Genomic DNA, 56,503 nt, shown 5'->3' on the forward strand with positions numbered 1-56,503 from the left:
ACAACTCGACGACTGGTGCGCGGCGTTTCTGGGGCGTCATCCCGAAGCGGTGGTGCTGCACCTGGGTTGCGGCCTGGACGGCCGCGCCTTCCGGCTCGCCGTGCCGCCGTCGGTCTCGTGGTTCGACGTCGACCAACCCGGTGTCATCGAGCTGCGCCGGCGGCTCTACGCCGACAGCGAGCGCTACCGGATGATCGGCTCGTCGGTGACCGATCCCGGTTGGCTGGACCAGATCCCGACCGGGTGTCCCACCCTGGTCATCGCCGAGGGCCTGCTGATGTACTTGACCGAGCAACACGTGCGGCAGCTTCTGCGGCGGATGACCGACCGATTCGACTGCGGTGAAATGCATTTCGACACGCTATCGGCGCTGGCGCCGCTGCTGTCGAAGGTGTTCACCAGGGGAATCATCAAGTGGGGCATTCGAGACGCGCGGGAGCTGCAGACGTGGAATCCCAGGCTGCGGTTGCTCGAGCAGACGTCGACCCTGGCCGGCTATCAGCGAATCGAATCGACGGCGGTGCGGTCGATCTACCGGTTGATGTGGTACGCGGGCGCGCGCAACTACGACGTGCTCAACCGCTTCGAGTTCTGAATCACAGCCCTGAGGCCAGCCGCTGCAGGATCTCGGCCGCGGGTTCCGCGGTGGCATGCCGGTATCCGGTGCCCGCCCACAGGTGCACGTAGTCGGGCCTCCCCGCCGCGGCCGCGGCTTTGCGCAGCGGGCTGGTGAGGTGATGGAGGGCGGGGTAGCCCAGTGGCGCGTGCGCCTCGTGGGCGTCGATGAACGCGTTGCGCAGCCCGCGGGCGGGGCGGCCGGTGAAGGCGTGCGTGAGCACCGTCTCGGTATACGTGGGATCGGTCAGGGCCGCCTGGTGGGTGGCCGACGCGCCGCTTTCGTCGGCGCGCAGCAGAACGGTCCCGACCGCCGCCGCGGCCGCGCCGGCGCGGATCACCTCGGCGACCGCGGTGGGAGTGGCGAGCCCGCCAGCGGCCAGCACGGGCAGCGGGATCGTCGCGACGATCCGCTCCACGAGCTCGGCAATCGGCACCGCCGCCAACGGCTTTCGCGGCGAGAGCGTGCCGGAGTGCCCACCGGCGGCCACCTCCTGCACGGCGAGCATGTCGACCCCGGCGTCGCGCGCCTGCGCCGCCTCCTCGGGTGTGGTCACCGTCTGGACCACGACGGTGTCGGCCTTGCGCAGGTCAGTGATCACGCCGCGGGGTGGAATGCCGAAGGTGAACGACACCATCGGGACCGGGTCGTCGAGCAGCAGCGCGATCTTCTCGTCGAATCTGTCGTTGTCCTCGATCGGGTCCGGCGGCAACGTCAAGCCGAACTGGTCGGCGTCGCGCTGAACGACCGCGGCATAAGCCCGGTAGCTCTCGGGGTCGACCGGGAGCGGGTTGGGCGCAAACAGGTTGATGCCGAACGGGATTGCCTCCGCGCGGACCTGCTTGAGCTCGGCTTCGACCGCCTCCACGGTCTTGTAACCCGCGGCGAGCATGCCGAAGGCGCCGGCGCGGTTCGCCGCCGACACCATCGCGGGCGTGGTCGGGCCGCCGGCCATCGGGGCGGCGACGAGCGGAATGGACATCCCGAACTGAGCCAGCATCTGAAGGGTCCTTCCCGTCGCGCGGGCGCGCACAGCGCCGCTTCGACAATAACGACGGGCCGTCGCGGCAGCATTCCGCCCTGGCGCCGGACCTGGCAGGATGCTTCACCGTGAAGAGGCCCAACTTCCTCGTGATCGTGGCGGACGACCTCGGGTTTTCCGATATCGGCGCGTTCGGCGGCGAAATCGAGACGCCCAATCTCGATCGGCTCGCCCACGCGGGAATCCGGTTCACCGATTTCCATTCGGCGCCGGCCTGCTCGCCCACCCGGGCGATGCTGCTGACGGGAACCGACCACCACGTCGCCGGAATCGGCACGATGCTGGAGGTCGCGGGTCCCGGCTTCCGCGGCGCACCCGGCTACGAGGGCTATCTCAACGACCGTGTGGTGGCGTTGCCCGAACTGCTGCGCGACGCCGGGTACCTGACGTTGATGTCGGGCAAGTGGCATCTGGGCGCCACGATCGAGACATCGCCCTGGGCACGTGGATTCGAGCGCTCGTTCGCGTTGCTGCCGGCCGGGGCCAGCCACTTCGGGGGCGGCGGGGCCCGCAGTTTCTCGCCCGTGCCAACGCTTTACACCGAGGACGACCGGTTCGTGACGGTCGGCGACGACTTCTACTCGTCGGACTCCTACACCGACAAGCTCCTGCAATACCTGCGGGAACGCGCGCCCGGCGACGACCGGCCGTTCTTCGCATACCTGCCCTTCCAGGCGCCGCACTGGCCGCTGCAGGCACCGGACGAATCCATCGCGAAATACCGGGGCCGTTATGACGCCGGGCCCGACGTCCTGCGCGAGGAGCGACTGGCGGCGCTCAAGCGGCTGGGCCTGTGCCCACCCGACGTCGAGGCGCACCCGGTGGTGGCCGACGGCGCCCCGGAATGGGCCGACATGACCGCCGAACAGCGGGCGGCGTCCGCGCGCAGTATGGAGGTCTACGCGGCGATGGTCGACCGCATGGACTTCAACGTCGGCCGGGTGATCGACTACTTGTCGGAAAGCGGCGAGCTCGACGACACGGTCGTTATCTTTCTGTCCGACAACGGCGCCGAGGGCGCCATCGTCGAAGCGATGCCACTGGTCGGTGCCCGAATCGCCGCGCAGATCGAAAAGCATTGCGACAACAGCGTCGACAACCTCGGCCGGCCGTCATCGTTCATCTGGTACGGGCCGCGGTGGGCGCAGGCCGCCACCGCGCCGTCGCGGCTGCACAAGGCGTTCACCACCGAAGGCGGGATCCGGGTGGTCGGCTTCGCCACCTGGCCCGGGTTTGACCGGCAGGGCCAGATCGGCACCGCGTTCAGCACCGTCATGGACATCGCCCCGACGGTTCTCGAACTGGCGGGTGCCGCACACCCCGGCACGTCCTACCGCGGGCGCGAGGTGGCACCGATGCGCGGGCGCTCCCTGGTCGGGTACCTGTCGGGCGGCGCGGACACCGTGCATGACGCCGACACCGGCACGGGCTGGGAGTTGTTCGGCCGCCGCGCCATTCGCCAGGGGGAGTGGAAGGCGCTGCACCTGCCCGCACCGTACGGTCCGGGCAGCTGGCAGCTCTACGACCTCGCCTCGGATCCGGGCGAGATACACGACCTGGCCGAGTCGCACCCCGCCAAGCTGGCCGAGCTGCTGACGTTGTGGGATCGCTACGTCGAGGAGAACGGCGTGATCCTCGATCCCGTGTCGGTGTTCGACCTCGAGTTATGAGTCCTGATGGCTGAGACAACCACCTGCGCGATCATCGGTGGCGGCCCCGCCGGCATGGTCCTGGGGCTGCTGCTGGCTCGGGCGGGCGTGCAGGTCACCCTGATGGAGAAGCACGGCGATTTCCTGCGGGACTTCCGCGGCGACACCGTCCACCCGACCACCATGCGGCTCCTCGACGAGTTGGGCCTGTGGGAACCCTTCGCCGCCTTGCCTTTCACCGAAGTCCGCACCGCGAAACTCGAATCCAACGGACGGTCGGTGACCTACGTCGACTTCGAGCGGTTGCGCCAGCCCCACCCCTTCGTCGCGATGGTGCCGCAGTGGGATCTCCTGAACCTGCTCGCCGATGCCGCACACGCGGAGCCGAGCTTCTCGCTGCGGATGAGCACCGAAGTCACCGGGCTGTTGTGGGAGGCCGGCAGCGTCGCCGGGGTGCGCTACCAGGGGCCCGACGGTCCCGGCGAACTACGGGCGGAGTTGACGGTTGCCTGCGACGGCCGCTGGTCGATCGCGCGCCGGGCGGCGGGATTGAAGGCGCGCGAGTTCCCGGTGAAGTTCGACGTGTGGTGGTTCAGATTGCCGCACAAGGAGGAAACCGAGTACTCGTTCCTGCCCCGGCTGGGCCCGGGCAAGGGTCTTGCCGTGATCCCCCGCGAGGGCTACTTCCAGATCGCGTACCTCGGGCCGAAGGGCATCGACGCCCAATTGCGGGCGCGCGGTATCGACGCATTCCGGCGTGACGTCGAAGAGCTGCTGCCCGATATGCCCGAGTCGGTGGCGGCGTTGCAATCCATGGATGACGTCAAACATCTTGACGTGCACGTGAATCGGCTGCGCCGCTGGCACACCGAAGGGCTGCTGTGCATCGGGGATGCCGCACACGCGATGTCGCCCCTGGGCGGCGTCGGTATCAACCTGGCGGTGCAGGATGCCGTCGCCGCCGCCACCGTGCTGGCCGAACCGCTGCGGCGACACCGGGTCGGCACCCGCGAGCTCGCCGCGGTGCACCGCCGGCGCGTGTTCCCCACGGTGGTGACGCAACTGGTCCAGCAGGTGCTGCACCGGCTGTTGCTCGGTCCACTGCTGCGCGGCGCGGATCCCACGCCGCCCGCCGCGTTGCTCGGCCTGATGCGGCGGTTCCCGTGGCTGTCGGCCGTGCCGGCTTACTTCGTCGGCGTCGGAGTACGGCCCGAGCACGCCCCGGAGTTCGCGCGCCGCGCGCCCGTCGACCGGGATGGCTGAGTCAGCGTCCCGGGCGCCGGGAAGAGCGATCGCCGGCCCGTGGAGGCGGTTTGATGTTTCGCGGGCGAGGGTAACCTCTGCTGACGATGTGAGGTCGTGAAATCGGTCCTGTCTCCACGTTGCGGACGCCGCCTCTGGCGAGCCATGGGACCGAGAGGAGGCCAGAGCTAATGGATCTCAAGAAGTTTGCAGGTAAAGCCGCGGTCGCCGGCGCGTTGAGCGCCGTGGCGCTCGGCTTCGGTACCGGTATGGCACAGGCCCACCCCGGGCCGTGGCCGCCGCCGGGCCCACCGGGTCCGCACGTCGTCGACGACGGTCATTGGAACCCGCTGCCACCTGGGCAAATCAAGCAGATTTGTCCCTGGCAGGCGCCGCCCGGTCACTGGGTTGGTGGCCCGCACGGCGTTCCCTGCACCTGACTCCCGGGACGTTGATGGAGCCGACCCGCCGCGCTTCTGCGCGGGGCGGGTTCAGGCGGGCCGGGCGGCCAGTTGGGCCAGTTGCGCGGCAACCTCGGCCGTTTGGGTGGTCAGCACGATTCGGCCGGAAGTCACCGGTTCCTCGATGATCGGGGCCTCGAGAACGAGATTGTCGCGGACGAAGGCCACATGGTCCCGCAGGTGCGCCGCGGTGTAGGACGCCCACGCGGCCGCCGATGGCTGGTCCAGGATCAGGGTCACCTCGTAGAAACCCGCGGTCAGCGACTTCGGTGGGTCGACGTGTATCAGCCCGAGCTGCAGGGTCTCTGGAGCGAGCAGGTACGAGGTGGTCCGGCCGATGTCGCACGCGGTGAGCGCATCAGTAGGCGCCACCCCGTGATTCGGATCGCTGGCGGGGCACTTCGGCGGGCTGGCCGGCTGCGATTTGTTGACCGGGCGGACGGGCAACGGCGCGATCTTCACGATGGGTGCAGCCGGCGCGGCCGATGGTGTCGTGGTGGGCGCCGCGTTGGTGGTTGTCGACGTGGTGGGTGCGGCCGGGTGCCGCGTCGGGTGGCAGCCGCATGTCAGCGCCACGAGCAGGCCGACGCACGCGAGCCAAGCGCCGGCTTTGACATCCATTCGGCGTTGAACCATTCGGTCATTGTTCCAGTCGTTGTCCGGCGGTCGGTTTCGCCCGCGCCGGCGCACACGCGCTTGGTGGCCACTCACGTCCGCCGTCATGCGTCATCGCACCAACGCTCGCATCTCGATGCGGCCTGCATACGCGATTGTCGCGCGGCTGGCGCGTGGGTAGGCTGCGGCGGATGGGAGTCCGCACCGGGTACGCGGAGGGGACGTTCAGCTGGGTTGACCTCGCCACTTCCGACCCGGATGCGGCCACAGTGTTCTATGGGACGCTCTTCGGCTGGACGCCGGACGAGCGGCGTATGTCGGACGGTCGCACGTACACGGTGCTGCGCCGCGAGCAGCAGGAGGTCGCTGGGCTCTATGCGCTCCATACGACCGACCCCGCCGGTGGTGAGCCACGCTGGAACTCGCACGTATCGGTCGCCGACGTCGACGCGGCGGCCGCCCGCGCCCGCGCGTTGGGAGGCACCGTCTTAGCCGGGCCGCTGGATGCCGGAGACCGCGGGAGGTTGGTGGTCGTGCGCGATCCGCACGGGGCCGTCATCCATCTCTGCCAGCCCGGCCGGCACTTCGGCGCGACGTGCGTGAACGAGACCGGGTGTCTGACGTGGAATGAGCTCGCCACCCTGGATGTCGATGCCGCGATCGCCTTCTACTCGCGACTGTTCGGCTGGCACATCGAGTTCCTCGCCGGCATGCCCGTGCCTTACTGGGTGATCCGTGTGGGAGCGCCCGCGGTGCCGGTGCTTTCGGGCGACAACGGCGGACTGCGCGGTCTGACGGCGGCGGACGCCGGCGTGCCGTCGCGCTGGCTGCCCTACTTCGTCGTGGCCGACGTCGCCGAGGCCGGGGCAGCGGCCATCGCCGGCGGCGGCGCGGTTCTCGCGGGGCCGACGGAGCAGCCGAAGGGTCGCTTCAGCTTGCTGCGCGATCCGCAGGGGGCGAGCTTCCTGGTCTTCGAAAGCAGCAAGCTCGACCCGTGAAGGGGCGGAAGCGGACGTGATCCTGGCCGAGACGTTGGTGTTCGGCTCGGGCCCCGAGTGTCCAACCGAACTGCTCTGTTTGCCGCTGTTGCGCGCGCGGTATGGGCTCACCTTCAAGGAGTTTCGTGTCACCGATGCCGGGGGGCCACGCACCGTCGAGGCGCTCGAAACGGGAGCGATTCAGGTTGGCGTGCTCTTCACGACCGATCCACGCCTTCTCGCCGGCGACTTCGTCCTGCTCGAGGATGACCGGCACGCCCAGCCCGCCGAGAGCGTGACGCCGATTCTGCGCGAAGAGTTGCGCATGGCGCACGGCGCCGACCTTGCCGCGACCATCGATGCCGTGAGCGCGGAACTCACGACCGAGCGCCTCGCCGACCTCAATCGTCGCGTCCTTCTCGGGTCATCGCCCGCGGCGGCGGCTGAATTCCTCACCGAGCGGCGGCTCGGCCCGACGCCCCGCGTATCGCGGAGAAACCGACCGGCGATTGTCGTCGGCTCGGCCAACTTCGCCGAGAGCGTGACCGTGGCCGAGCTTTACGCCCACGCGCTGGCGGACGCCGGCTTCCCGGTCGAGCGGCGCCTCGGGATCGGCAACCGCGACACGTACTTTCCGCTGCTCCGCGACGGCGCAGTCGACCTCGTCCCCGAGTACGTGGGTAGCCTCCTCGCGTACCTGGACGGCAGCCGTGGGGGGATCCCGGATGCGCACCAAGCCCATGCGGCGCTCGCCCAGGCGCTGCGGGGAACGGGCCTCGCCGCTCTGCAGCCGGCGCCAGCCGAGAACAAGAACGGCATCGTCGTGACCGCCGCGACCGCGGCGCGCCACGGCCTGACGCGGATCAGTGATCTCGGCCGGGCGATCGGCGATGCGGACGGGAGCGGGTGACTCGCGGCGGCGTGCAAATCGCGTTGAATTATCCGACCATTCATGTAGTCGAGAGTTGGTGAGTGGTCGGCCGTTGTTCGTCAGCCGTTTCGCTCGGAGGTGTCGTCGGACATCAAACCAGATCTTCAGCAACACTACGAATATAGAGTAAAGTGTTGGTCCGAGACGAAGGGCCATGGACAGACGCCGAAAGCCTAATCCCGGGGAGCGCCGCCGCGACTTGTGCGACGCGGCGATTCAGTTGTTGGCCGACGACGGGGCCAAGGGCGTGAGCCATCTCAAGGTCGACCGCAAAGCCGGCGTGCCCGACGGGACGACGTCGTTCTATTTCCGCACCCGCTCGGCGCTGCTGCGCGCGGTGGCCGAGCGGCTGGCCGAGCTGGATCTCGCCGAGCTGCAATCGGTGGCGGACAGCTCGACCGACCGGAAAGACGATGCCTCGCCCTCGCGGTTGTCGCAGGTGGTCATTCAGGCCGCCAGTGAACCGCAGTTGTCGCGGACCAAGGCCCGCTACGAGCTGACGATGCAAGCCACCCGCGACCCGGCGCTCGCCGCGATCCTGCAACAGGCCACGGACGAGTTCACCAAGTTGCACCGCGAGATCCTCGTGCAACTGATGCCGCACGGCGCGGATCTGGAACCGGCGGTGGTCGAGGACCTCAGCAACGTCACGCTGACGTTCATCAACGGTCTGCTGCAGCGGCTCGCGCATGGGGACCGGTTGATAGACACCGCCGAGCAGCTGGACGGGATCTTGTCCGCGATGGCGGTGGGGATTCTCAAAAGTCCGAACAAGGGGCGCCTGACACGAAGCGACGGCCTGCCGCCGGCGCGCAGCCGCCGGGCCGCGGGATCCGGGTGAGGCTGCGGGCGGGACACGGATGCGTGGCTCTGGCTCTTGCCAGGGCACCCGCTGTATGGTTCTCTACGAGAATAGAGTAAATCCACGTTCGCGGACCGTTTCAGCCAAAACCCGCGTGCGGGTACGAGCATTGTGATTAAGCGGAGTGTATAAATTGTCCGAGCCCGATCCGGCGCTGACAGACCGGCGGCACCGGCTCTGTCGCACGCGATGCGGGAACCCGGAAATGCCTGCGGTAGGAGGGATTTCGTGACGGCGAGCACCGATAGCCATGTTCGATTCGATCCGTACGATGTCGAGCTGATTGCCGACCCATATCCGATGTTCAAGCGCCTGCGTGACGAGGCGCCGCTGTACTACAACTCCGAATACGACTTTTACGCGCTGAGCAGATTCGCCGATGTAAACAAGGGCATCCTCGACTACGGCACTTACAGCTCCGCGCGGGGCGTGATCATGGAACTGATCAAGGCCAACCTCGAAATCCCTTCGGGCATGCTGATCTTCGAAGACCCGCCGATCCACGACGTGCACCGCAAGCTGCTGTCGCGCATGTTCACCCCCCGCAAGATCGCCGCGCTGGAGCCGATGATCCGCGAGTTCTGCGCACAATCGCTCGATCCACTGGTGGGCTCGGGCCGGTTCGACTTCGTCACCGACCTGGGGGCGATCATGCCGATGAAGGTCATCAGCGCGCTACTCGGCATCCCCGAAGAAGATCAGGAATACATCCGCGACCGCGGCAACGCTCAGTTGCGCACCGAGCCCGGCAAGCCGATGAGCGCCGCCGAACATGGGTTGTCGGTGGGGGAGCAGTTCGAGGCCTACATCGACTGGCGCGCCGACAATCCGTCCGATGACATCATGACCGAACTGCTCAACGTCGAGTTCGTCGACGAGACCGGCACCACGCGGCGGCTGAGGCGCGAGGAGATCCTGGTGTACCTCAACGTGGTGGCCGGAGCGGGCAACGAAACGACCACGCGGCTGATCGGTTGGGCGGGAAAGGTTCTTGCGGAGCACCCCGATCAGCGTCGCGAGCTCGTCGAGAACCCCGGACTCATCCCGCAGGCTATCGAGGAGTTGCTGCGCTTCGAGCCGCCCGCGCCGCACATGGCGCGCTATGTGACCCGCGACGTCAGCCTCTATGACCGGACGGTGCCCGAGGGCAGCGTGATGCTGATGCTGCTCGGGTCGGCGTGCCGAGACGAGCGGCAGTTCGGTCCCGACGCGGGCGAATTCAACATTCACCGCGCGGCCCGCCCGCACCTCACGTTCAGCGTCGGCGCCCACTTCTGCCTGGGCTCGGCGCTGGCCCGGCTGGAAGGCCGTGTCGCCCTGGAAGAGATCCTCAAGCGCTTCCCGGAGTGGGAGCCCGACATGGCCAACGCCACGCTCAGCCCGACGTCGTCGGTGCGGGGCTGGGAAACCCTGCCCACCGTGGTGCCCTGATGACGGGCCGCGTCGAGGGGAAGGTCGCGTTCATCAGCGGCGCCGCCCGCGGTCAGGGGCGCAGCCACGCGGTCCGCTTGGCGCAGGAGGGAGCCGACATCATCGCGGTCGACATCTGCGGGCCGGTCGAGAACCTGGCCTATCCCCACTCGACGCCGGAAGACCTGGCCGAGACGGCCGACTTGGTGAAGGCCCAGGATCGGCGAATCGTGACCGCGCAGGTGGACGTTCGCGACTACGAGGCGCTGAAATCCGCGGTGGACAACGGTGTCGAACAACTCGGGCGGCTCGACGTCATCGTCGCGAACGCCGGCGTGGGCACCGACGGCAGGAAGCTGCACAAGATCCGCGAAGACGTCTGGCAGGACATGATCGACATCAACCTGACCGGCGTCTGGCACACGGTCAAGGCCGGTGTGCCGCACCTCCTCTCGGGCGGGCGCGGCGGATCGATCGTGCTCACCAGCTCGGTCGGCGGACGCAAGGCATACCCGAACACCGGCCACTACATCGCGGCCAAGCACGGCGTCATCGGCTTGATGCGTGCGTTCGCCGTCGAGCTCGGCCAGCACATGATCCGCGTCAATGCGGTGCTCCCCACCCAGGTCAGCACCACGATGGTGATGAACGACAACACCTACCGGCTCTTTCGCCCGGACTTGGAGAATCCGGGGCCGGACGACTTCGCCCCCATCTCGCAGCTCATGCACACCCTGCCCGTGCCATGGGTGGAAGCCGCGGACATCAGCAACGCGGTCCTGTTCCTCGCCTCTGACGAATCCCGTTATGTCACCGGCGTTTCGCTTCCCGTCGACGCGGGCAGCTTGCTCAAATAGCGCTAATTCAAGAGAAGTTGGAGAAGGCCATGCCCGAATACGACTACGAGGAAATGAAGAAGGAAGCCGAGCAGTACATCAAGTTCGAGAAGGACAAGAAGAACCGGATCGCCTACATCACCTTCAACCGTCCCGAAGAGCTCAACTCCACCACCTTGGGCATGCGGCAGAACTACGCCGACTTGATCCACAAGTGCAACGTCGACGACGACGTCAAGGTCGTCGTGATCCGCGGCGAGGGCGAGGATTTCGGGAGCGGCGGCGACCTGCCCGAACAGCGTGGAATGCTGGAAAACCCCGGCATGCCCCTGCTGCACGAGCTGGCGATCAACGACGACGACGTCAAATACCCGCCGGGCGGGTCGTACCGCTACCTGTCGACCGTGACCGACTTCTACGCCAAGGCGCGCGCGGGGAACCGCCCGCTTCAGGAGCTGCGCAAGATCAGCATCATCGAGGCCAAGGGCTACTGCTACGGCTGGCACTTCTACCAGGCCGGCGACGCCGACCTGGTGGTGTCCTCGGACGATGCCCTGTTCGGGCACCCGGCCTTCCGCTACGTGGGATGGGGACCGCGACTGTGGTGGTGGGCCGAGACGATGGGGCTGCGTAAGTTCTCCGAAATGCTGTTCACCGGGCGACCCTTCACCGCCAAAGAGATGTACGAGTGCGGCTTCGTCAACAGCGTGGTGCCCCGGGAGAAGCTGGAGGAGGAGACGCTGAAATACGCGATGGCCTGCTCCCGCTCCCGCCCGACCGACACCGTCGCGGTGCAGAAGACCTTCCTCGAGCTCTACAAGCAGCACAAGGGTGAATACTTCGGCAGCCTGCTCACCGGCATGGTCGAGGGCATGTTGCCGATGATCGCCAACGACGCCGAGGAGGTCGACCTGACCGCGGGCACGTTCGAGAAGGGGCTCAACAACGTGGTCAAGGACAACGACCTGAATTTCCCGCCGGAGTGGCGCCTGAGCCGCTCGGGACGCGCGAAGCCCTGACCGTCGACCTCGCATGTCCGCGCTGACGGGCTTCAGGGTCATCGAGCTGGCCGGGTCGGTCGCGGGGGAGTATTGCGGAAAACTGTTGGCCGACTTCGGCGCCGAGATCATCAAGGTCGAAGCGCCGGAGTGCGGCAGCCCGACGCGGGCGATGGCGCCCATCGTGGCCGACGGGTGCGACGGCAGCGGGCTTTTCGCGTACCTCAACACCAACAAGCGGTCCGTCGTGCTGGACCTCGGCTCGGATGACGGCCTCGAGACCGCCCACCGGCTCATCGGCACCGCGGACGCGGTCATCGACGCCCGCGCCACCGACTGGTCGTCGCGGCACCCGGATGTGGTGTGGTGTTCGATCACGCCGTTTGGCCAGGACGCGCCCGCCGAGTACGGCAATGCCAAGAGCATCAACGTCTTTCATGCCAGCGGCTGGGGATACCACACGCCCAGCCACGCTGATCCCGCCAAGCCGCCGCTGCAGGGGCCCGGCCGGTTCCTGGCCGATTACGAAGCCGGGCTGGAGGCCGCGCTCTGCGTCACGGCCTCGCTCTTCGGGCGCCTGCACAACGGCCACGGCGAGGCCATCGACATTTCCGCACACGCGGTGCTGGCCTCCCGCGCCGACTGCATCATCGGGAGATTCATCACCGGCGAGGTGACGCCCGACGGCCATCGCGGCGACTACGACCAGGCCGGCCCCGCGGCGTTTTTCGCCTGCGCCGACGGTTTCGTCTACCTCTACATGACCAGTCGCGCCCACTGGTTCGGCCTCAGAGAACTGCTGGGTCAGGCGGACTGGCTGGACGCGTTCGAGGACGACTGGCTGGAGTTCTCCGTCACCGCGGAAAAGGTCACCGCATTCCGGCGGGGCTTCGCGGCCTGGATCCGCGACCTCGCCAAGAACGAAACATCCGAGCGGGCCCAGCGCCTGGGTGTGCCCCTGGTGCCGGTGAACGGCGCCGCGGACCTGCACGATTCGCCGCAGTACCGCCATCGGGGCTTCTTCCAGCGGGTGACGCACCCGGTGCTGGGCGACGCCGCATATCCGACCGTGCCGTACGCGTTCAGCGCGTCACCGGCCCAAATCACCGCCGCGGCACCCACTCTCGGCGAGCACACCGGACGGGTGCTGGAAAGCATCGGCTGCCCGCGCCGGCGGCCGCGGGCCCGGTCCGCGCAACTCAGGCCGCCCAAGGATCCGCGCGGTGGGCCGTTGGAGGGCGTGCGGGTCGTCGAGCTCACCAAGGTGTGGGCCGGCCCCTACGCGGGCAAGCTGCTGGCGATGCTGGGCGCCGAGGTCGTCAAGGTCGAAACCGCGGGCAGCCCCGAGGAGATGCGCGCCTACGGCGGCACCGATGTCAACCACGCGCCGTACTTCCTGAGCATCAACCCGGAAATCCTCAGTGTGGACCTCGACATCAAGTCCGCCGAGGGCATGGCGCGGTTGCGCGAGCTGATCGCCCGCAGCGACATCGTGATCAACAACCTGCGCCCGGGCGCGATGGAGCGCCAGGGCCTGGACTACGCGCGGCTCAAGGAGATCAAGCCGGACATCATCTCGGTGTCGATCAAGATGTGGGGCAACGACGGACCGCTGGGCCACCAGACCGGTTATGCGCCGTGCTTCGCCGCCCTGGCCGGGCTCGCCCCGCTGGTGGGCTATCGCGGTGGGCCGCCGCTGGGGACGAGCATGCGCTACGGCGATTCGACCGTCGGCGCGGCGGCCGCGTACGCGGCCGTGGTGGCGCTGCTGCACCGCGAACTCACGGGAGCCGGGCAGTTCGTCGACCTGTCGGCGGTGGAAACCCTCTCGTCGATGATCGGGGACTGCCTGCTCGAGGAATCCCTGACCGGACGACACCTCGCGCCCAACGGCAACGATCACCCGGACCTGTGCCCGCACGGCTGCTACCCCTGCGCGGACGGCGCCTGGATCGCGATCGCCGTCGCCGGCGACGCACAGTGGCACGGGATGTGTGACGTGCTGGGCGCGGGAGCGCTGGCGCGAGAACGCCGCTACGTCACCATGGGCGAGCGGCGGCGCCACGCCGAAACGCTGGATGCCGACCTCGCGCAGCTCACCCGAAGCCAGGACGCCGAGCACCTCGCGCACCGCCTGCGCGCGGCGGGTGTCCCGGCCGTCAAGAGCGCCACCGCCCTCGACGTGATCGGCGATCAACGACTGTGGGACCGCGGGCTGTATCGATTCGTCGGCGATCACCGTGAGGGCCAGCGGCCGATCGTCGGGCCGTCCTGGCGGATGGCGCGCAATCCGGCGTGCATCGCCCGCGGCGCCCCAGACCTGGGCGAGCACACCGATTACGTGCTACACGAAATACTTGGCGCATGACGGGGACACTTGCCCACACCGCGGCCCTGGTGACCGGGGCCAGCAGCGGTATCGGAGCCGCGACGGCCAAAGCGCTGGCGGCCGAAGGCGCGGCGGTGGCCCTGCTCGCGCGCCGCGCGGACCGGCTCGCCGAACTGCAGGCCGACATCGAATCCGTCGGCGGCACAGCGCTGGCCGTCGCGGCCGACGTCACCGACGCCGAGCAGGTGTCGACGGCAGTGGGGCGCGCCGTCGCGGAGTTCGGCCGCCTCGACACCGTGGTGAACAACGCCGGGCTCATGCAATCCGGGCCCGCTGCCGAGGCGCCGCTACGGGATTGGGACGCCATGGTGGCGGTCAACATCCAGGGGGTCCTGTATGTCACCCGCGCGGCGCTCCCGCACCTGATCGACGCCGCCGCGGACTCGCCACGGGGCGTCGCCGATCTGGTCACCATCAGTTCGACCGCCGGGTGGGTGGCCCGCCCCAACACCGCGGTGTACTCGCTGACCAAGTTCGGGGTGAACGCGTTCAGCGAGGGCATTCGCCAGGAGGTCCTCGGCAAGCGAGTGCGGGTCGGCGTGGTCGGCCCGGGAACGGTCGACACCGAGATCTTCAGCCACCTTGCGGAGTCGTCGCGCGAGGCGTTCGAGCGCCAGACCGCGGGCATGGTCAAGTTGCGGCCGGAAGACATCGCCGACGCGGTGCTGTTCATGGTGACGCGTGACCGCCGGGTGGCCGTCAATCACATGCTGGTTCGTGCGGCCGAACAGACCTGGTGAGGGATTGGCCGCGAGGTGGGTCGTCGGCGACCGGTATGGATCGCCGTTTCCGGCCGACCCCGCGACACTGCGGAGCGGCGGGGTGGGCGTCCTCACCGAGGCGTTTCAATCCTCGGGGGTGTTGCGGGACAACAGCATCACGAGGATCACCGGATATCGAGAGGTCGCGGGCGGCAGCACGGGGCGCAAGGCCGTGATCTCGGTCGAATACGCCCGGCCCGCACCGGATCTGCCCACCGAATTGTTCGTCAAGTTCTCGCGCGACTTCGACGACCCGGCGCGTGATCGGGGGAAGACGCAGATGGAGCCGGAAGTGCGGTTCGCCGCCCTCTCGCGCCTGCCCGAATTTCCCATCGCCGTGCCCAAGGCGCTTTTCGCCGACTATCACCGCCGCACCGGCACCGGAATCCTGATCACCGAACGAATCGCGTTCGGCAGCAACGGAATCGAACGGCAATATCACAAATGCCTCGACTACGAGATGCCCGAATCCGTCGAGCACTATGCCGCGCTGCTCACCGCGCTGGCCCGGCTTGCCGGCACTCAGCGATCCGGGCGGCTGCCGGAGCTCACCGCGGCCTTCCCGCCGGACGTGGGGGCCGCGACGGTCGGGGAGCGGGCGCCGCTTTCGCCGGTCAAGCTGGAACGCCGGGTGGACCAACTGGCCGAATTCGCCGAACGAAATCCCGGGCTGCTTCCGGCCTGCTCACCGGAGTTCATCGCACGCCTGCGACAAGGCGTGCCGCGGTTCGCGCAGCACGAGCAGACGATCGCCCACCTGCTGGCCGGGGACTCGGATTATGTCGCGCTGTGCCATTGGAACGCCAACATCGACAACGCGTGGTTTTGGCGCGACACCGGCGGCCTGCTGCGCTGCGGCCTGATGGACTGGGGATGCGTCGGCCAGATGAACCTGGGCATGGCGCTCTGGGGAGCCATGTCCGGCGCCGAAACCGACCTGTGGGACCACCATCTCGACGAGCTGCTGCGGCTGTTCGTTACCGAGTTCCGTCGGTGCGGCGGGCCGGAACTCGATCCGGTGCGATTGCTCCGGCACGCGTTGCTCTACGCGGCGGCGATGGGGGTCGCGTGGCTGCTGGGTGTTCCGGCGTTGATCCGCAGCCGATTCGAGGCGATACCGGACAGTCGAATGCATCCATTGATCAGGAACGACGAGAGCGTGCGGGCGCCGTTGCAGATGCTGTCGAACCTGCTGTTCCTGTGGGAGCGGCATCGGGTGGGGGAGTTGCTGGACGCCGCGCTTGCAGAGGGGGCCATCTGAGCTACGGCTCGTCGTCGTCGCCGTCTCGGAGCAATTTCTCGGGATGGTGGAAGTTGTTGGTGCGGGGTTGGCCGCGATCCAAGTGCGGTGGCGGTATCCATTCCGTATCGCCCTTGGCATTCTTGCGGGTGGTCCAGCCGCCGGGTTTGAGCAGGCGATGGTGGGTTCCGCAGGCGAAGGTCAGGCCGTCGATGTCGGTGCGCCGGCACTCGACCCAGTCGGTGACGTGGTGAACCTCCGAGTAGTAGCCGGGCACCGCGCATCCGGGTGCCGAGCAGCCACGGTCCTTCGCGTACAGCACGATTCGCTGCCCCGGGGAGGCCAGCCGCTTGGTGTGATAGAGCGCCAGGGCCTTGCCTTTGTCGAAGATCGCCAAATAGTGGCGCGCATGGCGGGCCAGGCGGATCACATCGCCCATCGGCAGGATGGTGCCGCCGCCGGTTAGGCCCCGCCCTGCGGCGGCTTCCAACTCTTGCAGGGTGGTGGTGACGACGATGGAGGCCGGGAGCCCGTTGTGCCGGCCCAGTTCTCCCGAGGCCAGCAGAGCGCGATTCGCCGCCAGTAGTGCGTCGTGATTGCGCTGCGCCGCGCTGCGGGCGTCGCGGTCGATCGCCTCTTGGCTCGGCGTGCCGTCCACGCACGGGGTGTCGTCGAGCGGGTTGCACATGCCGGGGGCGGCCAGTTTGGCCAGCACGGCCTCCACGGTGGCGCGCAGCTCGGGGGTGATGGTGGCGCGCAGCTCGGACATGCCGTCGGGGCCCTGCTTGCCCAGCGTCAGGCCGCGGCGCCGCGCGCGGTCCTCGTCGGTGTAGGTGCCATCGGGGTTCAGGCAATCGGCGACGTGATGGGCGAGCTCGGCCAATTGTTCGGGGCGGTAGTCCATTCCGTGAGTGGCGAGGTCCGCTTCGACGGCCTGGCGCGTGGCGAAGTCCACCCAGCCGGGCAGCTGATGGAAAAACCTGCGGATCACCGCCACCTGTCCGGTGCCGAGTGTGCCGTCGCGCTGGGCGGCGGCGGTGGCGGCCAGGAGCGGCTCCATCGGCTCTCCGGTCAGTCCACGCCTCGGCCCTAGGTCGGTCGCCTCTTTGACGCGGCGGGAGGCCTCAGCGCGGCTGATCAGCGTGGCCTCGGCGATCGCATGGGACAGCTTGCCGCCGAGCTCTTCTGGTGTGGCCTGGCGGGCGAGGTTGTTGATCAGCGGATGCTCGATGGCCGGCAGCTGCCGGCGTACCTTCTCGCAGCGCGCCAACATGGCCAGCTGCTCGCGGGTGGCCAAGGTGTCACAGCCATAGCCGATCAAATCCTTGACCGCAGCGTCGATGACGTCAAACGCCGCCGACAACGCCTCCGGATCAACACTCACACCCCGAAACTATCGGCGGCCACCGACAAAAAGCGCCTCGCTGGGACGGCTGAAGCCAAAGTGACGCAAGTGATTTCAGCGGGATGACGCGGGCCGCCAGGTACGGCCATTCGCGACCTAAAGAGCGTTCCGCTTCGCAAAATGACGAGTCCGCGCATCGAGGGCGCGACGTCGTTCTTCCGCGCTGATCCGCTGTCGCGGTCCGAAGTGTTCGTCGAGCTGATCCGCTCGTATGACGGTCAGGGTCGGTGTTGCCGGCTGGTGCGGTGTGCTTGCCCGCCACGTCACCACGCCATGGCGATACCCGCGGGCGTCAAGCCAGTTGTGTACGCCGAAATCCTCTGTCGACAGCAAGACCCGCACCCGTCCATCGTCAACTTGGGACTGGGCGAGGTTGAGACTGGTTTGGCGGGTTTCGAAATCGATCATCTCACTCCACCGATTGGTCAGGCAGATTCCGACATACGGCGAACCGGGAGGGACCTCGTAGTCGATGACGAGCGCTTCGCCGTCCGACAGTGCCCACGAGATGGGGACGAACCATGCACCAGCCATCGCTGAAGGCGGCTGGAGCGGGGGAATGGCGAAGTTTTTTGGCAGTGAACCGAATACCCGTGCCGGAATGTCCTTGACCCACATCGTGAATAGCTCGCGGGACGCCAGGAGGTGCGCATCGAAGGCCGCGATGGCCTGCTTGAGTGAATCTGGCTGGAGCGGATCGCCCGGGTTCAGGCATTCGATACGGATAGCGCCCTTGGCCTCGTTATCCCAGTCGCCGAAGGTTTGGTAACAACAGAACGAGTCGGCTCCCGCCGGGAGCGGGTACCAGTTCGCGTCGCCCATTTTCTGGCGACTGAAGAAGATCTCAAACGAACCGTCAGCACCGACAACGAGTTCTTCGGACGGTACCTTCACCGCTTGGGCTTGATCGTCCTTACCGGCATAGACGCCGAAGGTTGTCTGCGCAACGGAACCCAGTTTCCCGTGAACGCGGTAGTCGTGGCCATCATCGATGCGCGCGGTCAGATACAGCGTGTCGGGGTTGGAGTGGCCCCAATTCCACGATGCGTATTGGCCGTTGATGAGATTGGGCCGCGCGGGATCGCTCCGAAGTTGCAGGCCCATGTATTGGATGTGGCCGACGAGGCGTCCGAGCAAGGCCGCCGCGGCACCGTCGTCGAGATCGCCTTCGGCCAATGCGATCTCGAGAAGCTCATCGTGAAGATCTCGAAAGCGTCGCCAGGCCGCACGCAGGAGGTACTGTGAGTCACCGGTCACGGCGGTCCTCGATTCCGTAGAAGTCGCGATAGAACTGCAATTGCGGCCACAACTCGTCGATGTCGAGCCCGTAATCGGCCGCGTCGTAGATGTTGGGCTTGCGCTTCGCCAGGCCGCGCTGATCCATGAACAAGCTCATCTTGCGATGCACCTCATCGGTGAGTTCGATGCCGAAGAAGTCGTAGATCTCTTGCACGCACGACATGGGGTCGCGCACCATCCGTTCCATCGCAAAGTCGATGAATCGCTTCGACTCGTGCGCGTACCGCCGACGCAACTCGACGTTGCGCGTCAGCATCCTGCCGGTGCGCCAACGCATGTAGCGGCCATGGTCGTGCCAATCGACGTCATCTTCGACCATGCCGAAAACGGTCCCGGCCAGCTTGCAACTGGAGGCGACGATCTCGGTCGGCTCGCGGTAGGTGGTGACGAAACGCGCGTCGGGAAATACGGCCAAGATGTTGTCGATGTTCTCCATGTGCGGCGGTGTCTTCAGCAGCCAGCTCTCCGTGGGGCGTAATCCACCGCTCTGCATGTACTGCAACAGCAGCTTCTGCTCCTGGTAGACCCACGTGAGGTCCTGCCCGGTCAGCCACCGGTCATAGCCCTGACAGTTGAACATGACGTGGAAAGTCGCGCTGTGGAAGGCGTAGGCGTGGAGCAGCGCGCACTCCTGCGCCTCCCATGCGCCAATCGGATGCGCGGCGTCGAGTTCTGGGGCCAGCGACAGGGTGCGGCGGATCTGCTTGTCGCTGCGCTTGATTCGCGGATCAGTACGCATGGTGGCCGGATCTAGCGGCGGATGGAGTTCATCGCATTCCCAGGTGATCGGGTAGCGGAAACGGTCGTCCTGGCTCAGCAAATGGTGGGTGATGGTGGTGCCCGTGCGCGGTGCGCCGACGAGGAAAACCGGCTTCGCGATCACCTCGTCACGAATCTCAGGGTGCTGGCGCAGGTGCTCGGTGAACAGCAGCCGCTGCCGCAACAGATTGGTGATGTGCGACGTGGCGAGTATCCGCCCGAAACCGTTGAGGCGATCCTCGCTTTCGAGCGATTCGATCAGGCGGTCGAGGCCGTGTTCGAAGCGTGGATCACCGAAGTCGGTCAGGCCTCTCGCGCGGCGTGTGCCCCGATCCATCAATGCGTCCTTGCGCAGGGGCAGCGGATGGGCACCCAGCCGACGCGCCGCCCGGTAACCGCCATTCAGGATCCGGAAAGGCAGCGGCCTGGGTGGTGAGTCGATCGCCATGGGTGGGGGAAGCGCCTCCTGGGACCGCGTGCTTGCCTACCGCGCGATTGGCTACCGGCGCGCAAAACATTACGATCTTAACGTAATGGAGTCAATAAGCGAGGCTGACGAGCAAGACCGGCGTCGTGGCGTGCGGTCACAAGGACGTCCGAGGGACACCCGCATCGACGAGGCGGTGCTTGCCGCGACGGTCGAACTGCTGGAAGAAATCGGCTACACACGACTGACCATCCCGTTGGTCGCAGCGCGCGCCGGCGCAACCCCGCCGGCGGTCTATCGACGATTTCCGACCAAAGTCGAGTTGGTCTATGAGGCGGTGTTTCCGACGCCGCCGAGTGCTGAGCTCCCGTTGACCGGCGATCCGGCGGACGTTGTCCGCACCCTGATCGAAGCGACGATCGATCTGTTCAGCCGACCAGCCGTGCATACCGCGCTGTCAGGACTCATGGCCGAATTGCCCTCGGAGCCAGGCCTGTCGGCGCGATTGCTCAGCCGCCTTCAGGGCAGCACCTACCTCTTGCTGCAGCGCTACCTCGACGGGGCCGCAGCCGAGGGACGCGCCGCCGGCGGCGTCGACGCCCGCGTATTGGTGGACATGATCGGCGGCACGGTGGTGATGGCGCTGGCCAACGAACGAGTTCTCGACGACGCGTGGGTCGAACAGAACACTGCCCTCATCGCTAACGGGCTGTCCCGATGAACTCCGGGGCGAATCGGCCAAACCGCCGCGGGATAGATGTGCACCGTCCGACAGGGACCGAGCGATGTTCTGCGCATCAGTCTCTGTCAGGCCATGAGGGGCTGGCCGTCATGACCTCTACGCCGTCCTCGGTGATGCGCACGGTGTCGCGCCGGAACACCGCGCCGGTGCCCTCCTGCCAGACGTAACCGGTGATGGCCAGCACCATGCCGGGCTCGAGCTCGTCGAGTTCACCCGCGGACAGCAATGTTTCGGACACCACCGGCGGATCGAAACCCAAACCCAACCCGTGCGCGATCGGCATCGGCGGTATCGGCTCGCCGGCCGCCCGATACGCGTCGAGCAGGTCGGCGGTGGGCGCGCCGGGGTGGCAGGCCGCAAGCATGGTGTCGTACAACGTGTTCGACCGCCCGAACAGCTTGCGGGTCCGGTCGTCGACCACGTCGCCGGCCGGCCACGTCCGACCCACTTCCGCGACGTAGCCATCGGCCAGTGCCCCGGCGGCGAACGCCACCAGGTCGCCCGACCGCACCTCGCCCGAATCGGCGCGGCGCCAAGGGTGTTCCTTCGACGTCACCCACGCGGCGTCCTGAGTGGCCGGTGTGCTCACCCCACCCGCGGCCATGGCCTCCATCATGGCCCCCGCCAGCGTCCGCTCCGACACTCCCGGCGCGAATTCGCCCAGCGCGGCCACGAGTCCGCGTTCGGCGACCCGCAACGCCCGATCCATCGCCGCAATTTCGTCAGGCGTCTTGACACGCCGCGCCGCCCGGATCGCCGGTTCGGCGTCGACGAGTTCGGCATTGGGGAACGCCTCGGGCAGCAACGCGGCGAAAGTGGGTGTGATCGCGTCGGTCCCGACCCGCCGCGCCGTCTCGGCGCCGTCGATCTTCTTCAGCACGTCGATCAGGGTCATCGGGTTCCACGCCAGTCCATAGAGGTGATCGTGCCCGATCTCCTCCGGAACGCCCTCGTCGTCGGTGCTATTGAGGTAGATGTCCCCGGTCGCGCGCACCAGCACGCACATCGGGCCGAACGGCCGCGTCCCGGCGATCCACAGCTGCGGTGCGCCGGTGACGTAACGAATGTTCGCCTGCCGCCCGAGCACCAGGATGTCGAGCCCGTGCGCATCCATTTGGGCCAGCGCCCGTTCCCGGCGGCCCGACCGCAACTCGTACGCGTCGGGCTGAACCTCAGTCGCCATAGGGGGAATAGGGATAGTCGGTGATCGGCAGGTAGCCGTCTTCGGTGATCACCACGATCTCCTCACTGCGATAACCACCCGTCCCGTCCTCCCACACCACGGGTTCCAGGACCAGAACCATCCCGGGCGGGAAGACGAAGTTGTCGTCGAACTCTTCACCGAGATCCGTTCCGATCATCGGCGCCTCGGCCGGATAGGTGCCGATACCGTGGCCCAGATAGAAATGCGGTAACCATGGTTTGCGGCCGCCGTTGGCGGCGATCGCGGCACGCGCCAGATCACCGGAAGTGACGCCGGCTTTCGTCACCGCGAGCACCGCGTCCAGGATGGCCCGCCACTGCCGGAACTGATCCTGCTGCCTGGCGGTGGGCCGCCCGCCGACCACCCAGGTCCGGCCGAAGTCGGAGCAGTACCCGAGGTAGGTGATGCTGATATCGGTCCAGAGCACGTCACCGGCGGCCAGCTCACGATCGGTCGTGAGCAGCGGCAGCGCGAGGTCGCCATGCGTCGTCCACACCCCGGCTTCCCGCGAACTGGGCATCACCTGCCAGATGGCCTCCAGCATGTTCGTGGTGGCGCCCAACTCGAATGCTCGGCGGACCAGCATGGCCGAAAGGTCGATCTGGCGCACCCCGGGCGCCAGGGCCCGCTGCACGTCCACCATGGCCTGTTCGGTGATGCGGGCCGCGCGGCGAAGGCAAGACAACTCGTCTCGGGTTTTCACCAGTTGCGCGTCGGCGAGCACGATCGCGGCGTCCGTCGGCACGCCCGCCGGGAACAACTCGGGACCGGCCCTGCGCATCGCCCCGGTCAGCTCGTCGACGGCGATGTTCGCACCCGGGGGGATCAACCCGGCCAGCTCACGCGCGAATTGGTCCACGCCGTGGTCGAATTCGAGGTAGACGGGGCCGTGCAGATGGGCATCGGGAACCGGCGCCTCCGCGGACGCCCCGCCGCGGAACGGCATGAACAGGTGCGGATACTCGTCGTCGGCGAGCACCACCGCGACCGGGCGCTCCACGTGTGAGAGGCCCGCGTCCAGCAGCGGCCAGCTGGCACCCGTCGCGTACCCCACATAACCGTTCATCAACAGGATCAGCGCGTCGACGCCGTGGTCGGCCATCGCGGCCCGCAGCCGCGCCCCGATCTCGGCACGCATGCGGGCCCGGTCCGGTTCGTCCGGTATGGCCAGCCGCTCGCCGTGCGCGGTGAGTGAATCGGTCATCTCAGAGTCCCAGGAAGTTTCTGATGTTCCCGCTGACGACGCGGACCGCGTCCTCGGGGCCGACGGCGTCGACCACGGCGGCCAGCGACCGCTCCGAGTAGCCGTACGTGCTTTCGTTGTGTGGGTAGTCGGAGGACCACATCACCTTGTCGATTCCGATTTCGCCGACTTGGGCGAGCCCGAGACCGTCCACCATGAACGATGCGCACATGTGGGTGTCCCAGTAGTAGCGGACGTCGTGTTCGGGCTGGTGTGCGAGCATGTGCCGGTAGGACGCCAGCACGTGCTCGGCATCCTGCAAAGCCGGTGGGACCCAGGCGATACCGCCCTCGAACCAGCCGACCCGCAGTGTGGGATGACGGTCCAGGATGCCGCCGAAGATGTACTTGGAGAACATCTCCCGGAACGAGTCGATGTTGACCATCATGGCCACCGCGACGCTGTTGACCTCGCTCGGGACCTTCGGCTGGCTCTCGCCGATGTGGTGGGTGACGGGCAGGCCCGCGTCCTCGATTTCGTCCCACACCGCGGTCATGGCGTTGCTCGAGAAGTCGATGGCGTGCCCGTTGTCATCGATGCCGGGGCTTATCGGCATCAGAAACGTCTTGAGCCCCAGCGACTTCAGTTCCGACAGTGTGCGCCGGGTGCCGCGCGGGTCCCACCAGTTGATCAGCCCGACGCCGTAGCAGTGGCCGTCGGAGCCTTCCTGCACGGCGGCGATGTGTTCGTTGTAGATGCGAAAGATGCGCTCCCGCAGGTCCTTGTCGGGGTAGTGGAACAGCGCCAGGACCGCGTTGGGGAACACGAGTTCCTTGTCGACGCCGTCCTCGGCGAGCTCCCGCACGCGGGCATCGATGTTGTTGCTGACCGCGCCGGCCAGGTCGTCGTATTGCATGAGCACCGCGCTGAAATCGCCGACCACCATCGACTGCCCCGGCCGGCCGAGCAGGTAGGCGCCGTCCTCGTACCAGATCCGGGGCGCGTAGTCCTTCAGGTCGTCGGGGAACTGCTCGTAGAAGATGTCGTCGGCCACGGAGATGTGGTTGTCGGCCGAGAACACCTCGGTGCCGGACGGCAGGCCGGTGCTGAATTCCGAAGCGTGACCGCGGCGGTGCTTGGGCGCGCCGATCACACCCTCGGGGTACGGGGTGCGAGTTTCAAGCCGCCCCGGGTTCACCATGTCACCGGAAGCTCGTAGAGCCCGTAGGCCAGCGCGTCGTGTTTGAACGGCAGCTCTTCCACCGGCACCGCGAACCGCAGGGTCGGGGCGCGGCGCAGCAAAGTGGGCAGGACGATCTGCAGCTCCATCCGGGCCAGCTGCTGCCCGACGCACTGGTGCCGGCCGTAGCCGAACCCGACGTGCGGGCCGTCCTCGCGGCGCAGGTCGAGCCGGTCCGGATCGGGGAATTGCCTGCCATCCCAGTTCGCCGGCGCGACGTCGAGGATGATGCCTTCGCCCGCGCGGATCGTCTCGCCGCCCACCTCGATGTCCTCGACGGCGATGCGGCGCTGGCCGGTCTGAATGATGCTGAGGTAGCGCATCAATTCCTCGACCGCGACGGCGATGACCTTCGGATCGTCGGTGTCGCGGATCAGCGCGAGCTGGTCGGGATGGTCGAGCAGGGCCGCGACGCTCAGGCTGATCATGTTGGCGGTGGTTTCGTGCCCGGCGATGAGCACGCCGGTGGCCAACTGCGCGGCCTCGCGCACGCTGAGCTCCTCGGCGTTGACCCGCTCGGCCAGGTCGGACACCAAATCCTCCGACGGGGTCTGCATCTTGGCTCGCACCAGGTTCGCCAGGTACTTCGCCAACGACGCGGCGCCCTGTGCCGTGTCCTCCTCGGTGGCGTAGCGGCCCATGCCCCGCTGGGCCTGGCTTTGGAAGAAATCCGCGTCCTCGTAGGGCACGCCCAGCAGTTGGCTGATGACCAGCGACGGGACGGGAAGGGCCAATGTGCTGACGATGTCGCCCGGCTTGGGACCGGCCAGCAATGCGTCGATGTGGTCGTCGGTGATCTGCTGCACCGCCGGCCGCAGCGCCTCAACCCGTTTGAAGGTGAACGGCTTCGACAACATCCGGCGGAATCGGGTGTGTTCCTCGGCGTCGGAGGTGAACACCGAACGCGGGCGCTTGTACACCGTCGCGAGCATTCCCTCGTTCCAATGTGGATAGCCCGGCAGCCGGTCGTCGACGCTGGTGCGCGAGTCGGTGAACAACGACCGGATCGCCTCATAGCCGTGGATCAGCCACGGTGTGCTGTCGTCCCAGATCCGGACCCGGCTCAGCTGCTTGTCGGCATTGAGCTCCAACACCTTTGGCGGCGGGGCGAACGGGCAACCGGGCGCACGCGACATCGGGAACTCCGGGATATCGGTGGCGGTCGAGACGTCGGTCATCGTTCTCCTCAAGTCGGGGCTGTTCTGGTTTCGGTGGACCAGCCGCCTGCCGCGCCCACGTGGACGGGCGCGCGCCACAGGCCGACGATCGCGTCGATCAGGCCTTCCCCGGCGACCGGCCACGCCGAACGCGAACGCGCGCCGTGCTCGGCCAGCGCGCCTTCGTGCTCGGCGCAGGTGTGCATGAGCAGATTGCGCACCATGACCATCCGTTCGGAACGCACCCGCCTGGGCAGGTCGGGAAGGCAGCGGTTGATGCCGGCGATGGTCCGCACCAGAAGCGGCGACGCGAGTGCGTCTTTGGTGACGACGTGACGGTACGCGGGATCGGCCATCGCCTGGGCCGCGAACCGGGCGTACCAGCTGGGCGTGCCCAGCGCGTGCAGGTGATCGGTGAGCGGCCGCACCAATGCGCCCACCCAGTCGCGCAGATCGGTCGAATCGTCGATGGCGCTCAGCATCTGCGCCCGCAGTTCCTCGATCGGCCCCCGGTGTTTGCTTTCGATCGCTCGGAGCAGGTCGGTCCTGGTCCCGAAGTGGTAGCAGGCCGCGGCGTTGTTGCCCTGCCCGGCGGCCTCGCTGATCTGCCGGTTGGACACGGCATACATGCCGCGTTCGGCGAACAGCACTTCGGCGGCCGACAGGATGGCCTCCCGGGTTCCTGTCGACCTGTCGGAGCGGGCGGCCCGCTCGGCGGTCATCGCCTCAGTGAACACCGCCCCCGTGATTAAATCAAGCAATTTATTTAGCGGGCGTGGGGGGACCGCGCGCAAGCGGCCAGCGCCCCGATTCGTCAATCCCCGGCCCGTCAAGGTGATTTCATCGCTCCGACGCCCGGGGCCGGCCCGCCGGGAATACAGTCTTCGTATGAATCCGCTCCAGCGGGTGGCGCGCAATCCGGCGGCCTACCGCCGGCTCGTCCTGAATGGCCGGCCGGTCGCGGAAGGTATCGAGGCGCTGCTGCGGTTCGCGACAGCTGGGCGGCTCGGCGTCCTCGACCTCGCCGGCCTGCCCAATGTGCAGGTCACGACCTCGGGTCGCAAAACGGGACTCGCCCGCACGGCGACGGTGCAGTACGTACCCGTCGAGAACGGGCTGTTGCTGGTCGGCTCCAACTGGGGCCGGGATCGCCACCCGTCCTGGTCGGCGAATCTGAAGGCCACGCAACGCGTTACCGTCCGCAGACGCGGCCACCGTTTCGTGGCGACGGTGCGGTTGCTCGCCGGCGAGGAGCGCGACGAGGCGTGGTCTACGGTGCTGGCGCACTGGCCGAACTATCAGGTCGCCCAGGCTCAGGCGGGTCGCCGGCAGTTCCGGCTGTTCCTGCTCACGCCGATCCCGTAGGCCGCGGGCCGGGACTCGCCCGCCCGACGGCTAACCCGGGTGGGATTTCTTCAGGTGCGCGATCTCGTCGCCCCAAACCGATTGGGCCCCAGCATCACCCACGCGGTAGATCTGGACCATCGACGCGATGGCGACAGCCAGCACCACTACCGCGACGATCGCCCGGACGGCCCCGCGGCCGGTTCCCGAGCGGCGTTCGGCCACCCGCAGCGCGACGAGCACGAGCGCGGCCGCCAGCAGTGCGGCGGAGAAGTAGACCATCGTGCTGCCCCGGTCGGCGTGTTCCTGCAGGATGGGGCTCGGTTTGGCCCTCAGGTCGATGAGCCATTCCCCGGCGTTGATGGTGATCGGGGTCAACACCATATTGCCGGCGGCCAATATCAGCGTGAGCCACAACAGCTGGCCCCGCCGCGCCGCCGGCCAGAGCGCGCACGCGATCTCCAGCACGGCGATCAGCGGCACCAGCACCAACACGAAGTGCAGCAGCAGGACATGGGCGGGCATCCCGTTGACAACGGTCATGTGATTCCTCGCTGGTGAGCGTCAGTCCGCGGTCAGCCGCCGAGGCCCTTCTTGATGGCCGCGTCTTGTTTCTGGCCCACGTCATTGACGAAATCCGCAGGGGCCAGCGTGTCGGGCGGCCCGTCAAACTCCAGCGTGACGAACGCCCTGCCCTCGGTGAACAGCAGTATGGTCACGCCCTTGCTCTTGTCCGGAGAGTTGCCCAACAGCGTCGTTCCGCCCGTGCCGACGGTGGCGGCCTGCGTCGTCGGGTTCTTGACCACGTCACCCTGGGCGCCCTTGGCCGCGTCCAACGCGTTGGTGGCGGCGCCGGGGTCGGCCAACACCTGGATCGTGTCCTTGATGACGTGGCTGCCGTCCTCGTCTTTGAATGTCGTCGCGACGCCCGGTTGGCCGTTCGGGTTGCTGGTCGGTGGGGTGGCCGTGAACGGTATCGGCGCGTTGATGTCGCTCGCCTGGATCAACAGTCCGGTGTACTCGCTCGGCTGGGCGGGCGCCGATGACGTCGGTGCCGAGCTCTGGGCGCTGGTAGCCGAGCTGGACGACGCGGGCTTGGACGTCGACGGCGTCGAACTCTTGCCGCCGCACCCCGCTACCGCCACCGTCAGCGCCGTCGTCGCCGCGACGCCCGCGACCAGCGTTCGTGCAGTCCTCATCGCTCGAGCTCCCTTCCAGGCCGCCTCCGGCGCCACCGTCGAGTCCGTTCCCGAATCGCACAGTACATTGCGGCGGGGCGCCGGCGCGGCGCCGAAGGCCCTGGGGGCGGTGAAGGGCTACTCGAGTTGGTCGCGCAAGCAGCGCAGGGTGCTCGCCAGGATGCGGGAAACCTGCATCTGCGACACGCCGATGCGCTCGGCGATCTGGCTCTGCGTCATCGATTCGAAGAACCGCATGCGCAAGACGTCGCGTTCACGCTCGGGGAGTGCGGCAACCAGGACGCGTAGCGCTTCCCGGTTGGTGATGTGCTCGATCTGCGGATCGAGGCCGCCGACCGCATCAGCGACCAGTCGGGGCGTGCCCGAGCTGTCGGTGCCCACCGGCGCGTCCAGGGAGTCCAGCCGGTAGGCATCGCCCGCCACCAGGCACTCGACGATCTCCTCGCGGGGAACGTCCAGCGCTTGCGAGAGCTCGCCCGCGGTGGGCGCGCGGCCCAGCTGCTGGGCCAGGTCGCCGGTGGTCCTGCTGATCTGCACATGCAACTCCCGCAGCCGCCGCGGTACGCGCATGCCCCAGCTGTAGTCGCGGAAATAGCGCCGAACCTCGCCCATCATGGTCGGCACCGCGAAGCCGATGAAGCTCGGTCCCTTGGCGGGATCGAATCGGTTGATGGCGTTCATCAGCCCCAGGCGCGCCACTTGGACGAGGTCGTCAAGGCCCTCGCCGCGGCGCGCGAAGTGGCTGGCCACGTGGTCGGCCAGGGGCAGGCAGCGGGCGACGATCCGTTCGCGCTGGCGACCGTACTCGTGCGACTCGGCGGGCATCTGGCGCAGCAGCACGAACATTTCGACTACGTCGTCGTAGGAATCGTCGGACCTGGTCTCTCGGCATGGAGCCGGACGCGTGGGAGTTATTACATCGGTCATAGGCGCACGCGCCCTGTCCCGGCGCGGCTGACCCTGGAAAGTTTTGCGCACGAACATTTCTGCATTGCTGACTCACTCCTCGAGTCGCTTGCAGCGAGAGACGGCAGCTATGCGTACGGTCGCCTCACTGCACCCTGTATCCGTGGAACTGGTTATCGAGCGCGCTCGGCCTACCAGAGGGGGATATGACTCGGGGTGTTCGTCGCCGGAGCCATATCAAGCTCAGTAGCCGTGCGGCTGACTGGCCGCTTTGAGCTAAACGGCGACACGTCCATAACGGACATCACTGGCGACTATACGCCTCGTCGCATCGGCCCGCGATCGCTGACCGCCGGCCGGGCCATTTACCGCGAGTATGTCCAGGTCACCGCGCGGCGCCCCGACCGCCTGCGTTCCCCGGGCCAGCCGCTCGTCGACCGCAAAACACACGGGGCGTGGCAGAAGCTGCCGACCGCGGTTCTCAGTTCTGCGCCGGCTGGGTACTGTTCGACTGATGTTCACCACCGATCTCCCGCGACGCGGCCCCGATCGATGCCCAACGCAATTCGCGCACAACGCATTACGGCACCGACGGCGATGAACGAGGGCGGGCGCCTGTTAGACGGACGCGGCGTGGTGGTGGCCGGCGGCAGCCGCGGGATCGGCCGCGCGGTCGCCGAACTGCTCTGCGACCTGGGCGCCGGCGTGGTCGTCAACGGGCGCGACGGGGACGCCGTCGAGGAGACCGTCGCCGCGATCACGGCGGCGGGAGGGCACGCCAGCGCGGTGGTCGGACCCGCGGACCTTGAGCGCGTCGCCGAAACGCTGGTCGACCACTGCGTGCAAAGCCACGGGCGGCTGGACGCCATGATCAACTGCGCCGGGATCGGCGAGCCGCCCGGCTCCTCGATCCTGAACATCTCGCCCGAAGACTTCGACCGCCTGGTGAGCGCCCACCTCGGCTCGGCGTTCCACACGTCGCGGGCCGCGGCGCGCGTGATGGCGGCGCAGGGACACGGTGCCATCGTCAACACGAGCTCGGCGGCGTTTCTGGGCGACTACGGCGGCACCGGCTATCCGGCGGGCAAAGGCGGGGTGAACGCCCTGACCTTGGCCGTCGCCGCCGAATTAAAGTCGCACGGCGTGCGAGCCAACGTCGTGTGTCCCGGCGCCCGCACGCGCCTGTCGACGGGCGCCGAGTACGAAGAGCACATCGAGGACCTGCACCGCCGCGGGCTGCTGGACGAAGTGACCATGCAAGCCTCGTTGGACAGCGCCCCACCGGCCTTCGTGGCCCCGCTGTACGCCTATCTCGCGAGCGACCTGGCGCGGGCCGTGACGGGCCAGATCTTCGTCGCCGCAGGCGGATTCGTCGGTTGCTTCGACCGGCCGACACCGCGGCTGCTGGGCTATCGCGATCATCATGACGCGGCGCCGTGGTCGGTCGACGATTTGCACAACATGATCGGCGCCGCGCAAGCCGCGCGCTGAAGCTGCCCGTCCACCCGAAAGTCGCACGTTATGGGTGTGCGTGGCGGCCCCGCGTCCTACGCTGTCCTGCGAACCGCAGGAGGATGTTTTGACAATGCAACCGAACCCGCTCGACCCAGTTGCCAGCGAACGGCTGTCGCACGCAGGCAAAGTGTTCACCTCCGATTTGTCGATCAACGAATTCGCCTTGCTGCACGGGGCCGGGTTCGAGCCGATCGAACTCGTGATGGGCGTCTCGGTCTACCACGTCGGTTACCAGTTCACCGGGATCCGGCAACAATCCGAACTGCCCGTGCTCACCGACGCGACCTACCGGGCGCGCTGGAATGCGATGTCGAGGATGCAGGCCGAGGCCGATTCCCTGGGCGCCGACGGCGTGGTCGGCGTCCGCCTCGAATGGCGTCACCAGGGGGAGGGCGAGCATCTCGAGTTCATCGCGGTCGGCACCGCGGTGCGCTACACGCAGAAGCCCGGCGCCTATCGGCGCCCCAACGGTCAGGCGTTCACCAGTCACCTGTCCGGGCAGGATCTGACCATCCTCCTGCGATCGGGGTTCGCCCCGGTGGCGTTCGTCATGGGCAACTGCGTGTTTCACGTCGCCGTACAGGGGTTCCTGCGCACGCTCGGCCAGGTCGGCCGCAACGCGGAGATGCCGCAATGGACGCAGGGCAGCTATCAGGCCCGCGAGCTGGCGATGTCACGCATGCAGAGCGAAGCCGAGCGCGACGGCGGAACCGGTGTCGTCGGAGTGCATTTCGCGATCTCGAACTATGCGTGGGGGCATCACACCGTCGAGTTCTATGTGGCCGGGACCGCGGTGCGCCGCGGCGGTGAGGCGCAAACGCTGACACCGTCGTTCGTCCTGCCCATGAGCGATTGATGACGGGCCTCGATCACGAGCGGGTTGCCCAGGCCGTCGGAACGGCGTTGTCCGGTCCCGGCGGAGTCGGGCTGGTGCTCAAGGTGTTCGGCGGGGTTCCGGGGGTGATCGTCGTTCCCGCGCGGCGCGGCTTCTTCCGGTCGCAGCCGGAGCGGGTGCAGATCGGCGACTGGCGCTACGAGGTCACGGTCGACGGCCGCCTGAGCGCCGCCCACGTGGTGAACGGCATCGTCCTGGCCGAGGAGGTCCTCGCCGCCGGCGCCGTCGGACCGCACATCGCCCGCGCGCTCGGGCGGCTGGTGAGCAGCTACGGTCCGACGATCGTCCCGAACATCGATGCGGCCCTCGAGGTCCTCGATGCCGGGACCGGGCCACGCTGACCCCGCACGCTCACCCGGCGGCGCCCGGTGGTGTCTGATCGATGCCCACCACCCACCGGCTGAACCGCCAGCTGCCGTCCTGTTTGACCGCGGTGAAGTCATAACACCCGGTCAGGTCGGGTGTGGGCGGGCCACCCTCCTTGATGGCGAAGACCTGAACGTAGCAGTGCCCGGTCGCCTCGGCGGGCCCCTGGCTGGCGAACCAAAACGAGTTCAGCGCGTGGCGGCGTTGATTGTTTTCGGCCTTGAACGCCGCCTTCCTGGCCGCGAGCAGGCTCATGACGGTTTCGATGTCGGCCGAGAGCGGCTGGCCCTCGTGCAACAGGACCAGCTCCGGCGACTCGGTGAACAGCGTGCGGAAATCGTCGAGCCGGTTGTGGTCGTAGGTATAGGCGTAGGCGCCGAACAAGTTGATGATCGCCAACCGATCGGCGACGTCGAACGCCGCGCTTCCGACACCTTCGAGCCCGGCCACGGGGTCAGTCTAAGCGCCGGGCTACAGGCGACCGGCGGCGAAATCGGCCGCCTGGTCGACCATGCCCGCCTCGACGTACTGCCGGTGCGCGACGGGGTTGGCGGCGTCCGAGCAGACCGGATCGCCGGGCACGCACAACTCGATGGTTTTGGGCGCATACGCCGCGCCGATCGTCACCGGCGGCTCGTTGAGGATGCTCATGAACTGGCTCGATGGCTTTCCGAACAGCGCCACCGCGGCGACGTGGCTGGCCACGCCGGCCGGCATCGGCTGCAGCGCCTGGACCAGGTGCACCCCGTCCGGCACCGCGCTTTCGGTGACGAACCCCATCACGGCCGCTCCCTGGGAGTATCCGCCCAGCACCATCCTGGTCCCGGGGCAGGAGGCCGCCATGTGTTCGACGTGCGCGCCGGCGTCGCTGATGCCATCCACGGCCCTGGGAAAGTCGGTGGTCGCCGGGTAATCGACGGGATACACACCGAGGGACCGGCCGCCGACGTGGGAGCGCAGGGAGTCGACGAAACTCTGGCCGATGCGGCCGACGCCGGGCGGTTCGTTGGTGCCCCGGGCGAACACCACCTCGACATCGGGGCACGGCTCGGCGACCGCGCTGGGAAGGACCGGGAGGGTCCAAAAGGGTGCCAGCGCAGCACAAATCAGACCGCCGAGGGTATGCGCTTTCACATCGTGATCTTGTCACAGGGTGGGGAAGTGCGCGCGTTATGCGGTTTTGGCCGGCGCCGGGCTACCGCGGTGCGTCCGTCCCCTGGGGAGGCCGGTGCATGAATGCGCTGGCGGCCCGCAGCACGCCGCGAAACGCATAGGCGGCGGTCACCACGGTCAGGATGATCAGCAGGACGAACATCGGCAGCCAGTTGCCCCGGCTGTGGTCGATGTCCCACCAGATGATGGTGAACAGCACCACACAGAGCACGAGCACGAAGTCCCGCCAGTTCCCCTGGTAGGACAACGCCGCCTTGCGCAGCGCCCGGCTCCGGTCCGCGGTGTCGATCAGGTCGTCGATGCGCTCGTCGATGGTGCGCTGCAGCTCGGCGCGCCTGGCGCCCGCCTCGGCCGAGAGCCGGTCCAGCAGATCCATGTCCTGTTTGATCAGCCCCCGGAAATCCGGGGCGCGGAACTGGCCGGCGGCGACGGCCAGCATCGCGCCACCGAAAACGGGGGCACTATTGAGCGCGATCTGTCCGAGGCCCGTCATGCCCGCTCCTTGTGGTTGTCGTCAACGTCGTTCGATGACGGTCAGGACGCCTTGGAAGGGCGTCGCCGCGTCCGTGGCGGCTCGGGGCTTTGCAGCGCGTCCATCGCGCGCAGCAGCTGCGGATAGGCGATCGCCGGCCCAAGCCAACGCGTGAGATACCGCCGCAGATCGGCACCGCTGCGCGCGGGACGCCCCGGGTCGGCGAGGAACGAGTGCAGCACCCGCAGGCTGAATTCGTTCAGTTCGTCGAGACCAGCCTCGTCGAAACCGTAGCTCTCCCAATCTATGTCGTAACGGTGCAGCATCGACCGCCCGAACGCCAGCGCGGTGTCCGAGATGATCGAAACCTTCTGACCGCCGCGATGGCGCTGATTGAGCACGAAATCGACCTGGTTGTCCGAGGCCAGCTCTTCGATGGCGAAGGCCATTCCTTCCGTCATCGCCACGACGGGGTCGGTGACACCGTGGAGGTGGGCGGCCATCCGATCCAGGAAGCCGTCGGCCGACCGCATCGCGGAAGCCACCAGCAGCGCCTGCGTCCCCGGAAAGTATCGATACACGGTCTGCCGGGTGACTCCGAGCGCCCGCGCCACGTCGGCGATCCGCATCGCCGACCCGCGTTCCTCGATGATCCTGTCGGCGGCATCGAGGATGCGCTCGATCGCCTCCTCGTCGGAGGCGGGCGTGTTTCCAGCCCAACCGTGACTGCGCATTTAACGAGTGGCAAACCCGTAGTCGGTGAACCCCACAGCTGGATCATAGCGTCTGGTGGACCGTGATCGTCGCTGGTTAACGCCGCGCGGCGGCCCCGAAGAGCATGGCCAGACACTTCGGAAAGTATGTATGATCACTGCGGATACCGGGGCGTCCGGCGGCAGAAGGGCCGAACATTGCAGTACGACACCGTGATCGCGAACGGACGCTGGTTCGACGGGACGGGCGCGCCGTCGGCGCGCAGAAACCTCGGGCTGCGCGACGGCCGGGTCGCCACCATCAGCCCGGAACCGCTCGACACGGCGGGCGCCGACGTCATCGACGCGACGGGCCAGTGGGTGATCCCCGGCATCATCGACATCCACACCCATTACGACGTCGAGATCCTCTGCGAGCCCGAGCTTTCCGAATCGTTACGGCACGGCGTGACGACAGTGCTGCTGGGATCGTGTTCGTTGTCCACCGTCTATCTGGACAACGTGGACGCCGGCGACATCTTCGGCCGGGTCGAAGCGATTCCCCGGCACCATGTCATCGAGCACCTGGACGCGGCGCGCTCGTGGACCAATCCCGCGGAGTATGTCGCCGAACTGGACCGGCGGAACCTGGGTCCCAACGTCTCGGCCTTCATCGGCCACTCCGACATGCGCGCCGCCACGATGGGGCTGGACCGGGCAACGCGCAAGGACGTCCGGCCGTCGGCGGCGGAACTGGCGCGGATGGAGTCGATGCTGAACGAGGCGCTCGACGAGGGTTTCGTCGGGATGTCGTCGCAGCAACTGCTGTTCGACAAGCTCGACGGCGAGGTCTGCCGGTCGCGCACCCTGCCGTCGACCTACGCCGGACCGCGCGAATTGCGCCGGCTCAACGCTATCTTGCGGCGCCGCAACAAGATTCTGCAGTCGGGACCGGACATCAAGAATCCGCTGTCGGTGGTGTCGCAGTTGGCGACGTCGCTGGGGTTCGGCCGTCCCCGGTTGAAGACCAGCCTGCTCTCGGCGGCCGACATCAAGGCCATACCGCCGGTGATCCATCTCATGGACTCCCTTGCCCGGGTGGTGAACGCCCTCGGCGGCGACTTCCGCTGGCAGCATCTGCCGGTGCCGTTCGAGGTCTACGCCGACGGCATCTCGCTGGTGGTGTTCGAGGAGTTCGGCGCGGGCGCGGCGGCGCTGCATCTGCAGGGCGAGATCGAGCGCAACGAGCTCATGCGCGACGAGGACTATCGCCGCTGGTTTCGCGAGGACTACGACAAGAAGTTCGGTCCCCGGGTCTGGCACCGTGACTTTTTCGACGCCGAGATCGTGGCCTGCCCCGACCCGTCGGTGGTGGGAAAGTCGTTCGGCCGGGTGGGCCTGGACCGCGGCGGGCTGCATCCGGTCGACGCGTTCCTCGACTTGGTGGTGGAGCACGGCGAACAGCTGCGCTGGCGCACCACGATCTCCAACCACCGGCCGCAGGTGCTCAAGAAGCTGGCGCAGAGCGAAACCGTCCAGATGGGCTTCTCGGACGCCGGTGCACACCTGCGCAACATGGCCTTCTACAACTCCGGGCTGCGTCTGCTGCGCCACGTGCACGAGGCGCAGAGGCGCGGCGCCCCGTTCATGTCGGTCGAGCGTGCCGTCCACCGGCTCACCGGCGAACTCGGGGCGTGGTACGGAATCGACGCAGGCACCCTGCGCGAAGGGGATCGCGCCGACGTTGTCGTGATCAATCCGGACAAGCTCGACGGCTCGCTGGATCGCTATGCCGAGCACCCGGTGCAGTCCTACGGCGGGTTGTCCCGGATGGTCAACCGCAACGACGACACCGTCAGCGCCGTGCTCGTGGCGGGGCGGTTCGCGTTCGGTGCGGGCCAGGCCGCACCGACGTTGGGCAAGCAGAAGTTCGGCCGGTTCCTGCGGGCGGGCTAGCCGTCCAGGAGCATGACGACAGCGGCCCAGCCCGCGGCCGGGTCCTGCTAACACTATTGGGCTAATGCGTTGCGCCGCCGCGGTTTACGCGACGGTGGCGCCGAGGATCAGGTTGACCGCCTCGTCGAGTTGCCCCTCGATCTCGTCGAAGCTGACGAACCGGGCGGTCATCAGGGCGCCGGAGAAGGTCATCTGCAGCGTGGATTTCACGGCGCGGGGCCAACCGGGACCCAGGGCGGCGCCGATGCGGGCGGCGACCTCGTGGCCGATCTGCTCACGAATCGGCGCGACGGCCGGGTCGTCGGCCATCAGGGCCGCGCCGCACGCGGCGGTCAGTTCCGGCTCGTCGGCGACCACGACGGCCATGTCGCGCAGCGTCGCGCTGACCCGCGCCTCGGTCGTGTCATTGACGTCGGTGTGCAACGGCAGTTCGCGGAGGAACCGCAGGTATACCGCAGCCACCAGCGCGCTCTTGGACGGAAAGTAGGTGTAGGCGCTGGCCGGTGACACCCCGGCGCGGGTCGCCACCGAGCGCATCGTCAGATTCGCGTACGACGACTCGCGTAGCTCCTCGAGGCCGGCATCGAGGACCTTGCGGATCGTCTGACCCGGCCGGCGATCCGACCGGCGAACCGCATCTCCAGACACCCGCCCAGTGTAGGAAGGCGCTGAAATCACCAACAACTTCCTTCCGGGTTCTAGAGTTGCGGCTGTGGCCGAGGCGGACCGGCAGCGCTGGGACGAGCGGTACCAGACCATGGCGCCTCCGTCGGTGGACGCGGTGGGACCGCCCGAGTTCCTGGCGGCCCATGCGGAGGTACTTCCCACTGCGGGAAGGGCTCTCGACCTCGCGTGCGGGCCCGGACTCGCGGCGGTCTGGCTGGCGGAGCGGGGGCTTCACGTGGAGGGATTCGACGTATCCCCGGTGGCGGTGGGCCAGGCGCGCGACCTGGCTCAGCGCGTGGGGGTGAGCGATCGGTGCCGCTTCGCGGTCGTCGACCTCGATGACGGGCTACCGGCCGGGCCGCCCGCCGACGTCATCCTCTGCCATCGATTCCGGGACCGTCGCCTCGACCACGCGATCATCGAACGGCTGGCACCCGGGGGGCTGCTGGCGATCGCCGTGCTGAGCGAAGTCGGAGCCGCCCCGGGGCCCTTTCGCGCGGTCGCCGGTGAGCTACCCGCGGCGTTCGCCGAACTCGATCAGCTGGCCGCCGGGGAGGGTGCGGGGCAGGCCTGGCTGCTGGCGCGCGCCCGACGCGAACGTCGCTGACTGGCAAGCACTTTCGCCGCGCGGACCACACCGCACCGAAATCGCGGATGACGGTGCCATTTTGACTCCCGGCCGGGTAATGTCACGCAGATGGAGCGGCGCGTCCTCGAAGCGGTCATCTACGAGCGCGAACCGCCGATCGCGCGGATCATCCTGAACCGGGTCGACAAGGCCAACACCAAGGATGCGGTCCTGGTCACCGAAGTCGACGAATGCCTGCACGAGGCCGACCGCGACAAGGAGATCAAGGTCGTCATCCTCAAGGCCAACGGGAAAGGGTTCTGCGGCGGGCACGTGGCTCGCTGGGGTCCCGACGAGAATCCGTATCCGGACTTCGGCGAGACGTTCGAGGACCTGTACAAGGGCACCGCTGATCTGTTCCTGTGGCCGACGCTGTATCTGTGGGAATTCCCCAAGCCCACCATCTCCGCGATCCACGGCTACTGCATGGGCGGCGGGATCTACCTCGGCCTGCTGACCGACTTCTGTGTGGCGTCCGACGACGCGTATTTTCAGATGCCGCTCGCCCAAAGCCTCGGCGAGCCCGGCGGCCACACGATGATCGAGCCGTGGTTGCTGATGAACTGGCATCGCACCATGGACTGGCTGCTGCTGGCCCCCACCCTGTCCGCACAGCAAGCCCTCGACTGGGGGCTGCTCAACAGGGTGGTGCCGCGCGAAGACCTGGAAGCCACCGTCGAGGAGATGGCCCACAAGATCGCCCAGATCCCGTTGACCACGCTGATGGCGGTGAAGAACAACGTGAAGCGCGCGTGGGAGCTGATGGGCATGCGGGTCCACCTGCAAGTGAGCCACATCCTGACGAACATGGTCGGCGCCGCCTCCGACGTCCAGGCGCGGCGCGCCCAGCTGAAGGAATCGGGCATGAAACCGCGGGAGTTCGTCGGCCGCGACGACCCGCACGCCGGCGGCTAGCGGCTCGGATCGCCGGCGACCCTCCGGCCGGCGGCGTGCCGGGCGGCGACGTAACCGAACACCATTGTGTACGCGATGCTTCCACCCGCGCCCAGGTAATTTCGGCCCATCACCGTCGCCGTGATGTTCCCCGTCGCGTAGAGTCCGTCGATCACGCAGTCGTCCTCGTCGATGACCTGCGCGTGCTCGTTGGTGATCACCCCGCCGCACGTCCCGACGTCGGCCGGAACGACTTTGGTGGCGTAGTACGGTGACCGCTCGAGCGGACCGAGCGCGGCGTTGGGGCGGTAACCGGGGTCCCCGAGGCAGTCGTTGTACGCCGACTGGCCGCGCCCGAAGTCCGGGTCGAGGCCCTTGGCCGCAAAGCCGTTGAACCGCTTGATCGTCTGCTCGAGCGCGTCGGCCGGAACACCCATCTGGCGCGCGAGGTCGCCGATGGTCTCACCCCGCACGACCGCGCCCTTCGTGATGAGTTCTTCGGGGAGGCGACGCCTCTTGAACGGGTTGGCCCCCGAAACGTATCGGCCGACGTAGCCCTCGTCGAACACCATCCAGCACGGCACGGCCTTGTTCGCATACATCGCCTTGCCGACCTCGACGTACGAGTTGGACTCGTTGCAGAACCGCCGGCCCGTTCCGTCGACGTAGATCGCGCCGGGCCGCTGCCGGCCACTGCCCAACGCCTTCGCCGCGTCACCGCCGTCGGCGATGAAAACCGATGGCAGCCACCATGCCTCGTCCATCAGGTCGGTCTTGGCCCCCAGCCGGATCGCGGTCTGCAGCACCTCACCGGTGTCGCCGGCGTTGGCGATCGACCAGAGGCCCTCGTTGGGCTGCTCCCCGCTGTAGCGGCGGCGCATGTCCGCGTTGCGGCTGAAGCCGCCCGCGGCGAGCAGCACGCCCTTGCGGGCCTCGACATTCAGCGCGGTGCCGTCACGCGACACACGGGCGCCGACGACACGGCCGTCCTCGACGATCAGGTCTTCCATTGCGGCGCCGGTCCAAATCGGTGGTTCGCCACGCAGATCGATGAGCACCTTGAGCATCTGGCCGATGAGTGATGCGCCGTTGGTAAGGATCTCGCGGCGGCGGAGCCGGGCGGCCCTGGTGCGCGCGAACACCCGCATGGCCACGGCGAACGCACGCGGCGACCGGTTGAAGTACTGCACCGACCGCAGCTCATTGGTTTTCAGGATGAATCCCCCGTAGGCCTTGGCCATCGAGGGCTGAACCTTGTCCCGCCAGCTGCCCAGCGCGGCCACATCGTACGGCACGCACTCGATGGCGCGGCCGGCCTCGTTGCCGCCCTTGTGATTCGGGTAGTAGTCACTCCAGCCGGGGCACCGCACAAACCGGACACCCTTGCGGGTCAGGAAGTTGATCATTTCGTACCCGGCGGTCAGGAACATCTCGCGCCGCGCCGGCGACGACGCCGGGCCGATGTCGCCGACGACGTCGTCGAAGTATGCCAGACCGTCCTCGTGCGAGTCCGTGACGCCGGCGGCGCGCATCAGCGGGTTGTTCGGCAGCCACACCATGCCACCGGAAAGCCCGGTGGAACCGCCCACCAGGGACTGCTTCTCGATCACCAGGGGTTCGATCCCGGAGTCGAGCGCCGCCAGGGCCGCGACCATGCCGCCGCCGCCGCTGCCCGCGATGAGCAGATCGACGGAGCGGTCCCATTGGGTGGTCATCGCGGCCCCGCGCTGAAACCGAGGTCGGCGACCGGGACGTCGATGGTGGTGTTGGTCTTCTGGATCGCGGGCACCAGCTCGTCATGCGGCAGGCCGGCGAGGAAGCCGTCGACGACGCGTTCGAAATTGGAGATCAGCCCCTCGATCTGGTCGGACAGTCGCATGTAGGCAAAGCCCTTGGAGTGCAACCCCTTTTGCTGCCTGGGCAGGTTGGAGAAGTCTTGGGCGGGGATCGGCGGCCAGCGCGGGTCGTCGGGCGCCATCGGCTCGGGGGGCTGGGGCTTGCCCGCCGAAATGTCGTCCGGTAGCCGGGTGAGTGACCAAATCTCGAACAGCGTGTCCTCGGGCCCGAGCGGGCGGATCCGGTACGACGACGCGCTGCTGTAGGTGGGCAGGATGAAGTAGTGCGGAAAGCAGAACCCGATCGCGTCGGTGATGCCGCGGCGGACCAAGTCGTTGAGGTCGGGCATATCGCTGCCCCGGGCCCGATGCCAGGCTACGACGGCATCGTTGAGGGCCGCGCGCCATGCGCCCGCCGCCCCGGCCGGGTCGGCCGGCAGCTCGATGTGCTGCAGCCCCTCGGCGATCCGGACGTCGTTGTCGTGGGTCATGCCGCCCATCCCGGTGCCGAGCGTGCGCATGAAGTACAGGCTGCTCGCGATGACCGGGTGCACCGCGGATTTCGCCGCCCCGCCGCTCTGCGCGGACGGCATCAACTGCGGATGAGTCTGGGGGACGTGGTACCCCTCCATGAACGCCTCCGTCGCCAGCTTCCAATTGACGGGCAACCGGCACGACTGCCACCACTCGACCCGCAGCGACTCCACCTTCCACGCGTCATAGATCGACGCGAAGGGCTCCAGGCAGTCGCGCAGCGCGGGGGCCCCGTCGTCGAGGTTGATCCACGCGCAGCCACCCCAGGTCTCACACCGGACCGAAACCAGCTGCAAATCCTGCGGATCCAAGTTCTCCCGGGCGAACACCTCGGGTCGCAACACGAAGGTGCTGCGTCCGTCGATGCCCCAGCACCAGCCGTGGAAGGGGCAGACGAAGGTCCGCCGAGATCCGCTGCCCTCCACCAGCTTCACCCCGCGATGGCGGCACGCGTTGTGGTAGGCCCGCACCGTGTCGGCGTCGATCCGCACCACGATGATCGACTCATCCAGGATTTCGTACTCGACGAAGTCGCCGGCCTTGGGGATCTCCTCGAGCCGGCAGGCCATCTGCCAGACGCGCGGCCAGAAGGTCTCCGCCTCCAGCGCGTAGAACTCGGCGTCGTAGTAGCGCTGCTTGGGAATGCGATCGGCGGTCTGGACCGCCCACGGCACCGGTAGCGGTGTCCAGTTCACCGCGCCTGTCACTGAATCTGTCTTGGCAGCCATCTCGCCATCCCTCGTTCGATTCACACGATCCGCGATGCCCGGCCCTGCCAGTAACGCTCGCGAATGTGTCTCTTGTACAGCTTCCCGTTCGGGTCTCGGGGCAGTTCCGAAACGAATTCGACGGTGCGCGGGCACTTGTAACCCGCCACGTGTGCGCGGCAGTACTCGATGAGCTCGGCCTCGAGACCGGGGCCGGGTGTGACACCGTCGACCGGTTGCACGACGGCCTTGACCTCCTCGCCGAACTCGTCGTTGGGGACGCCGAATACGGCCGCGTCGACGAGTTTGGGATGCATGATGAGGAGATTCTCGACTTCCTGCGGGTAGATGTTCACCCCGCCGGAGACGATCATGAACGTCGACCGATCGGTGAGGTAGAGGTATCCATCCTCGTCGACGTAGCCCACGTCGCCCAGGGTGCGCCAGCCGCGGTCGTTGGACACCGACGCGGTCTTGTCGGGGTCCTTGAAGTACTCGAAATCCGGTCCGCCCTCGAAGAAGAGCTCGCCTGCGTGGCCGGTGGGAAGCTCGACGCCGTCGTCCCCGATGACGTGCACCGGCGACATGGGTTTGCCGACCGAACCGGGATGGGCGAGCCACTCGTCGGGGCCGATCGTGGTGCCCGCGAACCCCTCGGTGCCACCGTAGTATTCGTGAATGATCGGCCCGAACCACTTCATCATCTGGTGCTTGACGTCGACCGGGCAGGGTGCGGCCGCGTGGATGACGCACCGCAGGCTCGAGACGTCGTAACGTTCCCGAACTTCCCTGGGTAGCTTCAGCATCCGCACGAACATGGTGGGCACGAACTGGGCGTGCGTCACTCGATGGGTCTCGATCAGCCGGAGCACGGTCTCGGCGTCGAACCTGCGCATGAGGATGGCCGCCGCCCCCACCCGGTTGACCGCCATGGTGTAGTTCACCCCGGCGGCGTGGTACAGCGGCGCGGGGGAGAGGTACACGCTGGAACTGTTCATCCCGTACTTGTGGGTCAGCGCCAGCTCCAGGACCGCCTGAGCCCATGAGCCGTTGCCGTCGGTCGGGAGGGGCCGACGGACGGCCTTCGGCCGCCCCGTGGTGCCCGACGAGTACAGCATCTCCGACCCGTCCGACACCGGCGGCGCGTCACCGGCGGTCGCCACCGCATCCTCGTACGCGCTCCAGCCGGCCAGGGGTCCCCCCACCGCGAGGTGGACGGTGACGGCCGCGTTGGCCGCGCGCACGTGGGCGGCAAGTTCGGGCATGGTGGCGTCGACGAACACCGCCCGCGCGTCGGAGTCGTCGATCACGTAGGCGACCTCGTCCGGGGTGAAGTGGGTGTTGACCGCGGTGTAGTAAAGACCGGAAAGCTGGCAGCCCCAGGTGATTTCGAGGAACTCGGGCCGGTTCGGCAAGATCAGTGCCACCCCGTCGCCCCGGCGCAGCCCGGCGGCGTGCAGCACCGCGGCGACGCGTTGGCTGCGGGCATACAGCTCGGAGTGCGAGATGGTGTCACCGCCCGCGACGATGAGGGCCGGCGCCTGTCCGGCCCTCATGGCGTGGTCGGCGATGTTCACCGGCGAGCCCCGCGAAACCTAAGTGGCCGTGGCGCCGTCGGCCGCCGCGGCGGCCGCGGCCTGGCGCCGAGCGTGCTCGGACGGCAGCACCTTGTCCTTGAACACGGTCTGAATCAGTTGCTGGACGTCCTTGCTGATCGAGGCGAGCGCAACGAGGTCGTTGGAGCTCTGCCAGTGCACCCGCATGCCCATCAGCTCCCAGGCCCGTTTCAGGTTGGCCTTGGTGAGCATCAGCGTCGTCAACGGGGCCTGGGCGATGTGCCGGGCGATGGCGTCCACCCGGTCGTCGAGATCCTCCCGCTTGACCACCTCGTTGACGAGGCCGACCTCCAGCGCCTTCTTGGCGTCGATCACCTCCGCGGTGAACAGGTAGTAGGCGGCGCGACGCCAGTTCATGAACACCCAAGGCTCGATGGAACATTCACCGGATGGCATGCCGAAACCTTGTAGGGGCGGGTACGAGAAATAGGCGTCCTCGGAGGCGATGACGATGTCGGTGGTCAGGCCCATGTGCGTACCGCCGCCCACGCAGTAGCCGTGCACCTGCGCGATGGTGGGCTTGGAGAACTCCCACAGGTTCAGGGTCGGTTTGACGAACAGGTCCGACTGCGCCTTCCACGGGTGGCCGGTCACCATGGCGTTCTCCACAAACGACGGGTAGTCGACGGCGTTGTTGCCGATCGCGTGTCCCGAGCAGAAGCCCTTGCCGTTGGCCTTGAGCACGAGCACCTTGATGTCGTAGTCGCGGTCCGCGTCCAGCAGCGCGGCGTCGACCTCTTCGGCCAGCTTCTGGTCCTGGGCGTTCGCCTTCTCCGGCCAGTTGAGCGTGACGCGGGCGATGGGCCCCTCTTTCTGGTAGATGATTCTCTCGCGAGTCTCGTTGAGATCCATGCGTGCTCACCTTTCCTGGTTCACGACGTGATGACACCGATTTCGGCGCCGATGTCGTAGATGGTCCCGACCTGGCCCGTCCATTGCACGGTGCCCGACGCTCCGGCTTCGATTTCCTGTTCCACCTTCTCGGTGGCGATGACGTAGATCGGCGTGCCGGCCTCCACGTGCTGGCCGGCGTCGACCAGAAGGTCAGTGAGCTCGGCCTCCGACACGGCCACCGAGACGCGCGGGATGCGAATGACGAAGTCAGCCATGCACCCTCGCCCCCGCGCCGGTCCGCTCGAGGGTGCGCTGCGCGGCCGTGACGATCCGCGCCGGGGAGGGGTACACCTGCGCCTCGAGCGCCGCCGCGGCCGGGTTGGGGACGAACCGGGCGGCCACCCGTTCGACGGGCGCGGCCAGCTCGGAGAACAACTCCGAGTGCAGGATCGCGGCGATCTCGGCTCCGGGACCGGCGAATTGGACCGCGTCGTGAACGACGACCGCCCGGCGGGTACGGCGGGCCGAGCCGATGATGGTCTCGACGTCGAGTGGCACCAGGGTGCGCAGATCGACGACCTCGGCGCTCACCCCCTGGTCCTGCAGCGTGGCCGCGGCGGTGAGCGCGTCGTGCACGCAGCGGCCGTAGCCGATCAGGCTGACGTCGGTGCCGGGCCGCTTGATGTCGGCCTGCCCCAACGGGATCGAGAACCCGGGATCCACGGGGACGGGCCCCTTCTTGCCCTGCAGCCGGATCGTTTCGACGAACAGGCAAGGATCGGGGTCGAAGATCGCCGCCGTCAGGAGACCCTTCCCGTCGCGCGGTGTGGACGGCACGATCACCTTCATGCCCGGGATGTGCATGAACCACGCCTCCAGGCTCTGCGAGTGCGTGGCCCCGGTGGCCAGCCCGGCGTAGACCTGGGTGCGAATGGTGAGCGGCGCCGTCGTGCGTCCGGCGGTCATGAACCTCAGCTTGGCCGCGTTGTTGATCAGCTGGTCGGCGGCGATGCCGATGAAATCCATGATCATGATCTCGGCCACCGGCAGCAGGCCGTCGATGGCGGCGCCGATGGCCGCTCCGACGATCGCCGCCTCCGAGATCGGCGTGTCCAGGACGCGGTCGTGGCCGTACTTCGTCGAGAGGCCGGCCGTCGGCCCGGACGCGCCGGGATCGGCGATGTCCTCACCCAGCAGGAACACCCTGTCATCGGCGGCAAGCGCCTGATCCAGCGCGAGGTTGAGCGCCTCGCGCATCGTCATCTCTCGTTCTTCCATGCTCACACCGGGAACTTGATCGGGGTCGCGTACACGTCGGAGTCCAGCTCGTCGATCGACGGGGTATCCGCGCCCATCACGGTGCGCAGCGCCGCTTCGACCGCCGCCACCGCCTGGGCGTCGATGCGGTCGAGGTCGTCCCCCGCGCAGATGCCGGAGTCGGCAAGGTGGTCGCGGAACCGGGGGACCGGGTCGGCGTCCATCGCGGCGGCCAGCTGCTCCTTGGGGATGTAGGGCATCCGGTCGCCGAAGTAGTGGCCCCGGAACCGGAACGTCACACATTCGATGAACGTGGGCCCCTCGCCGGCGCGGGCCCGTCGCAGCGCGTCGTCGAGCGCCGACTTGACCGCCAGCGGGTCGTTGCCGTCGACGCGCACTCCCGGCATGCCGTAGCCCGCCGCCCGGTCGGCGACGTGTTCGAGCTTCATCGTGTCGGCGGTCGGCGTCATTTCGGCGTACAGGTTGTTCTGGCAGACGAACACCACCGGCAGGTCCCACAGCGCGGCCATGTTCGCCGCCTCGTGGAAGGACCCGGTGTTGGTGGCACCGTCGCCGAAGCTGACCACCGTGACGCGATCGGAGCCCTTGCGTTTGGCGGCCATGGCCAATCCCACCGCCACCGGCGGACCGGCCCCGACGATCCCGGTCGAAAGCATCACGCCCCTACCGGGATTGGCGATGTGCATGGTGCCGCCCTTGCCGCGACTCGCGCCCACGGTGCGGCCCATCATCTCGCCGTAGATCTCCTCCAGGGGGACGCCTTTGCCGATGAGGTCGTGCAGGCCGCGGTAGGTGGTCACCAACTGGTCGTCGTCCCGCAGGGCGACGCCCATCGCCGCGGCGATGGCCTCCTGGCCGCGCGAGGGCCAGTACACGCACATGAACTCGCCGGTGCCAATGCCTTTGGACAGCCGGTCGTCGGCCGCCTTCATGAGCACCATCAGCTCGTACAGGCGGCGCTCGACGTCCGGGCCGTCGTTCATGCGATCACGCACCCGACCATGGCTTGACCTTGAGGAAGCCGCCACCGTCGACGCGGAGCTGCTGCCCGGTGATATAGCGCGCCGCGTCGGAGGCGAGGAAAAGCACCGCCTCGCTGATGTCCTCGGGTTCGACGTAGGGGATCGGCATCGCCTGCACGAGCGGGAAGACGGGTTCGGCATCCTCGCGGGTCGGATCCTTCAGGTCCGGGCGGAACGCCCGATACATCGGCGGGCTGTGCAGCATGTCGGTGTTGACGTTGGTGGGGTGCACCGCGTTCATCCGGATGGAGAACCTGGCGAGCGCCAGGGCGAAATCGTTGACGTAGTGCGCGGCAGCCAGTTTCGCGAAGGCATACCCGGCCCCGCCGGGGCCGCCGTCGATGCCCGTGGTGTTCATCGAGGACATGAACGCGGCGTTGGAGCCGATCACGATGATCGACGCGCCGGCGTGCAGATGCTTGAGGCTCGCGTGCACCAGGTTCAGCACGCCGAGCAGGTCCACGTCCACGGCGTCGGCGAAGGCCTGCGGCGGCAGGCCCGCGGTGAGCGGGCAGATGCCGGCATTGGCGACGACGACGTCGAGGTGCCCCAACTCGGCGACGCCCTGATCGATCGCCGCCAACAGCGCCGCGCGATCGCGGACGTCGGCGACGGCGGTGAACGCGCGCTGCCCCTCCTTCTCCACCAGCCGGGCCGTCTCGTCCAGGTCCTCCCGCCGGGCCAGCGGATACTCGTTGGTCTCGATGTCGGCGCACAGGTCCACCGCGATGATGTCCGCCCCTTCGGCGGCCAGCATCCGCGCATGCGAACGGCCCTGACCGCGCGCGGCGCCACTGATGACGGCCACCTTGCCCGTTACCCTGCCCATCGCCCGTCCTCCGTCCGTGTATTCAGTTCGGGGAATGAATCGGCCGGGCCGCCGCCGTGCGTACGGCGCGCGGTGACGGATGTCGGAATCGGGCCGACGGTCGGATCCATCGCATCTCTTCCAGGAAAACAGCGCTGACCTGCAGCTGGGCTACCACTACGCCCTAGACTAGCTAGAATATCTAAAATAGCAAGGAATGGCGGGGCGACCGAGGGAGTGGCGATGTCCGGCGTACGCGGTGGTGTCCTCGAGGGGGTGCGGGTGGTCGAGTTGGCCTCGTGGACCTATGTGCCCTCGGCCGGTGCGGCCCTGGCGGACTGGGGCGCCGACGTGATCAAGGTGGAAGGGGTCGCCTCGGGTGATCCGGGGCGCGCGTTGGTGGTCGGCGGGTTCACCCGGCAGGCGGCCCGCCCGGACGCCGACTTCATCCTCGAGTTGGGCAACCGCGGTAAGCGCAGCATCGCCATCGACATCAAATCCGACACCGGTCGCGAACTGTTCGGCCGCCTGTTGGCCAGTGCCGATGTGTTGCTTACCAATTGGCTGCCGGGCGCCCTGGAACGGGCCCGGCTGACGGTGGACGACATCCGCTCGTTCAACCCGAAAATCATCATCGCGCGCGGCACCGGGCTGGGAGTGCGGGGTCCGGACCGCGACCGCGGCGGGTTCGACGCGGCCACATACCTCGCGCGGGGCGGCGTCGCGTACACGCTCACGCCGTTCGGCACCGATACGCCCGCCGTGCAAGGCCCGGGATTCGGCGACCTGCAGGCCGGGGCGACGCTCGCCGGGGGAGTATGCGCCGCGCTGTTTCATCGCGAACGCACCGGTGAACCGACGATCGTCGACTCCTCGCTGCTGGCCCAGGCGATGTGGGCGATAGCGCCGTCCATCTCGGCGGCCGATTTCTTCGACATCGACGGGATCCCCGGCGCGCCGCCCGGATTGGCCATCAACCCGCTTGTCAACAGGTACAAGACCCGCGACGGCCGGTGGATCCAGCTGGTCTTCCTGCAACCCGACAAGTTCTGGGCAGGCTTCTGCACACGCATGGGCCTGGCCGAGCTGGCCACCGATGAGCGATTCGTGCCGTCGAGCAACTTGATCGCCAACGCCGCGGTGGCCACCGAGATCCTGACCGACGTTTTCGCCCGGCACGACCTCGCCCACTGGCAGAAGGCGCTCGAAGACGAACCCGGCGTGTGGGGTGCTCTGGCGACGCCGCGGGAGACCCTCAACGATCCGCAGGTCGAACCCAACGGATACGTGGTGACCAACGTCGACGACCATGGCGAGAAGTACCGGATCGTCGCCGCGCCCGTGCAGTTCGACGAGACTCCGCCGGCGCCCGCGCGTGCGCCGGAACACGGCCAGCACACGGAGGAGATCCTGCTGGAACTCGACGTCGACTGGGACGACATCGCCAGGGCGAAGGATCTCAAGGCGATTCTGTAGGGGCCCGGCGGGCAGTCGACCAAAGCCGTCATCTGTGGGGACCAAAGTCATCGACTGCCGACTACCCGATGACCTGGGGCGCCGGCAGTCGTACGTTCAGTGCGAGGAGCACAGACATGACTGCATTTATGCGCGCCAGTGACGCATTCACCTGGGCAATGGAAAGCGACCCACGGCTGCGATCGACCGTGGTCAGTGTCGTCCTGCTGGACCGATCCCCGGACTGGGACGAAGTCCGCAAACGATTCGACCTGATCAGCCGCAAACTGCCCATGTTCAGGCAGCGCGTGGTGCCGTCACCGCCACCGGCCCCGCCGCGGTGGGAGCACTACCGGGACTTCGACCTGGATTACCACCTGCGGCGAGCGACCATCTCCGGTCCCGGCACCCTCGACGACGTGCTCGAGATGGCACGCGTGGCCGAGATGCAGGATTTCGATCGGGCCCGCGCCCTGTGGGAAACGACGTTCATCGACGGCCTGGAAAACGATGGCGCCGCACTGATCTGCAAGTTCCACCACGCGCTCACCGACGGAGTCGGCGGGGTCCAGATCGCGATGCACCTGTTCGATCTGTCCGAAGACCTCTACCCCATCGAACCCCTGCCGCCGGAGCCGGAGGTCGCGGGACCGGCGCTACTGGGGGGCTACCGCGATGCCGCGCGCTACGACGCCGGCCTGCTCAACACCGCCCTGGCCGGCGCGGCCTCCCGGGTGCCACGGTTGATGTACGAGGGGGTACGGCGTCCCGTCGCCACCATCCGGTCCGCGGCGAGCACGGCGGCATCGGTCTATCGGACCGTCCGGCCGATAAGCCGGCCCGGTTCGCCGCTGGCAACCGACCGCGGCCTGATTCGACGTCTCGGGGTGCATCAGGTGCCGACGCGTCCGCTTCGCGAAGCGGCGCACCGCGGCGGTGGGGCGTTGAACGACGCTTTCGTCGCCGGGGTCGCGGGTGGATTGCGTCTCTACCACGAAAAGCACGGTGTGGCGGTGGGCGACCTGCACATCACGATGCCGATCAGCCTGCGCACCCAGGATGACGGTATCGGCGGGAACCGGATCACCCTGATGCGCTTCGACGTGCCCGTCGGGGAGGTAGACCCGGCAAAGCGAATCGCGGCGATACGGCAGCGCACCGCGGCGGTGCGCAACGAAAGATCGCTGCCCTACACGCAATTGATCGCCGGCGTCCTCAATCTCGCGCCCCGGTGGTACATCGGCTCCGTCCTGCGCCACGTCGATTTCGTGGCCAGCGACGTGCCCGGCGTTCCGGTGCCTGTTTTTCTGGGCGGCGCCGCGGTTCGCGCACAATACGCTTTCGGCCCCACCATCGGTTCGGCCGTCAACGTCACACTTCTCACGTACGTGGACACCTGCGGGCTCGGCATGAACATCGACACCACCGCCATCCCCGACTACGACGTCTTCCACGACGCCATCGCCGCCGGCTTCGACGAAATACTGGCGCTGGCAACCTAATTCGAAGCTAGCGGGCTCCAGCATGGACAGAGATGATGCGGGAGTTCTTGATTAGCAGCCGATTCCGAAACGGTCACAGGGATGTATCAATCATGGCGGCGCTCTGGCACAACGCGACCAATCGACAAATCATGGCACAGGGCGCCTTTGAGGTTTGCGGCCGCGACGATGCGTAGCGCAGGAATTCCTCGTCCGCTATGAGCAGTGGCGGATTCACGACGGCGCTGCAGGAGGTATCCACAGCATGACGACGAACTGGGTCCCCGCCCAGACTTCGTGTGGCCCGCATTCCGGTCGCATCCTCGACACCGCGCGGGGCATTCTCATCGGGCTCCGCCGGTGCCCGTCCGAAGCCGCCCTGGACGAACTGCACAACGCGGCCCTGCGGCACAAGGTGCCGGTGTTCGCGATGGCCTGGGCGCTGGTACACCTGGCCGGCGACGGCGAGAAGACACCGAGTTTCACCGATGCGCAGTCCGCGGCCCGGCACGAATGGGGCCCGTTGTTCTCCTCCGCCGCAGTGTCCTGTTGAGCGAACACCGAGACGTTGGGACGGCCGAGCTTTCGAGGGGTAACCCGGCCGTCCCCAACTCCAACCCGATCGATACCCGCGCGCGTTCGGCGGGTCATGCCGGGGCGCTGAGGCTGAAATGGCCGACGCGGGGGCGGTTCCTCCGGCGTCGGCGCAGGGGTCGCTTGCCGACGCCGTCCGGACCCGAAATCGACTACGGAATCAACCTGGTCCGATGAGGCTAACGCGCCCAGGCCGGCGATTCGGCCGCCGCGTGCAACGCGGCGACGATGCGCTGTTCCTTCTCGAGGAAACGTTCCGTCGGTGCCGGCACCGAGATAGCGACCAGGTTGTCGCCCATGGTGCGTCGTGCGACCGCGGCCGCCGAGATGCCCGGGGTGTGTTCATCGCGGTCGAAAGCTATTCCGGTGCGCCGTATTTCGGCGATCTCGGCGCGGAGCCGCTCGCGGGCCTCGGAACCCAGGCGGGAGATCACCGCGTTGGCCTCGCCCTCCTCGAGGGCCGCGAGGGCCGCCTTGCCGTTGGCGGTCGACTCCATCGGAAACCGGACACCGACGGCCGAGACGGCGCGAAGGCGATGCGACGATTCGATCTGGTCGACGAACCACATCCGCTGGCCCCGCAGCACCGAGAGGTCGACCGTCTCCCCGTCGGTCGCATACGCCACGCGCTCGATGGTTGGCCGGAAGACCGCCGCGATGTGCGCCCCGTCGGAATGGCCGAAGCCGAGTAACCGGTCGCCCAGCGAAAAACGCCCCTGCGTATCGACACTGGCCAGCCCCACCTCGACCAGGCCCACCAGCAGCCGGCGGGCCGTCGACTTGGCCAACCCCAGCCGCTCGCCGAGGTCGACCAGGCGCAGCCGCCCCGGCTCGGCGGCGATCTCGTCCAGCGCGGCGGCGGCGCGCCGTAACACCTGGATGCCTTCGTCGCGACCAGTTGGAAGATTCTCCCCCGGAGACGGCATTTGCCCACTATATTGTTCCGCATCGCGAATCACAAAGATCCGGACTGCGAATCAAGGGAGACTGCAGATGAGCGGGCTACCGACCGGGCGGCACCACTTCCGCGGCGACGACGGCTACGAGGCGGCCCGCCGCGGCACCGTGTGGCACCAACGGGTGCCGGAACGCTATCCCGAAGTGATCGTGCAGGCCGTCGATGCCGACGACATCGTCGCCGGCGTCCGCTACGCCACCGCTCACGGCCTGAAAGTCAGCATCGTCTCGGGCGGACACAGCTTCGCGGCCAGCCATCTGCGCGACGGCTCCGTTCTGCTCGACGTCAGCCGGCTCGACCACGTTTCCATCGACACGGAAAAGCGCCTCGCCCGAGTGGGTCCGGGCAAGGGCGGCAGCCTTCTGATGGCCGAACTCGAGGCTCAGGGCCTGTTCTTTCCCGGCGGTCACTGCAAGGGCGTCTGCCTCGGCGGCTACCTGCTGCAGGGCGGGTATGGCTGGAACAGCCGCATTTTCGGCCCGGCCTGCGAGAGCGTCGTCGGCCTGGACGTCGTCACCGCCGACGGAGAACAGATCCACTGCGACGCCGGCAACAATGCCGACCTCTATTGGGCCGCCCGCGGTGCCGGTCCCGGCTTCTTCGCCGTCGTCACGTCGTTCTACCTGAAGCTTTATCCGCGCCCCGGTGCCTGTGGCACCAGCGTCTACGTGTATCCGTTCGAGCTTGCCGACGAGGTCTTCACGTGGACCCGCGCGGTCAGCGCCGAGGTGGACCCCCGGGTCGAGCTGCAGGCCGTGGCCTCGCGCGGTGAGCCGAACATGGGCATCGATGCCCCCGTCATCTCGCTCGCATCACCCGCGTTCGCGGATTCCGACGAGGAGGCCGAAAAGGCGCTCGCCCTCTTCGGCACCTGCCCGGCCGCCGACCGGGCACTGGTCAAAATTCCTTACCTGCCAACCGATCTGCCGACGTGGTATGACGTCGCGATGAGCCATTACCTGTCCGACCACCACTACGCGGTCGACAACATGTGGACGTCGGCGTCGGCTGAAGAGCTGCTGCCGGGCATCCGGACCATCCTGGACACGATGCCCCCGCACCCGGCGCACTTCCTGTGGCTGAACTGGGGACCGTGCCCTCCCCGCCAGGACATGGCCTACAGCATCGAAGGGGACATCTACCTGGCCCTCTACGGTTCGTGGAAGGACCCGGCCGACGAGGCGAAATACGCCGACTGGGCGCGGTCCAACATGGCCGCGATGTCCGAATTCGCCATCGGGATTCAGCTCGCCGATGAGAACCTGGGCCAGCGCCCGGCGCGGTTCGCCAGCGACGCCGCCATGGCCAAGCTCGACCGCGTGCGCGCCGAGTACGACCCCGACGGCGTGTTCAACAGCTGGATGGGGCGACTCTGATGGTGGACGACCTTTATCTGGGCTATCGCGGCGACGACGCCAGCACCCCGTTCGGCAAGTTCTTCACGCCCGAGATGGCGCCGCTGCCACGCCATGTCGTCGAGGCCCTGGAACACGGGCCGCAGGGCGCCATGGCGTTGTTGGCGTTCGATGACGCCGCGCGCATCGCCGCCGATGGCTACCAGCAGACCGAGAACGGCTACGGCGTGCTCGACGACGGCGGCTATCACGTGTCGGTGCGCACCGACATGCCCGGGGTCACGCCCGCGATGTGGTCCTGGTGGTTCGGCTGGCACGGCTGCGACACCCGCCGTTACAAGCTGTGGCATCCGCGGGCCCATCTGCACGCCGCCTGGAAAGACGGCGACGACGCCGGCCGCCGCGGCGCCCAGCGCTACATCGGCCGCTCGTCGTTGATCAGCGAGTACATCGGCTCGACGATGCTCAAGGGCGCAATCCAATTCGTCGATCCGGCGAGGATGGGCTGCCCGCCCGACAGTGACGGTGCGGTGGCGATCTGCGCCCGGCTGGGGTCCAGCGAGGCCCCGGTCGACGTCGGATGGTTCGTTCACCACGTCCGGTCGACCGCCAACGGGGCCGAGATGCGGTCGCGGTTCTGGATGGGCGGTCGGCACATCGAGGTGCGCAACGTTCCCGGCGTCGCGTCGCGGGCGGTGCGCCCGATCGCGTCGCGGGTGCTGGGCGACGCGCAGTCCAGCGCTCGCAACCTGATGGTGCACTGCGCCCAGGAGATGAATCACCTGGCCGCGTTCCTGCCGGAACTCCACGAAGCCTTCGGCCACGAATAAGCGTCGGCGCGGGTCGTTAAGCGGGCGGCAGCTGCCGCGGGCCCGCGGGTGAGTCGAGCTCGGCCGGTCCGTCCCGCCTGGTCAATTCCGGATCGTGTCGGCGCTGCGACGCGCCCAGCGACGGGGCGAGTGGCTCTTGGCCGCCCGAGCGACCCTGGGGCACGGCGGTGCGGTCTACGCGCGACGAGTTGACGAATCCTGGTGCGGGGGAGGGGGATTCGCCGGCCGTGGCGGCGGGACGGGTGTGCCGCTCGCCGGGGTCGGAGGTTTCGGAGTCCGTGGTGACCCTGTGCGTGCGTCGCAGGGCGAACGTGATCTCCTCGACCTCTTCGAAGACGTGACGCGCGGTGCGCAGCGGCGCGGTCGTGGAGTCGAGCACCCGCGCCACGAACGGCGGTACCAGCGGGCGAACCCACCGCGCCGCGGCCTTGGTGGCGTCGGGAATCGAGGGAATGAGCGACGCGCCACGGTCTTCGCGCGGCGCGACCTCGCGCTGGACGGGCGCCGGCAAGTTCTCGGCGCCGGGGGCCTGCGCCGGGGCGGGCAGGCCGAGGAGCGCCCGGCTGGCGGCCTCCGCTTCGGCGGCGATCGGCAGGTAGACGTCCTCGGCGGCCGGCTCGAAAGCGCGTTGCGACGGCGCAGGCACCGGTGGCTCGAATGCCTCCTCGATTCGCCGGCGTTGCTGCTCGCGGTCGATCTCGGTCTGCGCCTCGATCGCCATCCGGGCCTGGGTGAGTTGGTGCTCGGCCCACATGATCTCGGCTTCGCGGCGGACCTCGGCCCGCTTGATCGCGATCGCGGTGTCGGCTTCGAGCTCCGCGCGTTCGCGCTCGGCGCGCGCCGCCGCGTGGCGATCGTGAGAGGTCTCTGGGCGCCACCGCCCGAGGATCAGCGGCAGGAGGTAGAGCAGCACGCAGAACGCGATCGTCATCAGCCGCAACGTCAGCGCCCCCAAGGCGGCGGAGGTCAGGTCGTTCAGGGCGACCCAGCGCGCGCCGAGGCCACGATCGGCGTGCGCGACCACACCGTGGCGGGCCTCGTCGAGCGCTTGCTGCTCGCGGGAGATCTGGGCGTCCAACTCGGGCGCTTGGCGGTCGCGGGCCGCGAGCGCATTGTCCAGTTCGCGTTGGGCGTCCGCCAGAAGCTCATTGGCCGTTCGTGTTTCGGGTCCCGCACCGGGAACACCGGTGATCCGGGTTTGCGGGCAGGCGGGGCTGGGATGGTATTCGCAGCGGGCCACGACCAGGGCCTGATCCTGCTGCTGGTGAGCCCGGTCGACGGCGCTGTCGAGCGCGGCGCGCGCGTCCCTGGTCTGTTGCAGCGACGCCGACGCCTGCGCGACCGCCGGCGCCGAGGCGGCATTGCGCAGGGCGCGTTCGTCGAGGTGGTGGTCGATCGAGCCCGACAGCAGGACGATGGCGGCCAGTTCGCCCACGACGGCGCCGAGCGCGGCGGCGACCACCGCGCGCGCTGCGAGCCCGGCCCGGCCCCCGTTGAACCCGGCGGCGGTGGCGCGGGTGACCGCGCCGACCAGCAGGCCGAACACCAGGGTCAGCGGCAGGGCGGAAAGGAGCGACCAGCGAGTCGACTCGCTCACGGCCAGGGTCGCGACGAGCCAGGCCAGCACCGCCCCGAACAACACCACCGCGCCGACCCCGGTTTCGGCGGCGTGACCGGAGCGCTCGCGGCGCTCAGCCGGCTCCCGCCGCTGCCCGCCGCCAAGCCAGTTGAGCACGCTCGCGGGCGACATCTGGGAGCCCCGCTCGGTGACTTTCTGGGCGCACATCGAAAAACACCTCCCAAATCAACAAGCCTCCCAGGCCACCCCCCGTCGCATCGAATTGAAACCCCGCGCGTGTGGCGTGCTTCACAACGCGACCGGATCGCCGGCGAACCTGGAGGGCGAGCCTGGGGCCCCGATTTCGTGCGACGCGTGCAGATCAGCGACGGTTCCGGCGGCCGACATGAGACGGTATAAGTCTATGGAGACTCACGATTATGTCACCTACGAAGAGTTCGGCCGCCGATTCTTCGAGGTCGCTGTCACCCCCGAGCGTGTCGCCGCCGCATTCGCCGACATCGCCGGCAACGAGTTCGCCATGGAGCCCATAGCGCAGGGGCCCGGCGGGATCGCCAAAGTCAGCGCCAACGTCAAGATCCACGAACCCAAAGTCACGCGCCGCATCGGCGACAGCATCACGTTCGTCATCCACATCCCCCTGTCGATCGACCTGCTGCTCGACCTGCGGCTCGACAAGCAGCGGTTCGTCGTCTCGGGCGACATTGCGTTGCGGGCCACGGCGCGAGCGGCCGAGCCGCTGCTGCTGATCGTCGACGTCGCGAAACCGCGGCCCTCCGACATCACCGTCAACGTGTCATCGAAGTCCTTCCGCGGCGAGGTGTTGCGCATCCTCGCCGGCGTCGACGGCGAGATCCGCCGATTCGTCGCCCAGTACGTCGCCGAGGAGATCGACGCGCCGCAGTCCCAATCCGCGCAGGTGATCGACGTGGCACAGCAGTTGGCGCAGGCCTGGCCCTGACGCCCCGGCGCCGACGCGTAGCTGCGGCCATCCCCGGGTACCCCACGAATTGTCGTGCGCGGGCCGTACCGGCGCCGACCGCGATCATCGTCCGGGGAGGAGCGACAAGAGTTGGCACGAGTGGATGTTTCGGTGACGTCGCAGGTAGCGCCGGAGGCCGCGTGGAAGCTGGCGTCCGACCTCAGCCGATTCGGCGAGTGGATGACCATATTCGCCGGCTGGCGCGGACCCGTCCCGGAGACGATCGAGGAGGGCACCTGCGTCTCGTCGTGTGTGAAAGTCAAGGGGTTCCGCAACGTCATCCACTGGACGGTCACCCGCTACGACGAGCCGAAAGCGATTGAGCTGCAAGGTCGCGGCCGCGGCGGGATACGCCTCGGGGTGGCGATGACGGTGACGGACAACGATTCCGGCACCGACTTCCATCTCACCGCGGATCTCAGGGGCGGATTGCTCAGCGGCCCGATCGGGGGGCTGGTCGCCCGCGTGCTCCGCTCCGACGTGG

At 67.9% G+C, this 56,503-nt stretch carries 54 protein-coding genes and 1 pseudogene (2 of these 55 only partly in view); 27 read left to right on the forward strand and 28 right to left on the reverse strand.

Annotated features, from left to right (window positions below; all coding sequences use genetic code 11):
* A protein-coding gene (locus G6N37_RS06470) for a class I SAM-dependent methyltransferase (protein ID WP_163677575.1) crosses the window boundary here: on the forward strand, nt 1-595 show its 3' portion. 227 nt of this gene lie to the left of the window's left edge; the window shows 595 of its 822 coding nt (coding positions 228-822); the start codon falls outside the window, past its left edge; its stop codon occupies nt 593-595.
* A gap of 1 nt (nt 596) precedes the next feature.
* On the opposite strand, the gene G6N37_RS06475 is transcribed toward G6N37_RS06470, so the two are convergent.
* The gene (locus G6N37_RS06475) at nt 597-1,616 is read right to left on the reverse strand and encodes a nitronate monooxygenase (protein ID WP_163677579.1); all 1,020 of its coding nucleotides are present in this window, start codon (nt 1,614-1,616) and stop codon (nt 597-599) included.
* 110 nt (nt 1,617-1,726) lie between these two features.
* Here G6N37_RS06475 and G6N37_RS06480 point away from each other — a divergent pair, with 110 nt between their 5' ends.
* Together G6N37_RS06480 and G6N37_RS06485 are read left to right on the forward strand one after the other, a co-directional pair.
* A complete protein-coding gene (locus G6N37_RS06480) occupies nt 1,727-3,328 on the forward strand; it encodes an arylsulfatase (protein WP_163677583.1) in 1,602 nt (533 codons plus the stop codon).
* A gap of 6 nt (nt 3,329-3,334) precedes the next feature.
* Nucleotides 3,335-4,570, forward strand: a complete 1,236-nt coding sequence (locus tag G6N37_RS06485) for an FAD-dependent oxidoreductase (protein ID WP_163677585.1) — start codon at nt 3,335-3,337, stop codon at nt 4,568-4,570.
* 470 nt (nt 4,571-5,040) lie between these two features.
* On the opposite strand, the gene G6N37_RS06490 is transcribed toward G6N37_RS06485, so the two are convergent.
* The gene (locus G6N37_RS06490) at nt 5,041-5,631 is read right to left on the reverse strand and encodes a SecDF P1 head subdomain-containing protein (protein ID WP_232075322.1); all 591 of its coding nucleotides are present in this window, start codon (nt 5,629-5,631) and stop codon (nt 5,041-5,043) included.
* A 185-nt stretch (nt 5,632-5,816) separates the two neighbouring features.
* Between G6N37_RS06490 and G6N37_RS06495 the strand changes: the two genes are divergently transcribed.
* The 9 genes and pseudogenes from G6N37_RS06495 to G6N37_RS06535 all read left to right on the forward strand — a co-directional run bounded on the left by G6N37_RS06495 (nt 5,817) and on the right by G6N37_RS06535 (nt 16,050).
* Complete coding sequence (locus G6N37_RS06495; RefSeq protein WP_163677588.1) at nt 5,817-6,623, forward strand: VOC family protein; 807 nt, start codon at nt 5,817-5,819, stop codon at nt 6,621-6,623.
* A 16-nt stretch (nt 6,624-6,639) separates the two neighbouring features.
* A complete protein-coding gene (locus G6N37_RS06500; RefSeq protein ID WP_163677591.1) occupies nt 6,640-7,512 on the forward strand; it encodes a glycine betaine ABC transporter substrate-binding protein in 873 nt (290 codons plus the stop codon).
* A 175-nt stretch (nt 7,513-7,687) separates the two neighbouring features.
* Nucleotides 7,688-8,374, forward strand: a complete 687-nt coding sequence (locus tag G6N37_RS06505; protein WP_163677592.1) for a TetR/AcrR family transcriptional regulator — start codon at nt 7,688-7,690, stop codon at nt 8,372-8,374.
* 249 nt (nt 8,375-8,623) lie between these two features.
* On the forward strand, nt 8,624-9,826 hold the full coding sequence (locus G6N37_RS06510) for a cytochrome P450 (RefSeq protein WP_163677595.1): 1,203 nt from the start codon (nt 8,624-8,626) through the stop codon (nt 9,824-9,826).
* A complete protein-coding gene (locus G6N37_RS06515) occupies nt 9,826-10,662 on the forward strand; it encodes a mycofactocin-coupled SDR family oxidoreductase (protein WP_163677599.1) in 837 nt (278 codons plus the stop codon). Before G6N37_RS06510 ends, G6N37_RS06515 begins: the two co-directional genes overlap by 1 nt.
* Before the next feature lie 29 nt (nt 10,663-10,691).
* Complete coding sequence (locus tag G6N37_RS06520; RefSeq protein ID WP_163677602.1) at nt 10,692-11,660, forward strand: enoyl-CoA hydratase/isomerase family protein; 969 nt, start codon at nt 10,692-10,694, stop codon at nt 11,658-11,660.
* A pseudogene (locus tag G6N37_RS06525) lies at nt 11,657-14,007 on the forward strand (CaiB/BaiF CoA transferase family protein). Before G6N37_RS06520 ends, G6N37_RS06525 begins: the two are co-directional and overlap by 4 nt.
* Nucleotides 14,004-14,768, forward strand: a complete 765-nt coding sequence (locus tag G6N37_RS06530; protein WP_163677611.1) for an SDR family NAD(P)-dependent oxidoreductase — start codon at nt 14,004-14,006, stop codon at nt 14,766-14,768. The pseudogene G6N37_RS06525 and the gene G6N37_RS06530 overlap by 4 nt, the downstream one beginning before the upstream one ends.
* Nucleotides 14,769-14,772: 4 nt before the next feature.
* Nucleotides 14,773-16,050 carry a hypothetical protein gene (locus G6N37_RS06535; RefSeq protein ID WP_163677614.1) on the forward strand — a complete coding sequence of 426 codons (1,278 nt, stop codon included), beginning with the start codon at nt 14,773-14,775 and terminating at the stop codon, nt 16,048-16,050.
* Between the two features lies 1 nt (nt 16,051).
* Here the strand turns inward: G6N37_RS06535 and G6N37_RS06540 are convergent, their stop codons facing one another.
* From G6N37_RS06540 to G6N37_RS06550, 3 genes are all read right to left on the reverse strand, one after another.
* A complete protein-coding gene (locus G6N37_RS06540; RefSeq protein ID WP_163677617.1) occupies nt 16,052-17,413 on the reverse strand; it encodes an HNH endonuclease signature motif containing protein in 1,362 nt (453 codons plus the stop codon).
* 117 nt (nt 17,414-17,530) lie between these two features.
* Nucleotides 17,531-18,691 (reverse strand): DUF1214 domain-containing protein, encoded by a 1,161-nt coding sequence (locus G6N37_RS06545; RefSeq protein ID WP_163677620.1) that lies wholly within the window; start codon nt 18,689-18,691, stop codon nt 17,531-17,533.
* Nucleotides 18,681-19,829, reverse strand: coding sequence for a sulfotransferase family protein (locus G6N37_RS06550; RefSeq protein ID WP_232075329.1), 1,149 nt, complete (start codon nt 19,827-19,829; stop codon nt 18,681-18,683). The genes G6N37_RS06545 and G6N37_RS06550 overlap by 11 nt, the downstream gene beginning before the upstream one ends.
* A 109-nt stretch (nt 19,830-19,938) precedes the next feature.
* On the opposite strand from G6N37_RS06550, the gene G6N37_RS06555 reads away from it, so the two are divergent.
* The gene (locus G6N37_RS06555; protein ID WP_232075331.1) at nt 19,939-20,640 is read left to right on the forward strand and encodes a TetR/AcrR family transcriptional regulator; all 702 of its coding nucleotides are present in this window, start codon (nt 19,939-19,941) and stop codon (nt 20,638-20,640) included.
* Between the two features lie 76 nt (nt 20,641-20,716).
* Here G6N37_RS06555 and G6N37_RS06560 read toward each other — a convergent pair whose 3' ends face one another.
* The 5 genes from G6N37_RS06560 to G6N37_RS06580 are packed head-to-tail and all read right to left on the reverse strand — an operon-like array spanning nt 20,717 to nt 26,182.
* Nucleotides 20,717-21,844: a M24 family metallopeptidase gene (locus G6N37_RS06560; RefSeq protein WP_163677626.1), complete on the reverse strand. Its 1,128-nt coding sequence runs from the start codon at nt 21,842-21,844 to the stop codon at nt 20,717-20,719.
* Entirely contained in the window at nt 21,834-23,069 is a 1,236-nt protein-coding gene (locus G6N37_RS06565; RefSeq protein ID WP_163677629.1) for a M24 family metallopeptidase, read from the reverse strand. Before G6N37_RS06565 ends, G6N37_RS06560 begins: the two co-directional genes overlap by 11 nt.
* Nucleotide 23,070: 1 nt before the next feature.
* Nucleotides 23,071-24,249 (reverse strand): amidohydrolase family protein, encoded by a 1,179-nt coding sequence (locus tag G6N37_RS06570; protein ID WP_163677632.1) that lies wholly within the window; start codon nt 24,247-24,249, stop codon nt 23,071-23,073.
* On the reverse strand, nt 24,243-25,466 hold the full coding sequence (locus tag G6N37_RS06575) for a cytochrome P450 (RefSeq protein WP_163677635.1): 1,224 nt from the start codon (nt 25,464-25,466) through the stop codon (nt 24,243-24,245). Before G6N37_RS06575 ends, G6N37_RS06570 begins: the two co-directional genes overlap by 7 nt.
* A gap of 8 nt (nt 25,467-25,474) precedes the next feature.
* Nucleotides 25,475-26,182, reverse strand: a complete 708-nt coding sequence (locus G6N37_RS06580; protein WP_163677638.1) for a TetR/AcrR family transcriptional regulator — start codon at nt 26,180-26,182, stop codon at nt 25,475-25,477.
* Nucleotides 26,183-26,333: 151 nt separating this feature from the next.
* On the opposite strand from G6N37_RS06580, the gene G6N37_RS06585 reads away from it, so the two are divergent.
* The gene (locus G6N37_RS06585; protein WP_163677641.1) at nt 26,334-26,810 is read left to right on the forward strand and encodes a nitroreductase family deazaflavin-dependent oxidoreductase; all 477 of its coding nucleotides are present in this window, start codon (nt 26,334-26,336) and stop codon (nt 26,808-26,810) included.
* Nucleotides 26,811-26,840: 30 nt separating this feature from the next.
* Here G6N37_RS06585 and G6N37_RS06590 read toward each other — a convergent pair whose 3' ends face one another.
* From G6N37_RS06590 to G6N37_RS06600, 3 genes are all read right to left on the reverse strand, one after another.
* The gene (locus tag G6N37_RS06590) at nt 26,841-27,332 is read right to left on the reverse strand and encodes a DUF2231 domain-containing protein (protein ID WP_163677646.1); all 492 of its coding nucleotides are present in this window, start codon (nt 27,330-27,332) and stop codon (nt 26,841-26,843) included.
* 32 nt (nt 27,333-27,364) lie between these two features.
* Nucleotides 27,365-27,988 carry a hypothetical protein gene (locus G6N37_RS06595; RefSeq protein ID WP_163677650.1) on the reverse strand — a complete coding sequence of 208 codons (624 nt, stop codon included), beginning with the start codon at nt 27,986-27,988 and terminating at the stop codon, nt 27,365-27,367.
* 117 nt (nt 27,989-28,105) lie between these two features.
* Entirely contained in the window at nt 28,106-28,915 is an 810-nt protein-coding gene (locus tag G6N37_RS06600) for a SigB/SigF/SigG family RNA polymerase sigma factor (protein ID WP_163677653.1), read from the reverse strand.
* A 576-nt stretch (nt 28,916-29,491) separates the two neighbouring features.
* Between G6N37_RS06600 and G6N37_RS06605 the strand changes: the two genes are divergently transcribed.
* The 3 genes from G6N37_RS06605 (at nt 29,492) to G6N37_RS06615 (ending at nt 31,645) form a co-directional block, all read left to right on the forward strand.
* Nucleotides 29,492-30,385 (forward strand): SDR family NAD(P)-dependent oxidoreductase, encoded by an 894-nt coding sequence (locus G6N37_RS06605; protein ID WP_163684709.1) that lies wholly within the window; start codon nt 29,492-29,494, stop codon nt 30,383-30,385.
* A 94-nt stretch (nt 30,386-30,479) separates the two neighbouring features.
* The gene (locus G6N37_RS06610; RefSeq protein ID WP_083171444.1) at nt 30,480-31,265 is read left to right on the forward strand and encodes a heavy metal-binding domain-containing protein; all 786 of its coding nucleotides are present in this window, start codon (nt 30,480-30,482) and stop codon (nt 31,263-31,265) included.
* Nucleotides 31,265-31,645 carry a DUF5073 family protein gene (locus tag G6N37_RS06615; RefSeq protein WP_083171443.1) on the forward strand — a complete coding sequence of 127 codons (381 nt, stop codon included), beginning with the start codon at nt 31,265-31,267 and terminating at the stop codon, nt 31,643-31,645. The genes G6N37_RS06610 and G6N37_RS06615 overlap by 1 nt, the downstream gene beginning before the upstream one ends.
* A 10-nt stretch (nt 31,646-31,655) precedes the next feature.
* Here the strand turns inward: G6N37_RS06615 and G6N37_RS06620 are convergent, their stop codons facing one another.
* The 4 genes from G6N37_RS06620 to G6N37_RS06635 all read right to left on the reverse strand — a co-directional run bounded on the left by G6N37_RS06620 (nt 31,656) and on the right by G6N37_RS06635 (nt 34,049).
* Complete coding sequence (locus G6N37_RS06620) at nt 31,656-32,120, reverse strand: nuclear transport factor 2 family protein (protein ID WP_083171442.1); 465 nt, start codon at nt 32,118-32,120, stop codon at nt 31,656-31,658.
* Between the two features lie 21 nt (nt 32,121-32,141).
* The gene (locus tag G6N37_RS06625) at nt 32,142-32,780 is read right to left on the reverse strand and encodes a cutinase family protein (RefSeq protein ID WP_179961899.1); all 639 of its coding nucleotides are present in this window, start codon (nt 32,778-32,780) and stop codon (nt 32,142-32,144) included.
* Between the two features lie 85 nt (nt 32,781-32,865).
* Nucleotides 32,866-33,336: a hypothetical protein gene (locus G6N37_RS06630; protein ID WP_163677658.1), complete on the reverse strand. Its 471-nt coding sequence runs from the start codon at nt 33,334-33,336 to the stop codon at nt 32,866-32,868.
* Between the two features lie 41 nt (nt 33,337-33,377).
* Entirely contained in the window at nt 33,378-34,049 is a 672-nt protein-coding gene (locus G6N37_RS06635; protein ID WP_163677661.1) for a TetR/AcrR family transcriptional regulator, read from the reverse strand.
* Between the two features lie 177 nt (nt 34,050-34,226).
* Here G6N37_RS06635 and G6N37_RS06640 point away from each other — a divergent pair, with 177 nt between their 5' ends.
* Complete coding sequence (locus G6N37_RS06640; RefSeq protein ID WP_163677664.1) at nt 34,227-35,963, forward strand: N-acyl-D-amino-acid deacylase family protein; 1,737 nt, start codon at nt 34,227-34,229, stop codon at nt 35,961-35,963.
* 84 nt (nt 35,964-36,047) lie between these two features.
* On the opposite strand, the gene G6N37_RS06645 is transcribed toward G6N37_RS06640, so the two are convergent.
* Nucleotides 36,048-36,611: a TetR/AcrR family transcriptional regulator gene (locus G6N37_RS06645; protein ID WP_174813797.1), complete on the reverse strand. Its 564-nt coding sequence runs from the start codon at nt 36,609-36,611 to the stop codon at nt 36,048-36,050.
* 64 nt (nt 36,612-36,675) lie between these two features.
* On the opposite strand from G6N37_RS06645, the gene G6N37_RS06650 reads away from it, so the two are divergent.
* Together G6N37_RS06650 and G6N37_RS06655 are read left to right on the forward strand one after the other, a co-directional pair.
* Nucleotides 36,676-37,236, forward strand: coding sequence for a class I SAM-dependent methyltransferase (locus G6N37_RS06650; RefSeq protein ID WP_163677669.1), 561 nt, complete (start codon nt 36,676-36,678; stop codon nt 37,234-37,236).
* A 90-nt stretch (nt 37,237-37,326) separates the two neighbouring features.
* Complete coding sequence (locus G6N37_RS06655; protein WP_163677673.1) at nt 37,327-38,172, forward strand: enoyl-CoA hydratase/isomerase family protein; 846 nt, start codon at nt 37,327-37,329, stop codon at nt 38,170-38,172.
* Here G6N37_RS06655 and G6N37_RS06660 read toward each other — a convergent pair.
* Genes G6N37_RS06660 through G6N37_RS06695 form a run of 8 tightly spaced genes read right to left on the reverse strand, consistent with a single transcriptional unit; the run spans nt 38,169 to nt 46,806 of the window.
* Nucleotides 38,169-39,866, reverse strand: a complete 1,698-nt coding sequence (locus tag G6N37_RS06660) for an FAD-binding protein (protein ID WP_163677676.1) — start codon at nt 39,864-39,866, stop codon at nt 38,169-38,171. The two genes, G6N37_RS06655 and G6N37_RS06660, sit on opposite strands and share 4 nt — an antisense overlap.
* The gene (locus G6N37_RS06665; protein WP_163677679.1) at nt 39,863-41,248 is read right to left on the reverse strand and encodes an aromatic ring-hydroxylating oxygenase subunit alpha; all 1,386 of its coding nucleotides are present in this window, start codon (nt 41,246-41,248) and stop codon (nt 39,863-39,865) included. The genes G6N37_RS06660 and G6N37_RS06665 overlap by 4 nt, the downstream gene beginning before the upstream one ends.
* A 20-nt stretch (nt 41,249-41,268) precedes the next feature.
* Nucleotides 41,269-42,804, reverse strand: a complete 1,536-nt coding sequence (locus G6N37_RS06670) for an acyl-CoA synthetase (protein ID WP_163677682.1) — start codon at nt 42,802-42,804, stop codon at nt 41,269-41,271.
* 18 nt (nt 42,805-42,822) lie between these two features.
* Complete coding sequence (locus tag G6N37_RS06675; protein WP_163677684.1) at nt 42,823-43,695, reverse strand: enoyl-CoA hydratase-related protein; 873 nt, start codon at nt 43,693-43,695, stop codon at nt 42,823-42,825.
* A 20-nt stretch (nt 43,696-43,715) separates the two neighbouring features.
* Nucleotides 43,716-43,952, reverse strand: coding sequence for a biotin/lipoyl-containing protein (locus G6N37_RS06680; protein WP_163677687.1), 237 nt, complete (start codon nt 43,950-43,952; stop codon nt 43,716-43,718).
* Nucleotides 43,945-44,955, reverse strand: coding sequence for an alpha-ketoacid dehydrogenase subunit beta (locus tag G6N37_RS06685; protein ID WP_163684711.1), 1,011 nt, complete (start codon nt 44,953-44,955; stop codon nt 43,945-43,947). Before G6N37_RS06685 ends, G6N37_RS06680 begins: the two co-directional genes overlap by 8 nt.
* A 2-nt stretch (nt 44,956-44,957) precedes the next feature.
* A complete protein-coding gene (locus tag G6N37_RS06690; protein ID WP_163677689.1) occupies nt 44,958-45,938 on the reverse strand; it encodes a thiamine pyrophosphate-dependent dehydrogenase E1 component subunit alpha in 981 nt (326 codons plus the stop codon).
* A gap of 4 nt (nt 45,939-45,942) precedes the next feature.
* On the reverse strand, nt 45,943-46,806 hold the full coding sequence (locus G6N37_RS06695; protein ID WP_163677692.1) for a mycofactocin-coupled SDR family oxidoreductase: 864 nt from the start codon (nt 46,804-46,806) through the stop codon (nt 45,943-45,945).
* A gap of 222 nt (nt 46,807-47,028) precedes the next feature.
* On the opposite strand from G6N37_RS06695, the gene G6N37_RS06700 reads away from it, so the two are divergent.
* From G6N37_RS06700 to G6N37_RS06710, 3 genes are all read left to right on the forward strand, one after another.
* Complete coding sequence (locus G6N37_RS06700; RefSeq protein ID WP_163677695.1) at nt 47,029-48,261, forward strand: CaiB/BaiF CoA transferase family protein; 1,233 nt, start codon at nt 47,029-47,031, stop codon at nt 48,259-48,261.
* A gap of 116 nt (nt 48,262-48,377) precedes the next feature.
* Nucleotides 48,378-49,742 carry a wax ester/triacylglycerol synthase domain-containing protein gene (locus G6N37_RS06705; RefSeq protein ID WP_174813798.1) on the forward strand — a complete coding sequence of 455 codons (1,365 nt, stop codon included), beginning with the start codon at nt 48,378-48,380 and terminating at the stop codon, nt 49,740-49,742.
* Between the two features lie 244 nt (nt 49,743-49,986).
* Nucleotides 49,987-50,274: an ANTAR domain-containing protein gene (locus G6N37_RS06710; RefSeq protein WP_163677700.1), complete on the forward strand. Its 288-nt coding sequence runs from the start codon at nt 49,987-49,989 to the stop codon at nt 50,272-50,274.
* 220 nt (nt 50,275-50,494) lie between these two features.
* On the opposite strand, the gene G6N37_RS06715 is transcribed toward G6N37_RS06710, so the two are convergent.
* Nucleotides 50,495-51,241, reverse strand: a complete 747-nt coding sequence (locus G6N37_RS06715; RefSeq protein WP_163677703.1) for an IclR family transcriptional regulator — start codon at nt 51,239-51,241, stop codon at nt 50,495-50,497.
* Between the two features lie 67 nt (nt 51,242-51,308).
* Here G6N37_RS06715 and G6N37_RS06720 point away from each other — a divergent pair, with 67 nt between their 5' ends.
* Nucleotides 51,309-52,649 carry an FAD-binding oxidoreductase gene (locus tag G6N37_RS06720; protein ID WP_163677707.1) on the forward strand — a complete coding sequence of 447 codons (1,341 nt, stop codon included), beginning with the start codon at nt 51,309-51,311 and terminating at the stop codon, nt 52,647-52,649.
* Nucleotides 52,649-53,458 (forward strand): DAPG hydrolase family protein, encoded by an 810-nt coding sequence (locus G6N37_RS06725; RefSeq protein WP_163677709.1) that lies wholly within the window; start codon nt 52,649-52,651, stop codon nt 53,456-53,458. Before G6N37_RS06720 ends, G6N37_RS06725 begins: the two co-directional genes overlap by 1 nt.
* Nucleotides 53,459-53,474: 16 nt before the next feature.
* On the opposite strand, the gene G6N37_RS06730 is transcribed toward G6N37_RS06725, so the two are convergent.
* Nucleotides 53,475-55,244, reverse strand: a complete 1,770-nt coding sequence (locus G6N37_RS06730) for a DUF4407 domain-containing protein (RefSeq protein WP_163677713.1) — start codon at nt 55,242-55,244, stop codon at nt 53,475-53,477.
* Nucleotides 55,245-55,440: 196 nt separating this feature from the next.
* Here G6N37_RS06730 and G6N37_RS06735 point away from each other — a divergent pair, with 196 nt between their 5' ends.
* Together G6N37_RS06735 and G6N37_RS06740 are read left to right on the forward strand one after the other, a co-directional pair.
* Nucleotides 55,441-55,998: a hypothetical protein gene (locus G6N37_RS06735; protein WP_163677716.1), complete on the forward strand. Its 558-nt coding sequence runs from the start codon at nt 55,441-55,443 to the stop codon at nt 55,996-55,998.
* A 111-nt stretch (nt 55,999-56,109) separates the two neighbouring features.
* Nucleotides 56,110-56,503, forward strand: partial view of a type II toxin-antitoxin system Rv0910 family toxin gene (locus G6N37_RS06740; RefSeq protein WP_163677719.1) — the 5' portion only. It continues 35 nt past the right edge of the window; only the first 394 of its 429 coding nucleotides appear in the window; the start codon lies at nt 56,110-56,112; its stop codon lies off the right edge, out of view.

Origin of the sequence: Mycobacterium seoulense, assembly GCF_010731595.1 — a bacterium.
GTDB lineage: Bacteria > Actinomycetota > Actinomycetes > Mycobacteriales > Mycobacteriaceae > Mycobacterium > Mycobacterium seoulense.

Coding starts and splice junctions, on each gene's coding strand:
- G6N37_RS06605 (WP_163684709.1), top strand. CDS start 29,492: ATGAACGAGGGCGGGCGCCTGTTAGACGGACGCGGCGTGGTGGTGGCC.
- G6N37_RS06575 (WP_163677635.1), bottom strand. CDS start 25,466: ATGACCGACGTCTCGACCGCCACCGATATCCCGGAGTTCCCGATGTCG.
- G6N37_RS06720 (WP_163677707.1), top strand. CDS start 51,309: ATGAGCGGGCTACCGACCGGGCGGCACCACTTCCGCGGCGACGACGGC.
- G6N37_RS06555 (WP_232075331.1), top strand. CDS start 19,939: ATGGGTGGGGGAAGCGCCTCCTGGGACCGCGTGCTTGCCTACCGCGCG.
- G6N37_RS06560 (WP_163677626.1), bottom strand. CDS start 21,844: ATGGCGACTGAGGTTCAGCCCGACGCGTACGAGTTGCGGTCGGGCCGC.
- G6N37_RS06660 (WP_163677676.1), bottom strand. CDS start 39,866: ATGACCACCCAATGGGACCGCTCCGTCGATCTGCTCATCGCGGGCAGC.
- G6N37_RS06685 (WP_163684711.1), bottom strand. CDS start 44,955: ATGGAAGAACGAGAGATGACGATGCGCGAGGCGCTCAACCTCGCGCTG.
- G6N37_RS06665 (WP_163677679.1), bottom strand. CDS start 41,248: ATGGCTGCCAAGACAGATTCAGTGACAGGCGCGGTGAACTGGACACCG.
- G6N37_RS06565 (WP_163677629.1), bottom strand. CDS start 23,069: ATGACCGATTCACTCACCGCGCACGGCGAGCGGCTGGCCATACCGGAC.
- G6N37_RS06630 (WP_163677658.1), bottom strand. CDS start 33,336: ATGACGGGCCTCGGACAGATCGCGCTCAATAGTGCCCCCGTTTTCGGT.
- G6N37_RS06520 (WP_163677602.1), top strand. CDS start 10,692: ATGCCCGAATACGACTACGAGGAAATGAAGAAGGAAGCCGAGCAGTAC.
- G6N37_RS06635 (WP_163677661.1), bottom strand. CDS start 34,049: ATGCGCAGTCACGGTTGGGCTGGAAACACGCCCGCCTCCGACGAGGAG.
- G6N37_RS06505 (WP_163677592.1), top strand. CDS start 7,688: ATGGACAGACGCCGAAAGCCTAATCCCGGGGAGCGCCGCCGCGACTTG.
- G6N37_RS06490 (WP_232075322.1), bottom strand. CDS start 5,631: ATGGATGTCAAAGCCGGCGCTTGGCTCGCGTGCGTCGGCCTGCTCGTG.
- G6N37_RS06695 (WP_163677692.1), bottom strand. CDS start 46,806: ATGGGCAGGGTAACGGGCAAGGTGGCCGTCATCAGTGGCGCCGCGCGC.
- G6N37_RS06615 (WP_083171443.1), top strand. CDS start 31,265: ATGACGGGCCTCGATCACGAGCGGGTTGCCCAGGCCGTCGGAACGGCG.
- G6N37_RS06725 (WP_163677709.1), top strand. CDS start 52,649: ATGGTGGACGACCTTTATCTGGGCTATCGCGGCGACGACGCCAGCACC.
- G6N37_RS06705 (WP_174813798.1), top strand. CDS start 48,378: ATGACTGCATTTATGCGCGCCAGTGACGCATTCACCTGGGCAATGGAA.
- G6N37_RS06570 (WP_163677632.1), bottom strand. CDS start 24,249: ATGGTGAACCCGGGGCGGCTTGAAACTCGCACCCCGTACCCCGAGGGT.
- G6N37_RS06655 (WP_163677673.1), top strand. CDS start 37,327: ATGGAGCGGCGCGTCCTCGAAGCGGTCATCTACGAGCGCGAACCGCCG.
- G6N37_RS06595 (WP_163677650.1), bottom strand. CDS start 27,988: ATGAGGACTGCACGAACGCTGGTCGCGGGCGTCGCGGCGACGACGGCG.
- G6N37_RS06610 (WP_083171444.1), top strand. CDS start 30,480: ATGCAACCGAACCCGCTCGACCCAGTTGCCAGCGAACGGCTGTCGCAC.
- G6N37_RS06485 (WP_163677585.1), top strand. CDS start 3,335: ATGGCTGAGACAACCACCTGCGCGATCATCGGTGGCGGCCCCGCCGGC.
- G6N37_RS06590 (WP_163677646.1), bottom strand. CDS start 27,332: ATGACCGTTGTCAACGGGATGCCCGCCCATGTCCTGCTGCTGCACTTC.
- G6N37_RS06600 (WP_163677653.1), bottom strand. CDS start 28,915: ATGACCGATGTAATAACTCCCACGCGTCCGGCTCCATGCCGAGAGACC.
- G6N37_RS06550 (WP_232075329.1), bottom strand. CDS start 19,829: ATGGATCGGGGCACACGCCGCGCGAGAGGCCTGACCGACTTCGGTGAT.
- G6N37_RS06690 (WP_163677689.1), bottom strand. CDS start 45,938: ATGAACGACGGCCCGGACGTCGAGCGCCGCCTGTACGAGCTGATGGTG.
- G6N37_RS06495 (WP_163677588.1), top strand. CDS start 5,817: ATGGGAGTCCGCACCGGGTACGCGGAGGGGACGTTCAGCTGGGTTGAC.
- G6N37_RS06675 (WP_163677684.1), bottom strand. CDS start 43,695: ATGGATCTCAACGAGACTCGCGAGAGAATCATCTACCAGAAAGAGGGG.
- G6N37_RS06715 (WP_163677703.1), bottom strand. CDS start 51,241: ATGCCGTCTCCGGGGGAGAATCTTCCAACTGGTCGCGACGAAGGCATC.
- G6N37_RS06730 (WP_163677713.1), bottom strand. CDS start 55,244: ATGTGCGCCCAGAAAGTCACCGAGCGGGGCTCCCAGATGTCGCCCGCG.
- G6N37_RS06530 (WP_163677611.1), top strand. CDS start 14,004: ATGACGGGGACACTTGCCCACACCGCGGCCCTGGTGACCGGGGCCAGC.
- G6N37_RS06515 (WP_163677599.1), top strand. CDS start 9,826: ATGACGGGCCGCGTCGAGGGGAAGGTCGCGTTCATCAGCGGCGCCGCC.
- G6N37_RS06700 (WP_163677695.1), top strand. CDS start 47,029: ATGTCCGGCGTACGCGGTGGTGTCCTCGAGGGGGTGCGGGTGGTCGAG.
- G6N37_RS06585 (WP_163677641.1), top strand. CDS start 26,334: ATGAATCCGCTCCAGCGGGTGGCGCGCAATCCGGCGGCCTACCGCCGG.
- G6N37_RS06475 (WP_163677579.1), bottom strand. CDS start 1,616: ATGCTGGCTCAGTTCGGGATGTCCATTCCGCTCGTCGCCGCCCCGATG.
- G6N37_RS06680 (WP_163677687.1), bottom strand. CDS start 43,952: ATGGCTGACTTCGTCATTCGCATCCCGCGCGTCTCGGTGGCCGTGTCG.
- G6N37_RS06710 (WP_163677700.1), top strand. CDS start 49,987: ATGACGACGAACTGGGTCCCCGCCCAGACTTCGTGTGGCCCGCATTCC.
- G6N37_RS06735 (WP_163677716.1), top strand. CDS start 55,441: ATGGAGACTCACGATTATGTCACCTACGAAGAGTTCGGCCGCCGATTC.